At 71.5% G+C, this 43,433-nt stretch carries 44 protein-coding genes, 1 tRNA gene and 1 pseudogene (1 of these 46 cut by a window edge); 23 read left to right on the top strand and 23 right to left on the bottom strand.

Annotated elements, in window-relative coordinates:
• Positions 1-219 precede the first annotated feature (219 nt).
• Positions 220-789, bottom strand: a complete 570-nt coding sequence (locus DEI89_RS11185; RefSeq protein ID WP_110904121.1) for a Helicase associated domain protein — start codon at positions 787-789, stop codon at positions 220-222.
• A 78-nt stretch (positions 790-867) separates the two neighbouring features.
• Here DEI89_RS11185 and DEI89_RS11175 point away from each other — a divergent pair, with 78 nt between their 5' ends.
• Both DEI89_RS11175 and DEI89_RS11170 read left to right on the top strand, forming a co-directional pair.
• The gene (locus DEI89_RS11175; protein WP_146236761.1) at positions 868-2,124 is read left to right on the top strand and encodes a phage integrase family protein; all 1,257 of its coding nucleotides are present in this window, start codon (positions 868-870) and stop codon (positions 2,122-2,124) included.
• Entirely contained in the window at positions 2,121-3,965 is a 1,845-nt protein-coding gene (locus DEI89_RS11170) for a hypothetical protein (protein WP_110904118.1), read from the top strand. Before DEI89_RS11175 ends, DEI89_RS11170 begins: the two co-directional genes overlap by 4 nt.
• 245 nt (positions 3,966-4,210) lie before the next feature.
• Here the strand turns inward: DEI89_RS11170 and DEI89_RS11165 are convergent.
• Positions 4,211-4,282, bottom strand: a tRNA-Gln gene (locus tag DEI89_RS11165).
• Positions 4,283-4,361: 79 nt separating this feature from the next.
• Here DEI89_RS11165 and DEI89_RS11160 point away from each other — a divergent pair.
• Positions 4,362-4,856, top strand: coding sequence for a MarR family winged helix-turn-helix transcriptional regulator (locus DEI89_RS11160; RefSeq protein ID WP_110904117.1), 495 nt, complete (start codon positions 4,362-4,364; stop codon positions 4,854-4,856).
• A 28-nt stretch (positions 4,857-4,884) separates the two neighbouring features.
• Here DEI89_RS11160 and DEI89_RS11155 read toward each other — a convergent pair whose 3' ends face one another.
• From DEI89_RS11155 to glp, 7 genes are all read right to left on the bottom strand, one after another.
• A complete protein-coding gene (locus DEI89_RS11155; RefSeq protein ID WP_110904116.1) occupies positions 4,885-6,738 on the bottom strand; it encodes an ABC-F family ATP-binding cassette domain-containing protein in 1,854 nt (617 codons plus the stop codon).
• Between the two features lie 207 nt (positions 6,739-6,945).
• Entirely contained in the window at positions 6,946-7,623 is a 678-nt protein-coding gene (locus DEI89_RS11150) for a hypothetical protein (protein ID WP_146236760.1), read from the bottom strand.
• Positions 7,620-8,018: a PLD nuclease N-terminal domain-containing protein gene (locus tag DEI89_RS11145; RefSeq protein ID WP_110904114.1), complete on the bottom strand. Its 399-nt coding sequence runs from the start codon at positions 8,016-8,018 to the stop codon at positions 7,620-7,622. The genes DEI89_RS11150 and DEI89_RS11145 overlap by 4 nt, the downstream gene beginning before the upstream one ends.
• A 132-nt stretch (positions 8,019-8,150) precedes the next feature.
• On the bottom strand, positions 8,151-8,588 hold the full coding sequence (locus DEI89_RS17700) for a molybdenum cofactor biosynthesis protein MoaE (protein WP_181421602.1): 438 nt from the start codon (positions 8,586-8,588) through the stop codon (positions 8,151-8,153).
• On the bottom strand, positions 8,585-9,100 hold the full coding sequence (locus tag DEI89_RS17695) for a molybdenum cofactor biosynthesis protein B (RefSeq protein ID WP_181421601.1): 516 nt from the start codon (positions 9,098-9,100) through the stop codon (positions 8,585-8,587). The genes DEI89_RS17700 and DEI89_RS17695 overlap by 4 nt, the downstream gene beginning before the upstream one ends.
• Complete coding sequence (gene moaC, locus DEI89_RS11135) at positions 9,097-9,567, bottom strand: cyclic pyranopterin monophosphate synthase MoaC (protein ID WP_110904112.1); 471 nt, start codon at positions 9,565-9,567, stop codon at positions 9,097-9,099. The genes DEI89_RS17695 and moaC overlap by 4 nt, the downstream gene beginning before the upstream one ends.
• Entirely contained in the window at positions 9,564-10,856 is a 1,293-nt protein-coding gene (gene glp, locus DEI89_RS11130; protein WP_110904111.1) for a gephyrin-like molybdotransferase Glp, read from the bottom strand. Before glp ends, moaC begins: the two co-directional genes overlap by 4 nt.
• Before the next feature lie 121 nt (positions 10,857-10,977).
• On the opposite strand from glp, the gene DEI89_RS11125 reads away from it, so the two are divergent.
• The 10 genes from DEI89_RS11125 (at position 10,978) to DEI89_RS11080 (ending at position 21,270) form a co-directional block, all read left to right on the top strand.
• Positions 10,978-11,880: an MTAP family purine nucleoside phosphorylase gene (locus DEI89_RS11125; RefSeq protein ID WP_110904110.1), complete on the top strand. Its 903-nt coding sequence runs from the start codon at positions 10,978-10,980 to the stop codon at positions 11,878-11,880.
• Positions 11,877-12,947 (top strand): NAD(P)-dependent oxidoreductase, encoded by a 1,071-nt coding sequence (locus DEI89_RS11120; protein ID WP_110904109.1) that lies wholly within the window; start codon positions 11,877-11,879, stop codon positions 12,945-12,947. Before DEI89_RS11125 ends, DEI89_RS11120 begins: the two co-directional genes overlap by 4 nt.
• Positions 12,948-13,290: 343 nt before the next feature.
• Entirely contained in the window at positions 13,291-14,076 is a 786-nt protein-coding gene (locus DEI89_RS11115; RefSeq protein WP_309146523.1) for a glycosyltransferase family 2 protein, read from the top strand.
• Positions 14,073-14,711: a DUF2064 domain-containing protein gene (locus DEI89_RS11110; protein ID WP_258366477.1), complete on the top strand. Its 639-nt coding sequence runs from the start codon at positions 14,073-14,075 to the stop codon at positions 14,709-14,711. The genes DEI89_RS11115 and DEI89_RS11110 overlap by 4 nt, the downstream gene beginning before the upstream one ends.
• A complete protein-coding gene (locus DEI89_RS11105) occupies positions 14,708-15,376 on the top strand; it encodes a bifunctional 2-polyprenyl-6-hydroxyphenol methylase/3-demethylubiquinol 3-O-methyltransferase UbiG (protein WP_110904108.1) in 669 nt (222 codons plus the stop codon). The genes DEI89_RS11110 and DEI89_RS11105 overlap by 4 nt, the downstream gene beginning before the upstream one ends.
• A gap of 123 nt (positions 15,377-15,499) precedes the next feature.
• Positions 15,500-15,748 carry a hypothetical protein gene (locus DEI89_RS11100; RefSeq protein ID WP_146236759.1) on the top strand — a complete coding sequence of 83 codons (249 nt, stop codon included), beginning with the start codon at positions 15,500-15,502 and terminating at the stop codon, positions 15,746-15,748.
• A gap of 91 nt (positions 15,749-15,839) precedes the next feature.
• Positions 15,840-17,459 (top strand): phosphoglucomutase (alpha-D-glucose-1,6-bisphosphate-dependent), encoded by a 1,620-nt coding sequence (gene pgm / locus DEI89_RS11095; protein ID WP_110904106.1) that lies wholly within the window; start codon positions 15,840-15,842, stop codon positions 17,457-17,459.
• A gap of 32 nt (positions 17,460-17,491) precedes the next feature.
• Entirely contained in the window at positions 17,492-18,385 is an 894-nt protein-coding gene (locus tag DEI89_RS11090; RefSeq protein WP_110904105.1) for a hypothetical protein, read from the top strand.
• A gap of 150 nt (positions 18,386-18,535) precedes the next feature.
• Entirely contained in the window at positions 18,536-20,881 is a 2,346-nt protein-coding gene (locus DEI89_RS11085; RefSeq protein WP_110904104.1) for an MDR family MFS transporter, read from the top strand.
• 104 nt (positions 20,882-20,985) lie between these two features.
• Positions 20,986-21,270 carry a GNAT family N-acetyltransferase gene (locus tag DEI89_RS11080; protein WP_110904103.1) on the top strand — a complete coding sequence of 95 codons (285 nt, stop codon included), beginning with the start codon at positions 20,986-20,988 and terminating at the stop codon, positions 21,268-21,270.
• 25 nt (positions 21,271-21,295) lie between these two features.
• Here the strand turns inward: DEI89_RS11080 and DEI89_RS11075 are convergent, their stop codons facing one another.
• The 4 genes from DEI89_RS11075 to DEI89_RS11060 form a co-directional block, all read right to left on the bottom strand.
• Entirely contained in the window at positions 21,296-21,622 is a 327-nt protein-coding gene (locus DEI89_RS11075; protein WP_110904102.1) for a hypothetical protein, read from the bottom strand.
• Positions 21,623-21,705: 83 nt separating this feature from the next.
• Positions 21,706-22,755, bottom strand: a complete 1,050-nt coding sequence (locus DEI89_RS11070; protein ID WP_110904101.1) for a biotin/lipoate A/B protein ligase family protein — start codon at positions 22,753-22,755, stop codon at positions 21,706-21,708.
• Positions 22,756-23,131: 376 nt separating this feature from the next.
• Complete coding sequence (locus tag DEI89_RS11065; RefSeq protein WP_110904100.1) at positions 23,132-24,055, bottom strand: hypothetical protein; 924 nt, start codon at positions 24,053-24,055, stop codon at positions 23,132-23,134.
• A gap of 61 nt (positions 24,056-24,116) precedes the next feature.
• On the bottom strand, positions 24,117-24,989 hold the full coding sequence (locus DEI89_RS11060) for an alpha/beta hydrolase (protein ID WP_110904099.1): 873 nt from the start codon (positions 24,987-24,989) through the stop codon (positions 24,117-24,119).
• Between the two features lie 78 nt (positions 24,990-25,067).
• Here DEI89_RS11060 and DEI89_RS11055 point away from each other — a divergent pair, with 78 nt between their 5' ends.
• The 3 genes from DEI89_RS11055 to DEI89_RS11045 all read left to right on the top strand — a co-directional run bounded on the left by DEI89_RS11055 (position 25,068) and on the right by DEI89_RS11045 (position 27,590).
• Complete coding sequence (locus DEI89_RS11055) at positions 25,068-26,225, top strand: inorganic phosphate transporter (protein ID WP_110904098.1); 1,158 nt, start codon at positions 25,068-25,070, stop codon at positions 26,223-26,225.
• Entirely contained in the window at positions 26,222-26,491 is a 270-nt protein-coding gene (locus tag DEI89_RS11050) for a hypothetical protein (protein WP_110904097.1), read from the top strand. The genes DEI89_RS11055 and DEI89_RS11050 overlap by 4 nt, the downstream gene beginning before the upstream one ends.
• Positions 26,492-26,657: 166 nt before the next feature.
• A complete protein-coding gene (locus tag DEI89_RS11045; RefSeq protein ID WP_110904096.1) occupies positions 26,658-27,590 on the top strand; it encodes an acetamidase/formamidase family protein in 933 nt (310 codons plus the stop codon).
• A gap of 107 nt (positions 27,591-27,697) precedes the next feature.
• Here the strand turns inward: DEI89_RS11045 and DEI89_RS11040 are convergent.
• A pseudogene (locus DEI89_RS11040) lies at positions 27,698-27,835 on the bottom strand (SDR family oxidoreductase); the annotation flags it as partial.
• Between the two features lie 334 nt (positions 27,836-28,169).
• On the opposite strand from DEI89_RS11040, the gene DEI89_RS11030 reads away from it, so the two are divergent.
• Together DEI89_RS11030 and DEI89_RS11025 are read left to right on the top strand one after the other, a co-directional pair.
• On the top strand, positions 28,170-28,634 hold the full coding sequence (locus tag DEI89_RS11030; protein WP_110904095.1) for a MarR family winged helix-turn-helix transcriptional regulator: 465 nt from the start codon (positions 28,170-28,172) through the stop codon (positions 28,632-28,634).
• 5 nt (positions 28,635-28,639) lie between these two features.
• Positions 28,640-29,989: an MFS transporter gene (locus tag DEI89_RS11025; protein WP_110904094.1), complete on the top strand. Its 1,350-nt coding sequence runs from the start codon at positions 28,640-28,642 to the stop codon at positions 29,987-29,989.
• 39 nt (positions 29,990-30,028) lie between these two features.
• Here the strand turns inward: DEI89_RS11025 and DEI89_RS11020 are convergent, their stop codons facing one another.
• Positions 30,029-30,922, bottom strand: coding sequence for an alpha-E domain-containing protein (locus DEI89_RS11020; RefSeq protein WP_110904093.1), 894 nt, complete (start codon positions 30,920-30,922; stop codon positions 30,029-30,031).
• Between the two features lie 165 nt (positions 30,923-31,087).
• On the opposite strand from DEI89_RS11020, the gene DEI89_RS11015 reads away from it, so the two are divergent.
• Both DEI89_RS11015 and DEI89_RS11010 read left to right on the top strand, forming a co-directional pair.
• A complete protein-coding gene (locus DEI89_RS11015; protein ID WP_110904092.1) occupies positions 31,088-31,594 on the top strand; it encodes a MarR family winged helix-turn-helix transcriptional regulator in 507 nt (168 codons plus the stop codon).
• A 26-nt stretch (positions 31,595-31,620) separates the two neighbouring features.
• Positions 31,621-31,809: a hypothetical protein gene (locus DEI89_RS11010; protein ID WP_110904091.1), complete on the top strand. Its 189-nt coding sequence runs from the start codon at positions 31,621-31,623 to the stop codon at positions 31,807-31,809.
• Positions 31,810-31,864: 55 nt separating this feature from the next.
• Here DEI89_RS11010 and DEI89_RS11005 read toward each other — a convergent pair whose 3' ends face one another.
• The 6 genes from DEI89_RS11005 to DEI89_RS10980 all read right to left on the bottom strand — a co-directional run bounded on the left by DEI89_RS11005 (position 31,865) and on the right by DEI89_RS10980 (position 38,122).
• A complete protein-coding gene (locus DEI89_RS11005) occupies positions 31,865-32,797 on the bottom strand; it encodes an NAD(P)-dependent oxidoreductase (protein ID WP_375537773.1) in 933 nt (310 codons plus the stop codon).
• A 45-nt stretch (positions 32,798-32,842) separates the two neighbouring features.
• A complete protein-coding gene (locus tag DEI89_RS18250; RefSeq protein WP_309146522.1) occupies positions 32,843-33,817 on the bottom strand; it encodes a M23 family metallopeptidase in 975 nt (324 codons plus the stop codon).
• Positions 33,801-34,202: a hypothetical protein gene (locus DEI89_RS18100; RefSeq protein WP_110904090.1), complete on the bottom strand. Its 402-nt coding sequence runs from the start codon at positions 34,200-34,202 to the stop codon at positions 33,801-33,803. The genes DEI89_RS18250 and DEI89_RS18100 overlap by 17 nt, the downstream gene beginning before the upstream one ends.
• Before the next feature lie 100 nt (positions 34,203-34,302).
• On the bottom strand, positions 34,303-35,043 hold the full coding sequence (locus DEI89_RS10990; protein WP_110904089.1) for a 1-acyl-sn-glycerol-3-phosphate acyltransferase: 741 nt from the start codon (positions 35,041-35,043) through the stop codon (positions 34,303-34,305).
• A 73-nt stretch (positions 35,044-35,116) separates the two neighbouring features.
• On the bottom strand, positions 35,117-36,976 hold the full coding sequence (gene recQ, locus DEI89_RS10985; protein WP_110904088.1) for a DNA helicase RecQ: 1,860 nt from the start codon (positions 36,974-36,976) through the stop codon (positions 35,117-35,119).
• 9 nt (positions 36,977-36,985) lie between these two features.
• Complete coding sequence (locus tag DEI89_RS10980; protein ID WP_146236758.1) at positions 36,986-38,122, bottom strand: CPBP family intramembrane glutamic endopeptidase; 1,137 nt, start codon at positions 38,120-38,122, stop codon at positions 36,986-36,988.
• A 36-nt stretch (positions 38,123-38,158) separates the two neighbouring features.
• On the opposite strand from DEI89_RS10980, the gene DEI89_RS10975 reads away from it, so the two are divergent.
• The gene (locus DEI89_RS10975; protein WP_110904086.1) at positions 38,159-39,067 is read left to right on the top strand and encodes an EamA family transporter; all 909 of its coding nucleotides are present in this window, start codon (positions 38,159-38,161) and stop codon (positions 39,065-39,067) included.
• 48 nt (positions 39,068-39,115) lie between these two features.
• Here DEI89_RS10975 and DEI89_RS10970 read toward each other — a convergent pair whose 3' ends face one another.
• The gene (locus DEI89_RS10970; RefSeq protein WP_110904085.1) at positions 39,116-39,547 is read right to left on the bottom strand and encodes a GNAT family acetyltransferase; all 432 of its coding nucleotides are present in this window, start codon (positions 39,545-39,547) and stop codon (positions 39,116-39,118) included.
• 133 nt (positions 39,548-39,680) lie between these two features.
• Here DEI89_RS10970 and DEI89_RS10965 point away from each other — a divergent pair, with 133 nt between their 5' ends.
• Positions 39,681-40,487 (top strand): class E sortase, encoded by an 807-nt coding sequence (locus DEI89_RS10965; RefSeq protein ID WP_258366151.1) that lies wholly within the window; start codon positions 39,681-39,683, stop codon positions 40,485-40,487.
• Positions 40,484-40,660 (top strand): hypothetical protein, encoded by a 177-nt coding sequence (locus tag DEI89_RS17690; RefSeq protein ID WP_181421606.1) that lies wholly within the window; start codon positions 40,484-40,486, stop codon positions 40,658-40,660. Before DEI89_RS10965 ends, DEI89_RS17690 begins: the two co-directional genes overlap by 4 nt.
• 20 nt (positions 40,661-40,680) lie before the next feature.
• Here the strand turns inward: DEI89_RS17690 and DEI89_RS10960 are convergent, their stop codons facing one another.
• Positions 40,681-43,433 carry the 3' portion of an AAA family ATPase gene (locus DEI89_RS10960; RefSeq protein ID WP_110904084.1) on the bottom strand. Its footprint extends 292 nt past the window's final position, so only the last 2,753 of its 3,045 coding nucleotides appear in the window; its start codon lies off the right edge, out of view — the gene reads right to left on this strand; the stop codon is at positions 40,681-40,683.

Below are 43,433 nucleotides of genomic sequence, written 5' to 3'. Positions count from 1 at the left end.
CCGGGTACTTCCTCGGTGCTCCCATGACTCTCATCCTCCCGTGGATTGAGAGCCTCCATCAGACCCGGGGCGGAACAACCTCGCCGCACAAACGCCCGCCGACCTGCTCATGCGCGCTGCCGGCACCACCAAAGCAGCACATCTCGCAGCGTCCCTCGTCCACGTCCCAGACCTGCACACCGCGGTTCATCGGCGACGTCTGCTTGCCGAAGCCCGCGGTCAAAGCACCCGGTAGCGTGCCGCGCGGAGCCGTGCTGCCCGGTCGGCGCGGAGCTGCCCGCGGCTCTCGAGCGCGCGCTGATGCGCAACCCACCGCCCGATCATCACCTCTGCCGGGTCGGACGAGCGGCGCCGCGGAGCAAACCCGTGCGCTTCCCAGAACTCCTGATGCTCAGCAAAGCGCGCAGACCACGTCGAGTCGCGCGGGGACCACGCGAAGCCCGGAACCGCCTCCAGCCGCCGCTTCTGGTAATCAAGGTAGCCACCCGAGGCGTGCGCCTGACGGAAGTACGCCACCGTGTCGACCAGCGCCTGCTCGTCGGTCGCTGGACGTGGCCGCCGCGAATCTGCGCGAGGCATCCGAGCGTGTTGTGCAACGAACGCGTCCAGGCCGTGCACACGCATGATCCATCGACGCACGAACGGTTCGACTGCTGCGGTCTCGTCGATGTCGGCGAAGAAGTAGTCGATGCTGCGTCGCTGATCGAGGGTGAGCTGCCGTGTCGGCAGCGCGCTGAGTGCTTCGTACTCGGACCGCAGGAGAGCAAGGGAGGGGGTAGGGGCGGGCATGGGTTCCTCTCCGCGACCGGCTTTCGGTCGCGGAGCGGGTATGCGCGGAACGGGTCAGAACTTTGCTGGCGGAACGGCATGTCCGCCGGCCGGGTCCACGAACAGGACCAACTGGGCGGAGCGGATCACTACGGTTACCGGGTCCACGACGCAGGAGAGGAGCGCGAACCGCATGCACGCGCCCTCCTCACCTTCGTCGCATGCAAGGCCCGAAATGCCCTCGAACGGGTCACATACGGTGGCACTGAGAAACCCGGGCGTGTCGCGCTGCAATCCGCGCCAGCAGTGGGAACCGAAGGCGTCGGATCATCGATCTTGGATTTCACGGCCGACCCGGACGGGAGCGTCCCGCATAGGGACGGCATGCGAACGACTCCGAATCGGCTCAGCCACCAACTCGTCGAAGCACGCCGCGCCTGCCTACTGCTCCTGGCGGCTGCGGTGACGTACGTCCCGACGTTCCCTGCGGACCGCTGGGATCAGATCCGTCGTTTCGTGCTCGATGCCTCGGCCGAGGCTGCCGCGGCGTCAACGATCACGGCTGAGCGTCTCCTCGTCGTCGCGGCGCCGTACGTCGACTGGGTCGTCAACATCAACGGCTACCCGACCAAAACGATGGTCGTGTTCCACCCGGTGATGGTCCGCCGTTACGTCACCCGGGCCGATGTCACCTGGACCGACACGACCCGCCGCACGTACCGGTCGTTGCTAATGCGCATGTCCGAAGCGCTCGTCGGCACCGTCCCGCTCGAGTTCTCCGCAACCTCGCCTCAGAGCACTGCTGCTCCCTACGACGACCTCGACCTGCACCTGCTAGAAAGCTGGGCAACCGGCCAGTCAACTGCCGCGCGCCGCCGCAGCGCTGGCGTCGTCCTCGCTCTCTGCACCGGGGCTGGCCTGAAAGCCAACGAACTGCTCCAGGTCCGCCGACGCGACATCACCGTCGACGCCGACGGGATCCTCGTCAGCGTCGCATGCACCGGACGCGCGGTGCCCCTTCTCGCACGCTTCGAGCCCCTGCTCCTCAACGCGATTGCGAATGTCGCCGAGGACGACTGGGTGTTCGGCTCACCCAAGCGCGTCAAGCACGGCATCAGCACCCTCACCACGTTCCTCTACGACACGGACCGCGGCAACGAGCCCGACCCAGTGACCACGCGCATGCGGAACACGTGGATCATCACCCACCTCATCGCCGGCACGAACATGCGGGCACTGATGACCGCCGCAGGCGTCACCAAGTTCGAACACCTCGACCAACTCGTCGCCCACGTTCCCGCTCTCGGCGCTGCGTCTTACCGCCAGCAGCTCCGCGCCGAGGCGGTAACACGATGACCGCTCCGAAGGCGAAGCATCACGACTTCGAGAAGGCCGAACAGTGGATGCAGGACTGCTTCGGCATGTCGATGCTCATGTACCTCAAGATGGGCAAACGAGACGCCTTCCACCGGGCCGTCCGGGAGACGAGCAAGGTCATTGCACTCGGTGGCATCGAGGAACTCCTTGAGCAGTACTGGCTAGAGGACCACCCGTCCCGCCGAGGCCGCCACGCGTACATGAGCACGACGAGCGCCATGGCGCTGATGTTCGTCACAATGCGCGTAAAAGGCACCGTCAGCATCCGCACGGGCGCTGACCTCCTCGTCGACTCAACGAACGAAGAGCTCGAAATGCTCGGCATCGACCCCAGCATCTTCGACCGAGGAGACCTCTACGACGCCTACTGGCGGGCAGTGCACCGCCTCAAAGACCTGCTCGACCGCGACCCCGGCCCCCGCTGGCGACGCCCGAGCCCGGCGCGTCTTGCCGAGATCGAGGAGGAGTTCTACTCTGACCCCGAGCGCCTAGAGCTGCTCGAGGGACGCATGATGACCATCTGCAACCAGCTGCTCCAAGGGACCTGGCTCCTTCTTCCCAAGGAGCTCCGCGAACGCATGCACGGCACTGCGGCAATCGATGCAACCGTCGTACCCGTCGCCGGCATGCAGAAGAACCTCGACAACATGACGGGCGACGACACCGCATCCGTCAACTACGGCTGCGGCTTCTACGTTCGCGAGGGTGACCACGACGGCACGAACTCTGCTCCCAGCAAGCGCATCTTCGGTCGCGAAGCCGAACTCGGCACGCTCACCCGGAACAGTCCTGGAGCGGACATCGACGCTCCACTCTTCATCATCTGGTTCGGCGGCCACAAGCCCGGCGAAGTGCATGGCCAAGGCAAGCGCTTCCTCGATTCCTGCAAGGAACGCGGCATTCCGATCACGACGGTCATCGCTGACCGCGCGTACCTGCCCGGCGCGAAGTCCGAGGACTTCCAGCTCCCCATCGCAGCGCACGGCGCGAACGCCGTCATGGACTACCCACACGACAAGCTCGGCATCCAGGCCTACTACGCGAGCAAGGACGGCAAGCACGACCTCGTCATGTGCGACGGCTCCTGGTACCCCTCATTCATGCCCGAGACCCTTAAGCTCGCCGAATCAACCTGGGCGGAGACTCGAATCGCCGCATCGAAGATGACGAATCCCGTGGCTCGTGAGGCGACGCTCGCCGCGGGACATGACCTCGTCACCAAGCGTCGCGAGCAGCGCGCGAAGTATCGACTCAAGCCGCGGGGCCGCCACAACGCCGACGGCTCGCGCCAGTACTTCTACCCGACCGGACTCGACCCCATCGACTTCGACAAGACCACCGGTGAGCAGTTCAAGACCCCCATCCCCGGCAAGACCGTGAAGATCCCCGGCGTCCTCACTGCCGATCCGCGCAACGACGGGGACGGGACGAAGCACCTCAAGTTCGGACAAGAGTTCGAATACAAGTCCGAAGAGTGGCGCCGCTGGTACGGACTCCGCAACACGATCGAATCCGTGAACTCGCGAGTGAAAGACCCCCAGGCAGAGGGACTTCACGACCCGCTGAACCGCCGGGGTCGTGGCCCGTGGTTCGCAGAGATCGCTGCAGCGCTTGCCGCCGCTTCCCAGAACCTCCGCCGCCTCATCCATTTCCTCCAGGACCGTCTCGCGCTCAAGCGCTTGAGCGCCAAGAACCGCAACCACTGGATGACCTACGCCAAGCAGAACCCGAACGCACGGGTCGAGCCGTTCGAAGCCACCGAAGCGGACTCCGAGCCCCCGGAGTACTACCTCGTACCCATCGACGAGCTCCTCGGCTAGGCGCCCTCGCTCGCCCCGAACTGAACAATCAACGACTTCGCTCGGCAATCGAGCCGATGCCCCCTGCCCGAAAACAGGTCAGGGGGCCTTCGTCGTTCACGGAACCGCCTGCTCGCCATGGGCTCGGGCTCACCGAACGGCCAGGACGAGGTCCAGAGCACTGCTGAGCCACACTCTGGCGGCGCCAGCAGCCTTCACAGACAAAAGAATGACCAGGAATCCCGCAAAGACCGAACACGCCACGGCTCCGCCTCCAGGATTCGAACCCGGACCTAACGGCACCAAAGGCCGTCGTGCTGCCATTACACCAAGGCGGAACGCCCCCGCAGGAGCCAGACCATCCTCCCATGTGCCCGACACTGGTCGTGCGCCGCCGATCCACGCCATGATGGACGGATGCCGCCAGAGGACGAGGTCGACCGGATCGTCGCGGCGTGGGGTCGGGAGCGTCCGGATCTGGACTTCGCCCCGCTCGACGTCCTGTCGCGGGTGGACCGGCTCGCCCGCCACCTGGACCGGGCCCGGCGTCAGGCGTTCGAGGCGGGCGGGATGGAGCCGTGGGAGTTCGACGTCCTGTCGGCACTCCGGCGCGCGGGCGACCCGTACGAGTTGAGCCCCAAGGCGCTCCTCCAGCAGACCCTGGTGACGAGTGGCACGATGACGAACCGGGTGGACCGCCTCGCCGCCCGCGGGCTCGTCGCTCGCCGGACGGACCCCCGCGACGGCCGGGGCGTCCTCGTGTCCTTGACGCCGACGGGTCGGAGCGCGGTGGACGCGGCGATCGCGGACCTGCTGCAAGCCGAGCGAGCGATCCTCGCCGGGGTGTCCGACGGCGAGCGGGGCCAGCTGGCGGCACTGCTCCGGCGACTGATCCTGGGCCTCGGCGACTAGCCTTCCGGCTCGACCGGCGCGGGGAGTCTCACACCCCGAGCTGCTCCGCGACCTCGAGCCACCGCTCCTCGAGCTGCTCGACCTCGGCGTCCAGCGCGGTCAGTTCCGCCTGCAGCTTGCCGAGCCCCTCGTAGTCCGACTGGTCGTGCGCGGCGAACGCGTCGAGCCGCTTCTTCCGGTCCTGGGCGAGCTTCCCGATGCGGCGGTCGAGCGCCGACATCTCCTTCTCGACCACGCGACGCTCGGCGCCGGACAGGGTCGGCGTAGCCGTCGCCGCTGCCGGACGCAGCCCCGAGGCGGCGGCGACGGCCGAGGATCCGGCCGTGTCGGGCCTCCCGGCCGATGCCGCGGCAGCAGCCGACGCGGTCCCGCCGCCGGTGCCCGCGGCACGCAGCTTCATGTACTCGTCGACGCCACCGGGCAGGTGGCGGAGGTGCCCGCCGAGGACGGCGTACTGCTGGTCGGTGACGCGCTCGAGCAGGTACCGGTCGTGACTGACGACCAGCAGCGTGCCCGGCCAGGTGTCGAGGAGGTCCTCCATCGCGGCCAGCATGTCCGTGTCGAGGTCGTTCGTCGGCTCGTCGAGGATCAGGACGTTCGGCTCGTCGAGCAGGATGAGCATCAGCTGGAGGCGCCGCTTCTGCCCACCGGACAGGTCCTTCACCGGGGTGGAGAGCTGCTCCGACGTGAACCCGAGGCGCTCGAGCAACTGCGACGGCGTCATCTCCTTGCCGTCGGCGACGTAGCTGGTCTTCTTGCGCGCCACGACCTCGCGGACGCGGTCGTCGGCGAACTGGGCGAGGTCGGCGAGCTGCTGGTCGAGGACCGCGATCTGCACCGTCTTGCCCGTCTTCACCCGGCCGGTGGTCGGCTGGAGCTTGCCGGAGACCAGGTTGAGCAGCGTGGACTTGCCGGCGCCGTTCGGGCCGAGGATGCCGGTCCGCTCACCGGGCGCGATGCGCCACTCGATGTCCTCGATGATCATCGTGCCATCGAAGGACACGCCCGCGTCGATGAGGTCGACCACGTCCTTGCCCAGGCGCGCCGTCGCCATCTGGGACAGCGCGACCGTGTCGCGGATCGGCGGGACGTCGTCGATGAGGGCGTTCGCCGCGTCGATGCGGAACTTCGGCTTGCTCGTGCGGGCCGGGGCGCCGCGGCGCAGCCAGGCGAGCTCCTTGCGGGCCAGGTTCTGCCGGCGCTGCTCGCTCGACGCGGCCTGCCGGTCACGCTCGACGCGCTGCAGGATGTACGCCGCGTAGCCGCCCTCGAAGGGCTCGACGACGCCGTCGTGCACCTCCCACGTGTCGGTGGACACGGCGTCCAGGAACCACCGGTCGTGGGTCACGACGACCATGCCGCCCTGGTTCGCGGACCAGCGGCGGTTGATGTGCTCGGCCAGCCACTGGATGCCCTCGACGTCCAGGTGGTTGGTCGGCTCGTCGAGGAACAGCACGTCCCAGTCCCCGACCAGGAGGCGCGCCAACGCCACCCGACGCCGCTGCCCGCCCGACAGCTCGTCCACCATGACGTCCCACGGGATGTCCGACACCAGGCCGCCGATCACGTCGCGGATCTTCGCGTCGCCGGCCCACTCGTGCTCCGCGAGGTCGCCGACGACGACCTGCCCGACGGTCTCGCCCTCCGGCAGGATGTCCCGCTGGTCCAGGTAGCCGATCGTCACCCCGCGACGGTGCGTCACCCGACCATCGTCCGGTTCGAGGCGCTGCGCGAGCAGGGCGAGCAACGTCGACTTGCCGTCGCCGTTGCGCCCGACCACGCCGATCCGGTCGCCCTCGTCGAGGCCGATGGTCACGCTGTCGAAGACGACACGGGTGGGGAACTCGAGATGCACGTTCTCGGCGCCGAGGAGATGAGCCACCTGACCAGGGTAGGCGGACGCGGGGGTCGCGTCCGCCAGGGGTGGGTGTCAGGCGGGGGCGGCTGGCCGGTTCCGGCTGGCGGGCCGGTTCCGGCTGGCTGCGCACAACGAGATCCGGCTCGCGCCATGGGATCCCGTGGCGCGAGCCCGATGTCGTTGTGCGGGTCCGGCTCGCGCCGGGTACGGCGGCCGGCCGGGAGGCGCGGCTCAGATCGTCCGGTCGAGGAACGCCCGCCAGTGCTCCCGCTGGATCATCACGACGAGGAACATCGCCCCGAACCCGAGCGCGAGGATGCCTTCGACCCAGAGCAGGAAGTCGTCACGCGCGGCGAGGGACTGCCCCGCCGCCAACGGCACCCACCCCGCGGTGAACCAGAGCGTCCACTCGCTCTGCCGCAGTCGCAGGAGCGCCAGACGTCGGAGCACCCGGACCCGGTGCGGCTCCGCGGGTGCACGACCACGGAGGACACGGTCGACCTCCCGCCGCTCGCGCATCGACATCCCGGACAGCGGGTCGAACCACATCGCCCGCCGCGAGTGCGCCCGTCCGATCCGCACGATCCGCGCGACCCCGATCGCCCACACGACGAGCCCCAGCACGAAGACGCCCGAGCCGATGAGGAACTGCGTGTCGGACGGCCGTCGGGCGGGCATCGTCGTCTGCACGGCCAGCCACGCCCCGACCGCAGCAGCGAGGACGACGAGAGCGGCCGCCGCGATCAGCCGGACACGACGACACCGGCTGTGGTCCGGGTCACTCGGCGTCGGTGGTTCGTCGCCGCCCGACAGGAAGGCAGACCGCTGGTCCACCAGGTCCCACCGGCGGTCGTCGACGGACAGCGGTGGCACGGCGGCCCAGGCGTCCGGCCTGGAGGCCCTGCTCACGTCGCCGGGGTCGGGTCGCCCTCGCCGGCCGCTTCCTTCGCCCGCTTCAGGCGCGCCTGCGCCTCCCAGTACTCGATCTCCCGCTCGAGCTCGGCGAGTTCCTGCTCGGTGCTCGAGACACGCTTGTCCCCGTGGGCGCTCTTCGCGGCGCCGAGGGTGGCGTAGCGGTCCTCGTGGCGGGTGGGTTCGATGTACCGGCCGTGGTTCCGAGGGCCGGCAGCCCAGTCGTGCCCGATCGCGAACCAGACGATGCTGCCGACGACGGGCAGCAGGATCACGAGGATGATCCACGCGACCTTGGGCAGGCCCCGGACCTCGCTGTCGGTGCGCGTGATGATGTCGATCAACGCGAACACGAGCAGGACGACGCTCACGCCGGACAGCAGGATTCCCATGGCTCCGGATCCTATGGGTGTGCTGAGTCCAGCCGCTACGCCCGCCTTCGTGGGGCGGTGCGGCTGGTCACTCCGCCGAAGCGACAGATCAGCCGCAGAGTCCGGCGCTGATCTGTCGCTTTCGCGGAGAGGTCAGAGCGCGGCGACCCACTCGTCGGACCCGTCCGCGAAGCGCTGGTGCTTCCAGATCGGCACCTGCTCCTTCACCAGGTCGATCAAGGCAGCGCAGGCCGCGAAGGCCTCAGCACGGTGTCCGGACGCCACGGCTGCGGCGAGCGCGACGTCCCCGATGCCGAGGGCGCCCACGCGGTGCAGCACGGCGACGCGGACCTCGGGGTGTTGCTCTGCGATGGTCCGGGCGACCGAGGCGATGACGTCACCGGCGCTCGGGTGCCGCTCGTAGTCGAGAGCGGTGACGCCCTTGCCGCCGTCGTGGTCGCGTACGACGCCGGCGAACGTGACCACGGCACCGTCCTGGTCGGAGGCCACGACCGCGGACACCTCGTCGACGGTGATGTCGCGGTCGACGACGTCCGCCACGACGACCCGCTCGGCCGCGGTGGCGCTCACGAGGCGCTCCGCGGGGCGTGCCCGTCGCCGTGCAGCTGGGCGAGCAGGTGGTCGAGGAGTCCGTCGAGCACGGCCAGCCCGTCGGCGACCCCGCCGCGGGACCCGGGCAGCGTGACGACGAAGGCGCGGCCGCCGACGACCCCGGCGACCCCGCGACTGAGCAGCGCGGTAGGTCCGGCACCGGCGAGGCCACGGCGACGGATCTCCTCGACGATGCCGGGGAGTTCCAGGTCCAGCAGGGGCGCGACGGCGTCGGGGGTGCGGTCGGTCGGCGTGACGCCAGTGCCGCCGGTGGTGATGACGATCCGGGCGCCACCCGTGACGGCGGCGGTGAGGGTGTCGGCGACGGGGCCGCCGTCGGGGACGATCGCCGGGTCGCCGACGGTGAACCCACGGGTGCGGAGCCACTCGGCGATGACCGGTCCGGTGCGGTCGAGCGCGGGGTCGGTGGCGGCCGAGGTGGACACGACGAGGACGGCCGCGCGGCCCTGGTCGGTTGCGGCGTCGGTCACGATGCGCTCCAGTCGCCGGAACGGCCGCCGTGCTTCTCGAGCACGCGGACATCGGTGATCGACGCCGCCCGGTCGACGGCCTTGACCATGTCGTACACGGTCAGGGCAGCGACGCTCGCGCCGGTCAGGGCTTCCATCTCGACTCCGGTGCGGGAGGTCGTGCGGACGGACACCTGGATCACGACGCGGTCGTCGGCGCCGGTGATGTCGACCTCGACTCCGGCGATCGGCAGCGGGTGGCAGAGCGGGATGAGGTCGGACGTCTTCTTCACCGCCATGATCGCCGCGATCCGGGCGGTGCCGATCACCTCGCCCTTGGGCAGCGAGCCGTCGAGGATGCGGGCGACGACGTCCGCCCGGGTCACGAGTGTGGCGGTGGCGGTGGCGGACCGAGCGGTGACGTCCTTGTCGGAGACGTCCACCATGTGCGCGCTGCCGTCGGCGCGGACGTGGGACAGGTCGGTCATCGGATGCTCCAGACGGTCAGGACGTCGCCCGCGTCGACCTGACTGGTGCCGACCGGGACGTGGACGAGGTGTGTGGCCTCCGCGTAGTGCCAGAGCAGGTGTGAGCTGGGCCCGCCGACGAACTGCACGCGGCCGTCCACGATCGTGCCGCGCCGGACCTGGTGCTTGCCTGCGGGTGAGGTGGCGGAGTCGGCACTTGGCACGTCGGCGCTCGGACGGGTACCGGGCAGGCCGGCGGCGCGGGCGAGGACCGGGCGGAGGAACACCTCGAAGGACACCAGCGCCGAGACGGGGTTGCCGGGGAAGGCGACGACGGGCACCGACCGGCTGGCGATCGTCACGCTGCCCAGGGCCTGGGGACCGCCGGGCTGCATCGCGACCGCCGTGACCTCGAGTCCGCGGGGCTCGAGAGCCTGTCGGACGACCTCGTACGCCCCCGCACTGATGCCCCCCGTGGTGAGGACGAGGTCGGCCCACTCCCCCACGGCGCGGTTGAGCGCGTCGACGAACCGTTCAGGGTCGTCGGGCACCCGGACGCGGCGGGTCTCGACGCCCACCTCGGAGAGCGCGGCGGACAGTGCCACCCCGTTCGCGTCGCCGATGACCGCACCGGCGCGCAGGTCGACGGCCGCACGGACGCCCGCGGCATCGTCGTCGAGCAGTTCGCTGCCGGTCGACACGACGAGAACCCGGGGACGGCGGAACACCTCGACGGTGGTCACCCCGGCCCCGGCGAGCGCACCGAGGACGGCGGGAGTCAGGGGTTGTCCCGCCCTGGCGATGGCTGCTCCGGCGCGGAGGTCCGATCCGGCGACCCGGACGAAGGTCCCCGCGACGAGGTCGTCCGGCACCGGGACGGACTCGGTGTCGAGGGCCGCGGGGAAGGAGCCGGCCGGGGTCGACTCCACCGGGAACACCGCGTCGGCGCCATCGGGGATCCGCGCTCCGGTCATGATCGGTGCCGCGGTGCCCGGCTCGAGCGGCGGGGGCACGAGGCCGGCCGGGATCGGAGCGACGACGCGGAGCGTGGTGCCGGCATCGGCAGCGCGGACGGCGAACCCGTCCATCTGGCTGTTGTCGAACGCCGGCAGCGGTGTCGGCGCGGGGACGGCCGTCGCGAGGACCCGGTACCCGCGCCCCGCGCCGGACGCGACCGCCAGGTCGACCACCGACACCGTCTCGACCGACGCAGAACCCGACCCCGACCCGGGCCCCGCTCCGTGTCCACCGGGCAGCACCGGCTCGACGAGCGCCTGGACTGCTTCCCGGTGCTGACCGATCGTTCGCACGCGCGCCTCCGAATGGTCCTGACGCGGCGCATCGGACGACGCACCGCTCGCGGGCCGTTCCTGGCCCGCATCTGTAGCGTAACGACGGCGCCGACCAGCGCCGAGGACGACCGGAGGACCTGTGGAGAACGAGAAGACGGCAACGATCGGAGTGATCGGTGGTTCCGGCCTGTACGAGCTGTTCGAGCCCGGGACCGCGGACGAGATCGACGTCCCGACGCCCTTCGGTGCGACCTCGAGCCCGATCAGCATCGGCACGATGTCCGGCCGTCGTGTCGCGTTCCTCACCCGGCACGGGCGGACGCACTCGGTCGCCCCGCACCGGATCGAGCACCGCGCGAACCTCTGGGCGCTGCGGTCGCTCGGCGTCCGGGCCGTGGTGTCCTCCAGCGCCGTCGGTGGTCTGCACCCCGACTACGCCCCCGGCACCTTCGTGGTGACGGACCAGTTGATCGACCGGACCTGGGGCCGCGCCGACACGTACTTCGAGGACGAGGTGCAGCACCTCTCCTTCGCGGACCCGTTCGACCCGGTGCTGCGCCGTGCCGCGATCGACGCCATCGCGGCGCTCGATGTGCCGTTCCGCCCGACCGGCACCTGTGTCGTCATCCAGGGCCCGCGGTTCTCGAGTCGTGCCGAGTCCGTCTGGATGCGCGAGGCTGGCGGCCACACCATCAACATGACGATGTCGCCCGAGGTCCCCCTGGCCGCCGAGCTCGGCATCGGCACGGTGAACCTGTCGTTCGTCACCGACGCCGACGCGGGTCTCGCGCCGGCCGCGGACGAGACTGCCGCGGGCGCAGCGGCCGGCGACGACCAGGCCGCCACCCAGGCGCCGGTCACGCACCAGGCCGCCACCGAGGCCCCGGTCACGCACCAGGCCGTGATGGACCGCCTGGCCCGCGCGAACGAGGTGATCATCCGGGCGATCGGCTCGATCGTCGCCGCGGTCCCCGACGACTACACGCCGCGCGAACTCGTCCCGGCGAGTGCCTCCGCCCGCGTGCTGGAGCTCCGCCCGTGACCCGCCTGCTGGTCACCGGCGGCGCCGGCTTCATCGGCTCGACCATCGTCCGGCAGGCCCTGGCCGCCGGGTACGAGGTCCGGGTCCTGGACTCCCTCCGCACCGACGTGCACGGCGACCCGGAGGCCGTGGTCACCGCCCACCGCACCGCCGGCATCGAGCTGGTGCACGGCGACGTCCGCGACCGGGTGGCCCTCGACGCCGCCCTCCACGAGGTCGACGTGGTCTGCCACCAGGCCGCCAAGGTCGGGCTCGGCGTCGACTTCCAGGACGCGCCGGACTACGTCTCCAGCAACGACGCCGGCACCGCGCACGTGCTCGCCGCGATGGACCGCCTGGACCTCGGTCGACTCGTGGTCGCCAGTTCCATGGTCGTCTACGGCGAAGGCGCGTACACGACCGCCGACGGCGAACCCCTCCGACCGCCAGCGCGCCGCCGCGAGGACCTGGACGCCGGACAGTTCGACCCGATCGGTCCGGACGGACGCCCCCTGCTTCCGGGTCTGATCGACGAGTCGGCAGCGCTCGACCCGCGGAACGTCTACGCGCAGACGAAGGTCGCGCAGGAGCAGCTCGCCTCCTCCTGGACGCGTGCCACCGGCGGTCGAGCGGTCGCGCTGCGTTACCACAACGTGTACGGCCCGGGCATGCCCGCGAACACGCCCTACGCGGGCGTCGCGTCCTTGTTCCGCTCGGCCCTGGCCCGCGGCGAGGCACCCCGGGTCTTCGAGGACGGTGCACAGCGCCGTGACTTCGTGCACGTCGACGACGTCGCCGGTGCGAACCTCGCGGCGATCGCCGCGACCGAGTCCGCACCGTCGGAGTCCTTCCGGGCGTTCAACGTCGGCTCCGGCACGGTCCACACGATCGGTGAGATGGCCGCAGCGATCGCCGGTCCGGACGGCCCGCAGCCGGTCGTCACGGGCGAGTACCGCCTGGGCGACGTCCGGCACGTGACCGCGTCCTCGGCGCGCATCGCCGAGGAGCTCGGCTGGCAGGCGCAGGTCGACTTCACGCAGGGCATGCGCGACTTCGCGACGGCACCGCTCCGCGCAGCCGTGCGCTGACGCAAGCGCGCGCGAACCGGACACGGACCGATCCCGACCACCGACCCGGCCCGGCCACCGGACCCGGCCCGACCATCGGTCCCGGCCCGACCACGCATCGGACGAGAGGCACGTCCCCCACCCGGGGCGCGCCTCCCGTCCGACTCGCCGCGCGACCGCAACCGCGGTGCGGAGATCGGCCATCGGAGCGCACGACCACGTACCCCGACCAGCGACGTCGTGTTGGGTTGGGTGCATGACACAACACCCCGCAGCGGACGCCGTCGGACCCGCACCGACGCGCCCGGCTGACGCGGTCACGACTCCGACCCATCGCTCCGAGGACCCGCACCGAATGGTCTCCATGAGCGTCGACGTGATCCTCCCCTGCCTCGACGAGGCGGACGCACTGCCGTCCGTCATCGGCCGCCTCCCCGAGGGGTACCGGGCCGTGGTCGTCGACAACGGTTCGACCGACGGCTCGGCCGACGTCGCCCGCGCCCACGGCGCCCTCGTCGTCACCGAGCCGGTCCGCGGCTTCGGGTCGGCCTGCGCCGCCGGCGTCGCCGCCGCGACCGCCGACTACGTGGCCTTCTGCGACGCCGACGCGTCGATGGACCCGGCCGAACTCCCCGCCCTCGTGCAGCGCGTCGCGGACGGCCGGGTCGACCTGGCCCTCGGCCGCCGCGTCCCCACCACCCGCGGGGCCTGGGCACCGCACGCACGCTTCGCGAACCGTGTCCTCGCCGTCCTGATGCGGCGCGCGACCGGCTACCGCCTGACCGACCTCGGTCCGATGCGCGTGATGCGCCGCGAGGACCTGGTCGCCCTCGACCTCCGGGACCGTCGCAGCGGTTACCCGCTTGAGATGGTGCTCGCCGCGCACGCCGCCGGCTGGCGTGTGGACGAGTCGGACATCGGGTACGCGCAGCGCATCGGCGACAGCAAGGTCACCGGGACCCTCCGCGGCACGGTCAACGCCGTCAAGGACATGTCGCGCCTGCTCCGTGCGTACCGTCGGGAGGCCCGCACCCGGTCCGCCGCACCCGTGTCGGTCCGCCAGCGCGCCGCCTCCGCATCCCCCGCGGCCGCATCGCCCGCGACCGAGCAGTCGGCGGCCGAGCAGTCGGCGGCGGAGGTCCGCTCGTGACCGGCATCACCGTGGCCGTCGTCGCCAAGGAGTGCCTGCCCGGCAAGGTGAAGACACGCCTGACCCCCGCCCTGACGCCTGAGGGTGCGGCCAGGGTCGCCGCCGCCAGCCTCGCCGACACGCTCGCCACGGTGTCGGCCCTGCCGGCAGCCCGTCGAGTCCTCTTCTACGACGGTGACGTCCTGCCCGAGGGCGCGGACGGCTTCGACGTCCTGCACCAGCCCGGCGGCGGACTCGACGAGCGCCTGGGCTTCCTGTTCGACACCGTGCAGGAGCCGCTGCTCCTGGTCGGCATGGACACCCCGCAGGTGTCGGTCGACGCCCTCGCCCCGGTGTTCGACGGCGCCGAGCGCGACGCGTGGTTCGGTCCGGCCGAGGACGGCGGCTTCTGGTCCCTGTTCATGCGGGAACCCACCGGCGACCTGATCCGCGGCGTGCCGATGTCGCAGGACGACACCGGGGCCGTGCAGCTCGGTCGGTTGCGGTCCGCCGGGCTCGACACGGGCCTCCTGGCCGAGTTGCTCGACGTCGACACGCTGCCGGACGCCGAGCGCGTCGCGGCACTCGCTCCCACCACGCGGTTCGCGGCGGCCCTGGCCGACGAGTCCGCGACGACCTCCGGAGATGTCCGATGACCGACACGACCAGCACCCTGCAGGCCTTCGGGGCCGGCGGTGACGAGCCCTACACACGGGCCCTGCGCTCCGACGGACGACTCCGCCTGACCGATCCCGACCGTCCGGGCGAGGTCGTCACGATGGACGTCGGACGCTGGAGCGCCGCGGCGGACCGGGTCGACCGGTCCCTGCTCGAGGGAGCCGACGGCCCGGTCATCGACCTCGGTTGCGGTCCGGGTCGAATGCTGGTCGCCGCACTGCGGATGGGTGTTCCGGCACTCGGCGTCGACGTCTCGGCCGAGGCCGTCGCCATCGCCACCCGGTCCGGCGGCCGGGCCGTCCAGGGTTCGGTGTTCGAGCCGGTGCCCGACGAGGGGCGCTGGGACACCGCGCTCGTCATCGACGGCAACATCGGCATCGGCGGCGACCCCGTCGCCCTGCTCGCCCGTGCGGCCGAGATCGTCCGGGCCGGTGGCCGGGTCGTCGTCGAGACGAACCGCGACGTCGACGTCGATCGCGCCTACGTCGCCACCGTGACGGACACGGACGGCCACGCGAGCTCCGCCTTCCCGTGGGCCGAGGTCGGACTCACCGCGCTGCAGGTCCACGCCGCGACGGCCGGGCTGACCGTTCGGCAGAGCTGGACCGACGGCGGTCGACACTTCTGTGAGCTCATCGCCTGACGCCACGTCGTTGTTTTGCATGATGCAAGAGAAGGACGTACAGTGTTGTCCAGCAGTCGATGGTGTCGCGGACCCGTCGGCTCGATGGTCGCGGCACCTCGGCACGACAGCGAGGAGAGCACCATGAGCACCTTCCCCCTCGGCGGGACCTTCGTCAGCGGACTCCGTCAGCGCGACGAGCTCGGCACCTACACCTCGACCGGGCGTGCGCTGCGCGTCGACACCGAGACCGGTACCTACACGGGCGTTCAAGCCGGACGCATCGGTCGGTTCGTGGACACCCAGTTCCGTCGCCCGGGCACGGCGACGTCGAGCACGCGGACCGTCACCGGGTCCGTCCGTACCGCGACCGGGTCGTTCCGCACGGCCTGACCCGACCGCCGCCCGCGCTCGTCCCGCCGGGACCCCGCACGGTTCTCCACAACCGTGGGCGCGTCCACCGCGGCGATGCCAGGATGGGGTCATGAACGACCGTGCCGGAACCCCAGCGACCGCAGACGACCTCGTCGACCTCGATGCGCTCATCGCCGCGTACTACGACCGGGTCCCGGACGTGACGGACCCCGAGCAGAAGGTCGTCTTCGGCACCTCGGGGCACCGCGGCTCGTCGCTCGACAGTGCGTTCAACGACACGCACATCGCCGCCATCACGCAGGCGATCGTGGAGTACCGCACCGCGCAGGGCACCGACGGCCCGCTGTTCATCGGCCGCGACACCCACGCGCTCTCCGGCCCCGCCGAGCGGACCGCGCTCGAGGTCCTGGCGGCGAACGGCGTGCACGTCCTGGCCGACTCCGACAACGGGTACGTCCCGACCCCGGCGCTGAGCCACGCGATCATCGCCTACAACACCGCCGGGCACGACGACACCGCGGACGGCATCGTCATCACCCCGAGCCACAACCCGCCCCGCGACGGCGGCTTCAAGTACAACCCGCCGCACGGTGGCCCCGCCGACAGCGACGCCACGACGTGGATCGCCGACCGCGCCAACGCGATCATCGCTGGTGGCAACGCGGAGGTGCAGCGCGCCGAGCACGCCACACACGACGGCTACGACTTCCTGCACAACTACGTGGCCGACCTCGAGAACATCATCGACATCGACGCCATCAAGCGCGCCGGGGTGAAGATCGGCGCCGACCCGCTCGGTGGTGCCTCGCTGCCCTACTGGAACCTCATCCGCGACCACTACGGCCTGGACCTCACCGTCGTGAACCCGGACGTCGACCCGACCTGGTCGTTCATGACGCTCGACTGGGACGGCAAGATCCGGATGGATCCGTCGAGCCCCTCGGCGATGGCGTCGGTCGTGGCCCGGAAGGACGACTTCGACGTCTTGACCGGCAACGACGCCGACTCCGACCGGCACGGCATCGTCACGCCCGACGGCGGACTGATGAACCCGAACCACTACCTCGCCGTCGCGATCGAGTACCTCTACGCGCACCGTCCGCACTGGCGTGACGACGCGGCGATCGGCAAGACCCTGGTGTCGTCGAGCATCATCGACCGCGTCGCCGAGTCCCTCGGCCGTCGCCTGTGGGAGGTCCCGGTCGGCTTCAAGTGGTTCGTCCCCGGGCTGATCGACGGCTCTGTCGCCTTCGGTGGCGAAGAGTCCGCGGGCGCGTCGTTCCTCCGCATGGACGGCACCGCGTGGACGACCGACAAGGACGGCATCATCCTGGCGCTCTTGGCATCCGAGATCGTCGCCGTCACCGGCAAGACCCCGTCGCAGCTGTACGCCGAGCTCACCGAGCGCTTCGGCGACCCGGTGTACCAGCGCGTCGACGCCGCCGCCAGCAAGGAGCAGAAGGCCCGCCTGTCGAAGCTCGACGGCGACGCCATCACCGCCGAGACCCTGGCCGGTGACCCGATCACGGCGAAGCTCTCGAAGGCCCCGGGCAACGACGCGGCCGTCGGCGGCGTCAAGGTCGTCACGGACAAGGCCTGGTTCGCGGCCCGACCGTCCGGCACCGAGGACGTCTACAAGATCTACGCCGAGAGCTTCGTCGGGCAGGAGCACCTGGAGCAGGTCCAGCGCGAAGCCAAGGAGATCGTCGACGCCGCACTCGGGGCCTGACAGCCGCGGCGTTCCGTGCAAGGCTGAGCCGCATGGCGTTGTTCGGACGGAAGAAGCCGGTGGCAGAGCCGTTGCCACTCGTCGTGCTCGCGCAGCGCACCCTGGCGGAGCGAGGCGTCGAGACGACGGTGGACGGGCCTCCCGGCGATCCGATGCACGTGCGTCTGCTCGGTGCGGACGGGCAGGTCTACCTGCTCGCCAACCTCGCCGCGCAGGTCCGCGGAGAGACCGAGGAGCGTCGAACGGACATCGTCCGTGCGCACTTCGACCGGATGCTGCAGGCCCACCGTGAGCCCACGCCGGAAGAGCTCAGTGCCGACGAACTGCGCGACCGGGTGCGTCTGCGTCTGCTCGCCGAGGACGGTGCCGACCCCACCGACCTGACGTACGCGCGTCCGTTCGCACCGGGTCTCGTCCTCGGGCTGTGCGTGGACTACCCGACGATGGTGAGCACCCTGGCGACGCAGACGCTGCCGAAGCTCGCGCTCGGCGCGGACGAGCTGTGGGCCATGGCCCGGTTCAACACCGACGCCGAAGCGGTCGACGCGAACGCGGAGATCGCCCCCGGGGTCCACATCGTCGAGGGCGAGTCCCTCTTCATCGCGTCGAAGGCCGTCAACCTGCCGGCACTGTTCGGTGCCGCCCCGTTCGGCACGGTGTTCGCGGTGCCGCACCGCCACCTGCTGCTCGCGGTCCCGCTCCGCGACGCCGACAGCCTGCAGGCGATCCAGACGCTCGCCGGGCTGCTGGTGCAGATCCTCGGGGACGAGGACGCCGGGCTGCCGGGCGGCCTGCTCAGCCCGCACCTGCTGTTCTCGCGCCACGACCACGTGTCCCCCGTGTCGACGTTCGACCACGAGACCGGTGAACTCCGCATCGAGGTCGACGAGCGGTTCCAGGAGGCCCTCGAGCAGGCCGTCGCCTGACGAGCGGGCCCCGGCCGATCACGCCGGAGGTCTGCCCCACATCACGCTGTGGAGGGCTGCCGATCTCCACAGGAAGGCGCTCCCGGTGCGCGCCGCCGTTGCCCGAGTTGTAACTTTGCACGCAGCGCAAAATCCTCGGGAGTCCCGCACATGACACAGACCGCGACCGCACCCGCGGCCCCCACGACGTCCTCGAACGCCGTGATGAACCACCGCCAGATCCTGCTCGTGATCTACGGCCTGATGGCCGGCATGTTCCTGGGCGCCCTCGACCAGACGATCGTCGGCACCGCGATCCGCACCATCGGCGATGACCTGCACGGTCTCGACCAGCAGGCGTGGGTCACGACCGGCTACCTGATCGCCTCGACGATCACCACGCCGATCTACGGCAAGCTCTCCGACCTCTTCGGCCGACGTCCGCTGTTCATCACCGCGATCGCGATCTTCATCATCGGCTCGCTCGCCGCGTCGTTCTCGACGTCGATGCTGATGCTCGCCGGGTTCCGCGCGCTGCAGGGCCTCGGTGCCGGTGGTCTGATGTCCCTGCCGCTGGCCATCATGGGCGACATGCTCGCTCCACGTGAGCGCGCCAAGTACCAGGGCTACTTCCTGGCCGTGTTCGGCATCTCGTCCGTCATCGGTCCGCTCGTCGGCGGTGTCTTCGCCGGCGCGAACGAACTGCTCTTCATCTCCGGATGGCGCTGGGTCTTCCTGATCAACGTGCCGATCGGCATCATCGCGCTGTTCATGGTGCTGACGTTCCTGCACCTGCCGAAGTACGGGGAGCGCCGCAAGCCGCGCATCGACTGGTGGGGCGCGTCCCTCGTCATCGTGACGCTGGTCCCGCTGCTCCTCATCGCCGAGCAGGGCCGCGAGTGGGGCTGGGGCTCCCCCGGCGCCCTCGCCTGCTACGGCGTCGGGGCGCTCGGCCTGATCGCGTTCGTCATCGTCGAGCGGGCGATGGGAGACGATGCGATCCTGCCGCTGAAGTTGTTCGGCTCGCACGTGTTCTCGATGGCCGCCGTGCTGTCCGTGCTCATCGGCTTCGGCATGTTCGGAGCGATGCTGACCATCCCGCTGTACCTGCAGATCGTCAAGGGCGTCACGCCGACCGAGTCCGGGTTCGCGATGCTGCCGATGGTCCTCGGCCTGATGATCTCGTCGATCGCCTCGGGTCAGATCGTGTCCCGCACGGGCAAGTACCGGATCTTCCCGGTCACCGGCACGGCCTTCACCGCGGTCGGCTACACCGTACTGACGTTCCTCACCGCCGACCGGCCGCTGTGGTTCCTGATGACCGGCATGTTCCTCATCGGCCTCGGGCTCGGTCAGCTCATGCAGACGCTGACGCTCGCCGCGCAGAACTCGGTGTCGCCGCGGGACATCGGTGTCGCCACCAGCGCCGCGACCTTCTTCCGCCAGATCGGCGGCACCATGGGCACCGCGGTGCTCCTGTCCGTGCTCTTCAGCCTCATGCCGACGAACATCACCGGGGCGCTGCAGAACGAGTCCGACCTGAAGAGCGCCCTGAACGCGGCCTTGAACCCGGCGGTGGCCAACGCCGAGCAGAACAAGGGCGTGATGGACCAGATCTGGGACCCGATCGTCACGCCGATCAAGCAGAACGTGCAGGACGGTCTCGATCAGGGCGCCGTGCAGGCGAAGCAGGCCGCCGACCAGGCCGTGACGAAGCAGGTCACCGCCGCCGTGCAGCAGCAGGTCGACGCTGGCACGGTCCCCGCCGCGGCAGCCGACACGGTCATCGCCCAGCAGATCGCCGACGCGACGGGCGACGCCGAGCAGAAGGCGCTGCAGACCGCCGCGGCCAAGGCGGGCGCCGAGGTCGTCGACGGCACGCTGCAGGTCGACTACTCGAACGCCGGGCAGCGACGGGACATCGTCGACACGGTGGCGCCGAAGCTCGTCGATCAGCTGCGCGACGGCAAGGGCGGCACCTCCTCGAGCACGTCGTCGACCAACGACACGTCGTTCCTCAACGGGTCCGACAAGCGGCTCAGTCGTCCGTTCCTGGTCGGGTTCAGCGACTCCGCGGTCACGGTCTACTGGGTCGGCCTCGCGGTCATCCTGCTGGCCTTCGTCCTGACCTGGTTCTTCAAGGTGCCGCCGCTCCGCAAGACGTCGGCGCTGCAGGAGCAGGCCGACGCTGCACGCAAGAGCGCCGATGACGACCGACTGACCGTCGACGCCCAGCAGGCAGCGGCCGGCTCCGGCTCGCTCGTCTCGCCCGACACGGGGTCGATGTCGATCGTGCCCACGTCGCCCGATGTGCCCGCGCAGCCCCGCTCGGCCCGGGCGACCGGAGCGGCAGGCACCCGGGCACCCCTGCCCCACGCGTCCACGCACGGCGCGCACTCGTCGTCGACGCCGGTGGACGAGCCTCCGGCCGCGACCGGTGTGCTCCGGGTGCAGCACGGCGCGCACGCCGCCGGCGAGACCGACGAGCACCCGCACGGTCGCCACACGGCCGGGTAGCCCCTCGCAACACGCAACGTGGGCGGTTGCACGCAGCGGTACTCCGCGGTGTGCAACCGCCCACGTTGCGTTTCGTGGAAGGTGCCCGGCGTAGCGTCCGGAGGATGAGTCTCGAAGTCCGCAACGACACCGACCAGAACCAGTACTCCCTCGTCGAGGACGGCGACGTCATCGGCCTCGCCGCCTACGAGATCGACGGGGACGCGATCCACTTCGTCCACACCGAGGTCGACCCGGAGCACCGCGGCGGCGGCCACGCCTCGGTCCTCGTCGAGCACGCATTGGACGACGTCCGCGCGAACTCCGACCGTCGCGTCGTCGCCGAGTGCAGCTACGTCGCCGCGTGGCTCGAACGGCACCCGGACCACCAGGACCTCACCACGCGCTGACCCACCGGGTCGGACGCGCGCGGTGTCAGTACGACCGGTCGTGCGTCCCCGCCCGATGCGTGCCGCTGCCGGCCCGACTCGAGGGCACCCGGATGAGCACGGTCCCGCTGAGCAGGTCGTGGTCGTCGCGTGACGGCGTCGGCGCTTCGCGCGGGAGGCGCGCCTGCCGCTCGTACTCGGCCTGCGTCTCGTGACGGGTGGGCGCGAAGACCTCGTCCATCATCGACACCACGCCACCGGAACCGCCCCCGCGTGTGGACTTGTTCGACAAGTCGATCCAGCCCAGACGGTCGGCGATCCACATCACGACGACCGCAGCGGCCACCGCCCCCAGGAAGATCAACCAGTTCACGGCAGCGACGTTACGTGGCCGATCGACGGAGGACATCCGCCGCGCGGCTGATCCTCGCGATCCGTACGCGCCGAGTCTCGCGCTCAGGGCACCCGCTCGAGCCACTCCCGCGTCGAGAACTTCGTCGCCACGAGCTCCTGCGCCTTCTGCCGCTCGGCGTCGGTGACGTGCCCCTCGGTCGCCCCGTAGAGCTTCGTGAAGGTGCCGATGAGTCGGTCGATGATCTCGGCGCGGCTCAAGCCGGTCTGGGACCGCAGCGGATCGACACGTTTCGCGGCGCTCGTCGTCCCCTTGTCGCTCATCTTCTCGCGGCCGATGCGCAGCACCTCCACCATCTTCTCGCCGTCCATGTCGTAGCTCATGGTGGCGTGGTGCAGCAGCGACCCGGTGCCCAGGCGCTTCTGCGCGGCACCACCGATCTTGCCCTTGGTGGAGGTGATGTCGTTGAGCGGCTGGTAGTACGCCTCGATGCCGAGTGACTTCAGCGCCTCGATCACCCACTCGTCGAGGTACGCGTACGAGTCGGCGAAGGTCATCCCCTGCACGAGCTCGGTCGGCACGTAGAGCGAGTACGAGATGATCGCGCCGGCGTCCATGAACATCGCACCGCCGCCGGAGATGCGGCGGACGACCTGCACGCCGTACTTCTCGGCGCCTGCCGGGTCCACCTCGTTCTTCAGCGACTGGAACGACCCGATGACGACGGCCGGTTGGTCCCACTCCCAGATCCGCAGGGTCGGCCCCCGGCGTCCGGCGCCGACCTCCTCGGTGAGGACCTGGTCGAGCGCCAGGTGCTCGTTCGGGCTGATCGCGCCCTCGTGGACGACCTGCCACTCGTAGTCCCGCCACGACGATGCCCGCGACAGGGCTCGGCGGACGGCGACCCCGACGGACTCGGGCGTGAAGCCGAGCAGGACGGCGTCGTCGGGCAGCGCGTGTCGCACGGCGGCCGCGATCCCGGCCGCGTCGGTGTCGGCCCGCAGGCCGTCCACCGCCTGGTCGATCAGCGGGAGCGCGTCGTCCGGTTCGAGGAAGAAGTCACCCGCCAACCGGAACCGGTCGATCCTGCCGTCGACGACCTCCAGGTCGACGACGACGAGCTTGCCTCCGGGGACCTTGTACTCACCGTGCATGCCGCCACCCTATGCCGGGAGGCCCGTTGCGGCCCCGCACCGGGCCTCCCGTCCGCGGTCGGGGCCGACGGGCGCGACCCGATCACCTGAGAGCGAACCGAGTTGCCGCTGTGGGTGCGCGGGCGTAGCGTCGTCATCACGCCCGGGGTGCGACCCCCCTCGAGCCTCGGGCGTCGCCGCTCGACCCGTTCCCCCCAATTGGTCGAGTGGTCCGGCCCCGGTCTGTTCCCCCCAACAGGCCGGGGTCCCCGTCGTTCGTGGGCGGTTCCCCCCGGTCCCGGCCGGCCGATGGTTCCCCGAACAGGGTCGTCCCGTGCGAGACAGGACAGCGGCAGCCAGGCAGCGCCCGCCACGGCGGCGAGGACGCGCGTGGACGTCAGCGCGCCGGGCGGACCGCGTCGACGCCGGGCTGGACGGGGAACCAGGGCAGGTGCTCCTGCAGCCACAGCGAACCACCGCCGAGCGTGAACGTGTACTCGCCGGGGGCACGGTCGTACCGACGGGCGATCACGTCGCGGGAGTCGCTGTCCACGCCGTCACGCATCACGAGCGGGCCGCAGTCACGCGTCGTGAACGTCACGGCCGGGTGCGACGACCCGATCCCCCTGGTGGAGCGGCTGGAGATGGTGCTCCCCTCCGCCGACGTGACCGAACACGTGCGGTCCTGTGGGTGCGCGTCGTCGTACGCCGAGAGGGACAGCAGGGCCGGGAAGAGCTCCAGCGCCGGCACCATGACGACGAAGAGCAGCAGCCCGGTGAGCGTCCCCCGGACGACCCGGGGCCGGGTCTGGTGCGTGAGCTTGCCGAGCAGGTCCTGGTACTCCGCCCACGGTCTGGTCGCGTTCATCGACAGCCAGTCAGCGAGGACGTCGTAGTGGCGGTCGAACCGCCCCGCGAGGAAGGAGCCCTGGCCGTCGGTGACCCCGCTGACGCCGACGTGACCCGACAACCGCGGTTCGATGCGCACGATCTCCCCCGGCCGGACGACATGCGTGGGTGCGAATCCGGACCGGGCCTCGAGTCGGTCGGGGAAAACCCGGACGCGCGAGCGGAGTGACCGGACGCCGAGCAGGACCAGACCGATGCCGAGGACGACCGTGAAGGAGCCCGTGCCGATCCGGACGAGGTCCGCGTCGCCGTAGAACGCGGTGGCGGACAGGATCCGGACGCCCAGGGCCGTGATGCCCGCAGCGGCGGACGTCAGGGCGGCCGCGCCCCACGGACTCCGGCGGACGGTGGCGGTCGGCCGCGTCGGCCGTTCATGGCGCGCTCGGTACATGTACTCCCCCAGTGTGGTCATCTCGTGCCGTCGTGCTGTCGTGCCGTCCTGCTGTCGTGCCGTCCTGCTGTCGCGCCGCCGGTCAGCGCCCCGCGACGACTCGGTCGAGCCAGGCGACGAGGTCCACGACCACCTCGTCGCGGTTCGTCTCGTTGTAGACCTCGTGCCGCGCTCCCTCGTAGACGAGGACGGTGACGTCGGAGAGCCGTCCGCGCCGCCGGTAGGTCCGGGCGAGCAGCTCGACGGAACGGGGCCCGCCGAGGGAGTCCTCGGACCCGACCTGCAGCAGCATCGGCAGGTCGTGCGGGATCCGCCGACGGGGCAGCCCGAGCAGCCGCAAGGTGTCGGGCAGGCCGAAGAGGCCGAGGACGTCCGCCTCGACGGCCAGCGGGTCGAGACCGACGGCCTCGATGACCGCTCGGTCTCGGGTGAGCCACTCGTGCTTCGTCGGACCGGAGGCTGCGTGCCGCCGGTTCAGGTCCCCGCCGTTCATCAGTCCGGGCAGGCGGAGGGCGCTGGCCGACAGGACCACGCCGGCGTACTGCTCGGACGAGGTGTTCACGATCCGCTGCGCCATCAGGGACCCCCACGAGTGGCCGAGCAGCACGACGGGCAGACCGGGGTCGTCGGTCTTCGCCACCGCGGTCATCTGCTCGACGGCCGCGATCGCGGCGCGGAGGCCGCCGGGCCCGAGCCGCCCGAGTTCGCCGTGGTCGCCGTCCCACTGCGCCAGGCCGGTCCGCCCGTGCCCGCGGTGGTCGTTCGCGTGCACGGTCCACCCGGCTCGGACGAGGTCCTGTGCGAGGGGCTCGTACCGGAGGCCGTGCTCACCGACGCCGTGAGCGATCTGCACGATGCCCTTCGGCTTGCCCGCGCGCCACGTCGAGTAGACGATCTCGACACCGTGGGCGTCGGTGAACGAGGAGTCGCCTCGGGCAGCGGAGAACGTGGGCACGGCAGCATCCTGACAGACCGCGCACCTGTTCACCCGGCGTTCACGCGGCCGCTCGTCCGCGGGCCTAGCGTCTCGCGCATGGACGTCCTCGTCACCGTCGTGTTGGTGATCGTGGTGGCCCTCGTGTTCGACTTCACGAACGGGTTCCACGACACTGCGAACGCCATGGCCACCTCGGTGGCCACGGGTGCCCTCAAGCCCCGCACCGCCGTCCTCACCTCCGCCGTGCTCAACCTGGTCGGCGCGTTCCTCTCCACCGAGGTCGCGAAGACCGTCTCGCAGGGGATCATCCGCGAGGGCCAGGACGGCATCCACATCTCGCCGACGATGATCTTCGCGGGGCTCGTCGGCGCCGTGCTCTGGAACCTGGCGACTTGGTACTTCGGCCTGCCGTCGTCGTCCACGCACGCGCTGTTCGGTGGGCTGATCGGAGCGTCGATCATCGGTGCCGGGCTGCAGTCGGTCGACTGGGCCACGGTGGTCTCGAAGGTCGTGCTGCCGGCGCTGCTCTCCCCCGTCATCGCGGGCGTGATCGCCCTCGTCGCCACCTTCGTGGCCTACCGGCTGACGAAGAACGCCACGACGCACGGTGCCGCGACGGGCTTCCGGCACGGGCAGACGATCTCGGCGTCGCTGGTGTCGCTCGCGCACGGGACGAACGACGCGCAGAAGACGATGGGCGTCATCACGCTGACCCTGATCGCCGCGGGCTACCAGGGGCCGAGCACCGGCCCGGAGCTCTGGGTCATCCTGGCCTGTGGGCTCGCGATCGCCCTCGGCACGTACATGGGCGGCTGGCGGATCATGCAGACCGTCGGCAAGAAGATCTCCGACGTGCAGTCGCCGCAGGGCTTCGCGGCGGAGACGAGCTCGGCCGCGACGATCCTGGTGTCCTCGCACCTCGGCTTCGCGCTCTCGACCACGCACGTGACGAGCGGGTCGGTCATCGGCTCGGGCCTCGGCAAGAAGCTGGCGGACGTGCACTGGGGCGTCGTCGGCAAGATCGTGATCGCCTGGGTCATCACACTGCCGTCCGCCGCCGTCGTGGGCGGTCTCGCCACCTGGTTGGCCTCCACCTCGACGATCGGCCTGGTCGTCGTGGCGCTGCTCGCCCTGGTCGGCGGGCTGACCTTCTTCGTGCTGGCCCGCCGCAAGCCGATCAGTGCGGACGACGTCCACGAGGGCACCACGGAGCGCGAGCCCGTGGCCGCCGGGAACCGAGGGAGGAACCGATGAGCATCGACTTCACCGCCATCGGCACCGTCGCGGGGGTCGGCTTCGTCGCCGCCGTCGGCGTGGTGCTGCTCTACACGCTCGGACTGCGGCTGCTCGGGACCGGCCAGCCCGCCGACTCCGGCGGCGAGCGCACGCAGTACTCGGAGGAGACACCGCGCTCCGGCACGACCCCGCCGGCGGCGTACCTCGGCGCGGGCGTGTGCTTCGCGGTGTGCATCGCGGCCGTCCTCACCGGCATCTGGATGACGATCCCGCAGTTCCACTGAGCGCCGGTACCCGTCCGAGACGCCGCCGTGTGCGCGTGACGCCGCCGCGATCGGCGGCGTCTCACACACATGACGGCGTCACTCACAGAGGGTCCGTCCCGCGCCACCCAATCCGCACGCCGCGCCGGCGCCGCCCGTCAGGAGCCGTGCCTGCGATGATCGCCGGGTGACCCACCACCGCATCGACACCACTCCGGACACCGCCGTCGACGTGCTCACCGCCGAACGCAGACCGGTGCTGACCGTCGCTCCGGGCGACACCGTCACGGTGCACACCCTCAGCGCCGCCGGCTACACCGAACGCCTGCCGGCGCCGGGGGTCGAGGTCCCGACGCTCATCCCCTCCCGCCGCGGCCACTGCCTGCTCGGCCCGATCGCGGTCGCCGGTGCACGGCCCGGTCAGGTGCTCGCGATCCGGTTCGACGACCTGGTGCCGGACGACTGGGGCTACACCGGCTCGGGCGGCGTCGACACCCCGCTCAACCGCGCCCTCGGCCTGGCCGACCCGTCGACGCGCGGCCCGCTCCTGTGGGACGTCGACCCGACCGCCGGGACCGCACACAACCAACTCGGGCTCGGCGTGCGGACGGCCCCGTTCCTCGGCCTCGTCGGGCTCCCACCGGAAGCCACGGGCGAGCACTCCACGATCCCGCCACGACCCCTCGGCGGCGGGAACATCGACTGTCGCGAACTCGTCGCCGGAGCCACCCTGTACCTGCCGGTGACGGTCCCGGAGGCGTTGCTCTCGCTCGGTGACGGCCACGCGGCACAGGGAGACGGCGAGGTCTCCGGCACGGCCGTCGAGTGCGGCATGACGACCACGATGACGCTGACGCTGCTCGACGACGCACCGGTCGAGGGCATCCACGCCGACACCCCCGCGGGACGCATCACGTTCGGGTTCGACGCGGACCTCAACGCCGCGAGCACGGCGGCCCTGGACCGGATGGTCGACTGGGTCGCCGGCTCGTACGGCATCACACGCGCCGAGGCGCTCGGCATGGCGAGCGTCGCGGTGAGCATGCGCGTCACCCAGATCGCGAACCGCACCTGGGGCGTGCACGCGCTGCTCCCGCACGACGCGGTCCTGTCGCGGTAAGCCGACCGGATGACGGACGGGAGGCCCGGCGGACGTGGGCGGGTCTGCTCACGTCCGCCGGGCCTCCCGTCTGGTCCCCGCGTCGCGCGGGTGCGCGGGTGCGCGGGTCAGTGCGCGGAGTACCCGCCGTCGACCAGGTGGTAGCTGCCACTGATGAACGACGCCTGGTCGCTGAGGAGGAACAGGACGAGCGCGGCGACCTCGGCGTCGGTGCCGAGACGTCCGGCGGCGTGCTGCGCCTCGAGGTGTCGACGCCGGACCGGACCGCGCGCTCGTTGTCCGCGGTGATCGCCGAGTCGGCGGAGACGGCGGAGGCTTCCGCTGCCGCGAGCTCCTTCGCGATCGACTTGCCGATGCCGCTGCCACCACCGGTGACGATGGCGACCTTGCCCTCGAACCCGTTCATGGGTCCTGCTCCTCCCGTGCCTTCCGGCCCGTGTCGATCGGACGACACCTGTTGCTCCGAGCCCCACTGTGCGCCCGTCACGCCGGGGGTCGAGCGGACGTCGGACCGCAGACCCCCGCGTGGTCGGGCCAGGATGATTCGTTCGCTGAACTAATGAGTTAGACTGACGACCCGTGACCGTCACCGACCCGCTCCCCACCACTGCGCGTCGCCGCCGATCGGCCGACCCCTCCCTCGCCAGCGACGTCCGGATCGCCGTGAACCGGTTGTCACGGACGCTGCGGGCACAGAAGGCCGACACGACCGTCAGCGATGCCCAGTTCTCCGCGCTCGCCCTGCTGCACCGCGAGGGCGCGATGACCCTCGCCGACCTCAGTCGTCACGAGGGCGTCACCCCGCCCTCGATGACGAAGACCGTCACCGCACTGATCGACCGCGGCCTGCTCACCAAGGACGACCACGGCGACGACCGCCGGAAGGTCCTGCTCTGCCCGACCGCGGACGGCGACGACCTGGTCGTCGAGACGCGGCAGCGACGCGACGGCTGGCTCACCCCGCGTCTCGCTGCCCTCACCCCGGCGGAACGGAAGACGCTCACCGCCGCCACCGGGATCCTCCGGAGGCTCGCCGCCCAGTGAGTGCCATGTTCCGGTCCCTCTCGGGACGCAACTACCGCATCTGGTTCGCCGGTGCCCTCGTGTCGAACATCGGCACGTGGATGCAGCGCACCGCCCAGGACTGGCTCGTCCTCACCCAGCTGACCCACGACGACGCCGTGGCCGTCGGGGTCACCATGGCGCTGCAGTTCGGTCCACAGCTGGTCCTGCTGCCCTGGACCGGCCTGGTCGCCGACCGCTTCGACCGACGTCGGATGCTCATGCTCACGCAGGGGCTGATGGGGCTGCTCGGCCTCGGGCTCGCCGTGATGGTCCTGACCGACACCGCGACGCTCTGGTCCCTCTACGGGTTCGCGCTCGCACTCGGCGTGGTCGCCGCGTTCGACACCCCGGTCCGCCAGGCATTCGTCTCCGACGTCGTGACGGGCGAGCAGGTCTCGAACGCCGTCGCGTTGAACTCGGCGTCGTTCAACGCCGCCCGGCTCATCGGACCCGCGGTCGCCGGCGTCCTCATCGCGGCGATCGGGTCCGGCTGGGTGTTCGTCATCAACGCGGGGTCGTTCCTGGCCGTGCTCCTCGCACTGCGGTTCGTCGACCCGGGACAGCTCGCCGAGCGAGCGCGGGCCCCACGCGGCAAGGGACAACTCGTCGCGGGCTTCCGGTACGTCCGGACCCGGCCGGACATCATCGTGGTGCTGTGCATGATCTTCGTCGTCGGGACGTTCGGCGTGAACTTCCCGATCTTCACCTCCACGATGGCACGCGTCGAGTTCCACCGCGGCGCGGGTGAGTTCGGGCTCCTCAACTCCGTGATGGCGGTCGGGTCGGTCCTCGGCGCGCTGCTCTCGGCGCGTCGGGAGGTCCCACGGATGCGCACGTTGACCATCGCGGCCGGCGGGTTCGGCCTCGCCTGCACCGCCGCGGCCGTCGCACCGACGTACTGGACCTTCGCGGTCCTGCTCACCTTCGTCGGGCTGGCGTCCCTGACGTTCATGACCACCGCGAACGCCCTCGTGCAGACCACCACCGCGCCGGCGATGCGCGGCCGCGTGATGGCCCTCTACATGGCGGTGTTCGCCGGCGGGACACCGCTCGGCGCCCCGATCGTCGGCGCGGTCGCCGACGCCTGGGGCCCGCGGTGGGCGATCGGGGTAGGCGCCGCCTCGGGCTTCGTCGCCCTGGCGGTCGCACTCGTGTGGCTCGTCCGGTTCCAGCACGTCCGTCTGCGGTACGACGCTGACAACCGCCTGCACCTGGCCGTCACGCGGTCACTGCCCGTGGTCACCCCGGCGCCCGGCACCCGCGCAGCACGGGCAGCGGTGCGGCGCGACCTGGAGCACGACGAAGCGGTCGTGGAACGCTCGAGCGCGGTATGAGCCGAGGCGGCTCCAGGGATCCTGACCGTGACCGCTGCGTCAGTGCGTCGGTTCGGGCGCGGTGAACACCCGGCGGTCGAGCGCAGCCGTGATCGTCATCGCCGCTGCCGCCAGCCGGGAGCCCGCCGACCGTGCAGCGTCCACCGCGGTCTCCGGCGTCACCGTCTCGAGTTCGGCACGTGCCTCGCCGAACGCCCGGACCTCCGCCGCCAGGTGCACCCCGACCAGGTCGTCCAGGCACCCCTCACTGCGACGGGCCAGGAACAGCAGCGACCGGGGGCTGTGCTCGTCGAGCAGGAGGAAGGTGGCCGCATCCGCGGTGGTGCTGCCGTGCCGGAACTCCCGGTGGAAGGCCTCGCCCGCTCCGCAGGCCCGCAGCGCGGTGGACCAGGAGGTCGCCGATCCGGGGTCGAGCAGGTCCGAGGCGAGCATCCGCGCGGTCACGGTCAGCCGGGTCAGCGACCGGCCGAGCGTGAAGAACTCCCACACCCCGTCACGGCTGACGGCCCCGTCGACCACGCCGACCGCCAGGGCGCTGCGCTCGCGCACCCAGCCGAGGAACTCGTGCGCCTTCTCGCCGACGACCTTGCGGGGCAGCCGGGAGCGCGTCGTGTTGAGGCAGTCCCACAACTCGGTGGACACGACATCCCGGGCACGACGGGCGTCGTCCCGAGCGACGGCGACGGCTGCGGCGATCGAGGCCGGTTCGTGGCGGTCCAGGGCCAGGGCGTCGAGGGTCGCCGAGGGGCTGAGGTCCGTGTCCGGCATCACCGCCGCACCGACCACCGCCCGGAGGTCCCGACCGAGCCCCGGGTCGTCGTCGGTCGAGGGATCCCGCCGGGCCAGGTGCACGTCGAGCAGGCGCGCGACGACGTCCGTCCGCTCGACCGCGCCCCCGACACTGTGGACGCTCCTGGCGAGTCGGTTCAGCACGGCGACTCCTGCATGCGCTGAACCTACTGACGGCTCGTTGCCGGGGTGTTTCCGAGCCGCGTCACCGGTGTTGCGGGGGACACCGTCTGATGACTCCCTGGACGCTGAGCGTGCAACGCATCACACTCGCTAGACAAACTAACTAGAGCGTCTAGCATTGCCCGTATGACTTCCGAGGTGACGACAGCAGCCCCGGGGTTCTGGTACGGCGAGGACTCCCGGGTCGACGCAGTGGACGTGTTGAACGCCCTGCGTCGCTACCGCACTGCCGAGAGCTCAGCCCAGCGTCGCGTGCGTGAAGAACTCGGGATCGGTGAGAACGCGTTGACGGCCCTGCGGGTGCTCGTCGACGCCGAGACCTCGGGGCGCACGGTCAACTCGAAGGAACTCGCGGAGCGCCTGGGCATCACCGCGGCGTCCACCTCGGCGCTCGTCGACCGCCTCGTCCGCTCCGGTCACGTCGAGCGGCACGCGGACCCGGCTGACCGTCGGGGTGTCATCCTCACCGCGACGGGCAAGTCGATGCGACGAGCACTCGCCGTGATCGGTGACCTGGACTCCCGCGCCGTCGAGGTCGCGCAGCACCTGCCGCCCGAGGACATGGCCGTCGTCGTCGCGTTCCTGCAGCAGATGGCCGGCGCGGTCGACGAGACCGACGGCGACGAGTACTGACCGAGCGCCCGGCGTACGCTGACACGATGCGCGAGCCCGAGGACGACATGCCCGCCTCCGAACTCGACGCCCGCGCGCGTGCGGACGCTGCTCTCCGGCGGATCCGCGACGGGGCCGACCCCACTCGGGAGGCCTTCGACTTGGCGAACACGCTGAACGACGAGTCGGTCAGCCGGTTCGCCCGTCGCCTGCGGGACGTGTTCCGCCGGTCCTGACGAGCGGTCAGGACGCGGTCTTGTCGAGCGGCCGGAACGCGGCGCTGGCGAGGGGTCAGAATGCGGTGCCGACCGCCGCGATGTCGTCGCCACCGTGACCGGCCGCGCTGGCGTCCGCGTAGACCCGACCGAGTGCGTCCAGGAGGGTCGTGTCGACGTCCGAGTCGCGAGCGGCGTCGGTGATCAGGCCGATGTCCTTCCGGAGGCCGTCGAGCGCGAACTGTGCCGGGAACTGCCCCGAGATCATGGCGGCACCCTTGGTGTGGGCGTAGGCCGAGTCGCTGGCGGAGCCGTCGATCGCGTCGAGGAACAGCTGCGGGTCGAGCCCGAGCGCGCGGGCGATCGCCAACGACTGACCGGTCGCGGCGGTGATCGAGGCGATCCAGGCGTTCGCGGCCAGCTTCAACGCCGTGCCCTGACCGACCTGGTCCCCGGCACGGACGACCTTGGCACTGACGGCGTCCAGCACCGGCTCGACGACCGACACCGGGTCGTCTGCACCGGCGACGAGCATGGTCAGCTTGCCCTGCTCGGCCGGCGCCTTGGTGCCGAGCATCATCGCCTCGACCAGGGTGATGCCGTACTTCTGGGCGAGCTGCACGACGGTCTCGGTGCCGGCGACACCGATGGTCGACGCCTGCACCCACACGGCGTCCTGCGGAGCGTCCCCGGCAGCGTGCTCGAGGACGTCGACCACCGCGTCGGTGTCGAACAGGGTCAGCAGGACGACCTGTGCCTGCGACACGGCGTCGGCAGCGTCGGCGGCCACCGCTGCCCCGGACTCGGCGAGCGGCCGTGCACGCTCCTCGGTCCGGTTCCACACCGTGACGTCGTGCCCAGCACGGAGCAGCGACTGTGCGACGCCTGCTCCCATCGCTCCGGTTCCCAACACCGACACGCGCACCGTGGTCTCCTCACCGTGTGGCTCCCTGCCACGACGAACTCGACGGTACGCGGCTCCCCGGGGTGCTGGCGCAGCGCCGGCCAGGTCGTGGACGACGGCGGCCTGACCCCCGTCCGTGCAGGAGGAGTGTCAGCTGAGGAGCCCCCGTGCGGAGAGCCACGGCTCCGGGTCGACCGGGTGGCCGCCGAGGATCACCTCGAAGTGCAGGTGTGGTCCGGTGGAGACCCCGGTGCTGCCCACTGCGCCGAGGTGTTCCCCCACGCTGACCGACTGCCCGGGTCGCACACCGATGACCGACAGGTGTCCGTAGCGGGTCTCGGTGCCGTCCGGGTGTCGGAGCAGCACCTGGTTGCCGTAGCCGCCCAGCACCCCCGCGGACACGACCGTGCCGGACATCACCGCGAACACGGGCGTCCCGGTCGCCGCGGCGAAGTCGGTGCCCTGGTGCCTCGTGGAGCAGGCAACACAGCCGGCGACGTTCCGCCCACCGAAGTTCCCCGCCGACGGGATGGTGCCGGCGACCGGGCGGGCCGCCGCCTGGGTGGACCCGGGCAGTCGGGTGAGGACCACCCCGTCCGTGGTCCGTCCGACGACGGTGAAGTCCGAACGCGTCAGGGCGTCCGGCGAGGTGCCGACCACGCGGAAGTCCTGGGACCGCGGAGCCGGTACGACCACCACGGTCGGCGCGGCGACGGCCGACTGCGGGGCTGCCTCCGTGACGAGCAGACAGGTCGTGATCGCGACCGACGTCACCGCCAGCCTGCGCCGCCCCCACCAGTGGTCACGGACGTCCTGCACGGCGGAGACGGCCGAGGCGTGGACGAGGGCGACGGTGAGCGAGACACGTGGCCGGAGCGGTCGCCGGGTCACGGCCGAGCCGGACAGCCGGACCACGGAGGACCGGGCGGCGCGGAGCGACCCACCCCGGGCGGCGGCGACCTGAGCGGCCTCTTCGGCAGCCCGACGCGCTCGGCGGGATCCGTACTGGATCGGGGACGTCGGGCTGGCCAGGGACGTCGGGCTGGCCAGTGACGTCGGGCTGGCCAGGGACGTCGACCCGGTCGAGGACACGTCGCGGAACGCCCGATCAGACCCGGACGACACCGGTGGCGACGATCCGCTCGACCTCGACCGCGACGGCGTCGACCACCGCGCGGGTGACAGCGTCGACGACCGCCTCGACCAGGGGGAGCTGCTCGCGGCAGACGACGTGCTCGCGTGCGAGCGAGGCTCGGAGGCTGGCGGGGATCCCGTCGATGACCTCCACGAGGTCAGCGGGGACGACGGCAGCGGCGGGGGCGACGGGAGCCTCCGGAGCCTCGGCCGGCTCCGGAGCGGGGGCGTCGAGCGGTGATGCGGGCGTGCTGGCGACCGACACGGCAGCGCTCGCCATGGTGAGGCCGGCGGGAGCGTCCAGACGAGCGGTCGGTGCTGGTCCGGAGCGCTCGCTCCGCCGGGCGATCGCGTCGAAGAGGGGCGTCGAGGACATGGTGGGCCTTTCCCTGGAGGAGTTCGGGTGACCCGCCGATGCTGATCCGGACGAGCCGCATCAAGCATAGTATTTGTATTTCACATCCGCAATAGCGCTCTCAGTCGGGCTGTCCGTCCCCGCGGTCGTCGTGCTGCAGCATCCGCTTCACCCGCTCGACGATGGTCGCCGGCGGCTCGTTGTACACGCCGGCCGGCTCCTGTCCGCTGAGGGCCTGGATCGCCGCGGTCACCGCGTCGGTCGCCTGCCGCCGTGCGCGACCCGAGGTCGCGGCACCGAAGCCGGAGAGGTCGATCGACTCGCCGAACTCGATCCGCACCCGAGCGAGCCGGAGCAGGCGCGACCCGACGGGCTGCACCTCCTCGGTCCCGGTGAGCGCGACCGGGACGACCGGGGCTCCGCTCGTCAGGGCGAGCCAGGCGACACCGGTCCGCCCCTTGTAGAGACGACCGTCGAGCGACCGGGTGCCCTCGGGGTAGATCGCGAACGCCTCACCCGCCTGCAGACGGGCGAGACCGAGGTCGAGGGCCTGCTGCGCTGCGGCTCCTGCGCCCCGCTCGACACCGATCGCGCCGATCCCCGAGAAGAACGCCCGCGAGAGCGCACCCCGGAGGCCCGTGCCGGTGAAGTACTCCTGCTTCGCGAGGAACGACACCTTCCGCGGTGCCAGCAGCGTGATCGTCGGTGAGTCGACGAAGGACCGGTGGTTGCTCGCGAGGATCACCGGACCGCGCTTCGGGACGTTCTTCCGGCCGACCACCTCAGGCCGCCACAGCAGTCGTGCGAGGGGCGCCACCACGGCGCGCCCGAGCACGGTGGCGGACTTCGTCGAACCGGTCACACGGCCTCCTGTCGGACGGGAGTTCCCGAGTGTAATGACGGACCCGGGTGCAGCATGCCCCGAGCGGCATGGGTCAGACAGCGGCCGCCACGACGTCGAGCACGGCACGCCCGTAGGACTCGAGCTTCGCGGCACCGACGCCGGAGATCTCGGACAGCTCGTCGAGGTCGGACGGCTTCACGGCGGCGATGCCGCGCAGGGTGGCGTCGTTGAACACCACGTACGCGGGCACCCCCTGCTCGCGGGCCTGCCCGGCACGCCACTGCCGCAGGGACTCGAAGAGCGGCATGGCTTCGTGCGGCATGTCCGACACCACGGCGGAGCGCCGGGTCCGACCGGCACGCGGGGCCTTCACCGGGTCGCGGCGCATCCGGACGTCGACCCGTCCGGCCAGGACCTCGGCGCTCGTCGGGCTGAGGACGAGCGTGCCGTACCCGTCACCGGACACGGCGACGTACCCCTGCGCGAGCAGCTGCCGGGCGACGGCCTTCCAGTCGGCGTCGGACAGGTCCTGGCCGATCCCGAACGTCGCGAGGGAGTCGTGTCCGAGCTCGGTCACGCGGGGCGACTGCTTGCCGGTGAGGATGTCCACCACGTGGGCGACGCCGTAGCGCTGCCCACGCTCGCGGTCGAGCCGCACGATGGTCGAGAGCAGCTTCTGCGCGGGCACCGTGCCGTCCCACGACTCCGGCGGGGCCAGGCACGTGTCGCAGTTGCCGCACGCGGACGACTCCTGCCCGAAGTACGCGAGCAGGCGCACTCGACGGCACTCGATCGTCTCGCAGAGCGCGAGCATGGCGTCGAGGTGCGCGCTGAGCTGCCGGCGGTGTGCGGCGTCGCCCTCGGACTGGTCGATCATCCGCCGCTGCTGCACGACGTCGTTCAGTCCGTACGCCAGCCACGCGGTGGCGGGCAGGCCGTCGCGCCCGGCACGTCCGGTCTCCTGGTAGTAGCCCTCCACCGACTTCGGCATGTCGAGGTGCGCGACGAAGCGGACGTCGGGCTTGTCGATGCCCATGCCGAACGCGATCGTGGCGACCATGACGATGCCGTCCTCGCGGAGGAACTGCGCCTGGTTGCGCTCGCGCACCCGGGCCTCGAGACCGGCGTGGTACGGCAGCGCGGCGATGCCCTGCTGCACGAGCGCGGCGGCGGTCCGTTCGACCGAGTTGCGGGACAGGCAGTAGACGATGCCCGCGTCACCGCTGTGCTCGGTGCGGATGAAGGTCAGGAGCTGCTGCAGCGCCCCGGTCTTCGGCTCGATCCGGTACTGGATGTTCGGTCGGTCGAAGTCGGCGACGAAGTGCGCGGCGTCGTCGAGTCCGAGCCGGGCGGAGATCTCGCGGTGGGTCTGCGGGGTCGCCGTCGCCGTCAGGGCGATCCGGGGGACGTCCGGCCAGCGCTCGTGGAGCACGCTGAGTTCCAGGTAGTCCGGACGGAAGTCGTGCCCCCACTGCGCCACACAGTGCGCTTCGTCGATCGCGAAGAGTGCTATCCGGGCCCGGTCGAGCAGGGAGCGGGTGGACTCGATCTTCAGTCGCTCGGGAGCCAGGTAGAGCATGTCGACCTGGCCGGTGACGACGTCACGCTCGACCCGGGCGCGCTCGTCCGGAGCCTGCGTGGAGTTGAGGAAGGCCGCCCGGACACCGTTGGCGGCGAGGGCGTCGACCTGGTCCTGCATGAGGGCGATCAGCGGCGAGACGACCACCCCGATGCCGTCGCGGACGAGCGACGGGACCTGGTAGCAGAGGGACTTGCCGCCACCGGTCGGCATGAGGACGAGGGCGTCGCCACCAGCGACCACGCGGTCGATGATCCGGGCCTGTTCACCGCGGAACGCGTCGTACCCCCACACCCGGTGGAGCACGTCGAGGGCAGCAGACCGGGAGCCTGCCGACTCGACGCCGGGCGCAGCGACACCAGTCGAACTCATGCAAGGAGCCTACGGCCGCGGGCCGACACCACCGGACTTCTCCACAGGCGCACCGACACCCGCCAGCACCGGGTCGCCGGACGTGCCCGTCTCGTCGCTGCGGGCGGGCGCGATCGACCAGCCCGCGCCTCCCGGCCGGAGCCACTGGCGGCCACCCGCCCAGAGCGGCGTGTGCCCGCGGAACCGCGGCGCCTCCTGACCCGGGAACCGGCGGTCCAGCCGCCGCCAGTGCGCCATCAGCTCGACGAGCCCCCAGTACCCGACCGAGGTCGCGAGCGTCACGACGAAGCCCTGCCACGTGCCCTGCGCCCCCTCGCCGGTGAGGTCCACCTTCGACCACCCTGGCGCCTGCAGCACGAAGATCATGATGTTGTTGAGTGCGTGCTGGAGGACCGTCGCCTCGAGCCCCCCGGTCCGCAGCACGATGATCGCGGCGACCAGGCCGAACGAGCCGACGTCGAGGATGCCCCAGATGTTGTAGCCGTTCGGCACGTGCAGGACGGCGAACAGCACGGTCGACACCGCGACCGCGACGACCGCGCCGACGGCGCGGACCGGGATCCAGGAGCCGATCGTCTGCATGAGGAACCCGCGGAAGACGTACTCCTCGGCCGCGGCCTGGAACGGCACGAGCAGGACCACCAGCAGGATCGTCAGGGTCAGCGTCTGCAGCGTCACGGTCGACTGCCCGAGTTCAGCGGTGTTCCAGTGCAGGCCGCCATCGAACGCCAGGTACCCGAGGCCCTGGACCGCGAACATCACGATCGCGAGCACCAGGAGGGGCAGCAGGCACCAGCCGAGCCATCCCCAACGGATCCTGGTGCGCACCGACGACAGGAGCCCGTACGGACCGAGTCGGGCGATCTTCGCGGACAGCATGACCGCCGGCAGGAGCACCACGAGCGACACCAGCGTCAGCGACAGGACCAGCGGATCGGTCGGGTCGAGCGCGCCGGCGGACAGCTTCTCCGTCAGGTCGGTGAGCCCGGCCTGTCCGCCCTGCGCGCCGATCGGCACGAAGTACGCGATCGCGATGACGAACTGCGACGCCAGGTAGAAGCCGAGGAACACCGCCACCGCGACCAGTGGCCGCCACCACCGCCAGTTCGCATCGACACGGGGCAACCGGTGGTAGGGAACGCTCACGCCGTGCAGAGTACCGGTGCGGGCAGGATGGGACCCGTGATCACCGTCCTGCTCGGCCTCGGCGGCGCCCTCGTCTACGGCGCCGCCGACTTCCTCGGTGGGCTCGCGTCGCGCCGGGTCCGACCCGTGACCGTCGCGGCCGTCGCGGCCCTGGTCGGCCTGGTGCCGCTGCTGGTCGGCTTCGCGGTCCTCGGCGGGCGGTTCTCCGGACCGGCCACGGTCGCCGGCGTGGTGGCCGGGGTCTCCGGCGGGGTCGGGGTGCTCCTCCTCTACGCGGCGCTCGCGATCGGACCGATGAGCGTGCTGTCCCCGCTCACCGCCGTGTTCTCCGCGGTCGTCCCGGTCGTCGTCGCCCTGTTCCGTGGCACCGTGCTGTCACCGCTCGGGGTGGTCGCGCTCGTCGTGGCGGTGGTCGCGGTGGCGCTCGTCGCGGCCGTCCCCGATCCGGGAGGCGCGCGACTCACCCTCCGCGGTGTGGTCACCGCTGCGGTGGCCGGGTGCGGCTTCGGCGGTGTCGTCCTCGGCTACGACGCCGCACCCGCGGACTCCGGCGTCGCCACCCTGCTGGTCGCGCGGACGCTGCAGGTGGTGCTGCTCGGCACGGCGGCGCTGGTCACGCTGTGGATCCGGACGGGAGGCTCGCCCGCCGTCACGACGACCACCGACGTCCGCCCCGCGGCCGGTCGGGTACGACCTCCGCGTGCCCTGGTGCTCGTGCTCGTCGGGTGCGGTGTGCTCGACGCGATGGCGAACGTGTTCATCCAGGCGGGGCTGCACTCGAGCGACGACCCCTCGACGCTGCCGGTGATCAGCGTCCTCAACGCGCTGTACCCGATCGGCACGGTGGTGCTCGCCGGCATCGTGCTCCGCGAACGGCTCACCGCACTGCAGACCACGGGGATCGGGCTGGCGTTCGCGGCGTCGGTCGGGCTCGCGCTGTCCTGACGGACCGGTTCCGCGCGATCCCGCCTGACCGTCCGCCTGCGGATCGGCTCAGGCCAGGTCGTCGCGGATCAGGCGTTTGCCCAGCGACACAGTGTGGTCGTCGGCGTACCCCAGCGACTCGTAGAACGCGATCACCCGCTCGTTCCCGGCGCGCACCTGCAGGTTGAGCTTGGGGCAGCCGAGGTCGGTGAGCAGCCGCTCGAACTCGCCCATCAGTCGCCGACCGAGTCCGCTGCCCTGCCGGTCCGGCGACACCGCCAGGTAGTTGACCCAGCCCCGGTGCCCGTCGAAACCGGCCATGCCGGCGGCGACCACGGCCTCCCGGTCGGTCGCCACCAGGAACAGCTCGGGCTGCACGGTGCCCTTCCGCGCGATGTCACGGCGTGGGTCGTTCCACGGACGGACCAGGCCGCAGGCCTCCCAGAGCGCGACGACGGCCTCGGTGTCGACGGGGCGGAACGGACGGATGACGGACTCCATCTGCGCAACGGTACCGAGCATCCCGCCGTGGATCAGACGCCGATGCCGGACGGAGTTGTGGAAGGTGCCCGCAGCACGCCGTCGTCGTGGTCTGATAGACCTACTGCGCCGACCTCATCGATCCGGAGCCCCTGTGACCTCTCACGACACGCTGCCGTCGCGGCGCGATGCCCGCGACGACGACGGCACCGGACAGCCCCGACGTCGGCGTCCACGCCAGACCGTCGGCGGGACGCTCGTCGCCCTGCTCGCCGAGCTCCTGATCATCGCGGGTGCCGGGACCGGGCTCTACGTGATCTGGACCGCGTGGTGGACCGACGTCGTCGCGGTGAACGAGCAGACGAAGCTCGTGCAGACGCTCGACCAGCAGGAAACGAAGAAGGTCGTCGGCACCGAGCGCCGTGACGCAGCCCCCGTGCTCAGCGAACCGCCGGGGCTCTCCACGGTGTTCGGGACGATGCAGATCCCGCGCTTCGGCACCGACTACAACCGGCCCATCGGTGAGGGCACCGACCGCGAACAGGTCCTCAACACCATCGGCCTCGGCCACTACCAGGACACCGCGATGCCCGGCGCCGAGGGCAACTTCGCCGTCGCCGGCCACCGCGTCACCTACGGCAAGCCCCTGAACCAGATCGCCGACCTGAAGTCCGGCGATCCCATCGTCGTCCGGGTCACCGACGCGAAGACCAAGTTCGACGTCTGGTACGTCTACAAGGTCACCGACAGTCAGATCGTCACGCCCGACCACATCGAGACGATCGCACCGGTCCCGAACAAGCCCGGCGTGGAACCCTCCGCCGAGGACCGCTGGCTCACCCTCACCGCCTGCCACCCGATGTGGTCCGCCGCCCAGCGGTACGTCGTCCACGCGAAGATGGACTACTGGATGCAGGCGTCCGACGGCACGCCGAAGGAACTGACGGAGGCCGCCAAGTGATCTTCCCCCTCGTCTGGCGCGTGCTGCCCGGCCCCACCGCCGTGAAGGTGTTGGAGCTCCTCGTGCTCCTCGTCGCCATCGTCTTCGTGCTCTTCACGTGGGTCTTCCCGTGGATCGCGGCCGACATCCTGCCGCCGCCCGACGGGACCGTGGACGCGACACCGCACCCCTGACGCCCCCGCGGGTGCTCCGGTCAGGCCGTGGTCGTGACGCGTGAGCCACCCTCGGGGGTCCGACGCACCGCGATGCGCTCCGGGATCCGCTGCTTGAGCTCCTCGACGTGACTGACGATGCCGACCTGGCGTCCGCCGGCGGTCAGGCGGGACAGCTGCCCGATGACGTCATCGAGGGTCTCCGGGTCGAGGGTGCCGAAGCCCTCGTCGACGAACAGCGTGCCGAGCGACACCCCGCCGGCCTCGGCCTGCACGACGTCGGCGAGCCCGAGCGCCAGGCAGAGCGAGAACGTGAAGGTCTCGCCGCCGGACAGGCTCCGCGGGTCCCGCGTGCTGTCGGTCAGGTGGTCGCGGACGGCCAGCGCCAGCCCGGTCCGGCGAGCCCGGGTGCCGGACTCCCGCTCGTCGGAGGTCTCGAGGGTGAACCGGCCGGCGAGCATCGCCCGCAGTCGGTCGTTGGCGGCCGCGACGACGTCCTCGAACCGGCGCATCAGCACGTAGGTGCCGAGCGTGATGCCGGTCGGGTTGACGTGGCCAGCGGCGGCGGCGATGTCGGCGAGGCGGACCACGGCCCGGCTCTCGGCGCTCGTGGTCGCTCGCGCGTGCACGGCCCGGGCCAGGCCGGTGGCGCACTCGTCGGCTGAGCTCGCTCGGTCGGCTGCGGCCGCGGCGGCCCGGGTGGCGTCGTCGAGGGCGACGGCAGCGGCGTCCCGTGCGCCCTGCGCGGCGTCCCGGTCGAGCACGGTACCCGGGCCCGTCCCCGTCGACGAGTCGGCGGCGGCAGCGACCACCGCGGGCTCGGCGAGCCCGGCCTCCACCACGGCCTGCTCGCGGTCCGCCGCGGCGACGATCCCGCGCAACCGGTCGGCGTCGGTCCGGCTGAGCGCGGCCGCGCGGGCAGCGGTGACGTCGGTGAAGCCCTGGGCCTGCAGTGCGGCGTCGACCTCGGCCTTGCGGTCGGCGACCTCGCGCTCGGCGGCGGTCACGCGGTCGTCGAGGTCGGCCACCGTGCGGAGGACCGTCGCAGCGGCGGCGACCCGAGCGTCGACCTCGGCGAGGGTGGAGCCGTCGCGGGCGTCGATCTCTGCCGCGGCCCGCGCCTCGGTCCCCGCACCCGCCGCGACGGCCTGCTCGAGCACGAGGCGGACGCTGCGCCGGGCCTCGTCGACACGGGCCCGGTCCTCGTCCAGGCGGGACCGGTCGCCCTCGATCCGGTCGGCGAGCAGTCGGCTCCGGGTGACCAGGTCCGTGTGGTCGTCCTCGAGCGCGCGGGTCGCGCGGTCGTGGGCCTGCAACCGTCGCTCGTGCTCCTGGACCGCGGCGGCCGCAGCACGGGCGGTGGCCAGTCGCGCGTCGGCGTCGGTGCGCTGCCGGGCGACCGAGTCGTCGTCGTGCTCACCGACGGCCTCGGTCAGCCGGAGGAGTTCCGCCCGGGCGACGGCGTGGTCGGCGGTCGCAGCCGCGAGGCCCCGCTCGGCGTCGGCGCGTGCCCCGGCGGCGACGTCGATCTGTTCGGCGCTCGGGTGGTCGTCCTGCGGCCGGGCCACGGCCGGGTGCTCGATGGCACCGCACACCGGGCAGGGGTCCCCGGCGACGAGCGCTGCACCGAGTTCGCCGGCGAGCCCGGCGATGCGTCGGGCGCGCAGGTCGTTCTCGGTGGCGAGGGCGGCAGCGGCCGTCGTGGCGGCCTCCGTCACCGCGGCGGCCAGGTCTGAGGTCCGTCCGGACGCGACCCGGTGTGCGGCGAGCAGGACGGCCAGCTCCTGCGCCGTCTCCACCGCACGCGCGGCGGCGGGCGCGTCGGCAACGGCTCCCGCGGCCCGTCCGGCGGCCAGGACGATCTCGGCACGCTCGTCCGGGCGCACCCCGAGCGCGGTGGCGGCCTCGGCGAGTCGGGTCTGCGTCCGCTCGAGGTCGGTGGTGGCCGTCCGCACGGCGGAGACCCGCTGGTCGATGGACTGCTCGAGGTCGACCGGGTGCCGGACCTCGGACCGGACCGCCGCGAGCCGGTCATGCGTTTCCCGCGGAGTGGGATCGGTGACCTCGTGCCGGTCGCGCACGGCGGAGCGTTCCCCGACCAGCGCGGTCAGGCGGTCCTCGGCTGCGGCGGCTCCGTCCGCGACGGCGACGACCACCGCGGCGTGGTCGGCGAGGCCCAGGGCGGTGCGATGTCCGGCGACCGCCGCGGCGTCGGCGGCGAGGGCCTCCTGACGGGCGAGCAGTGCGCGTCGTCGGTCGGCGGCGGCGAGCCGCGTGGTCACGTCGTGCAGGTGGGCGACGGCGTGTTCGGCATCGGCCCGGGCACGCGTCCGCGCCTGCTCGAGCTCGGTCGCCGTCCGTTGCAGCGTGGCGACCACGTCGGTGGCGGTGGACTCGTCGGCATCGTCGTCCCCGGACGCTTGCCGGAACCGCCCGAGGGCGTCCCGTACCCGGGCGTCGGCTGCCTCGACCTCCGCGACGGCCGTGCGGCGCCGGGCGGCGAGCTCGTCGGCGGTCCGGTCGTAGATCGCGGTGCCGAACAGCGACTGCAGGAGTTTCCGGCGGTCTTCGCCGGGGGCGCGGAGGAACCGCGCGAACTCCCCCTGCGGCAGGACCACGGTCTGCAGGAACTGGTCCCGGTTCAGCCCGACCACGCGGGCGATCTCGACGCCGATCTCCGGCGCCCGGTGCGACATCGGCTCGCCGACCAGGTCGGACGGGTCGGCCAGCCGGAGGAGTTGCGCCGAGGACTGCTGCCGGATCGTGCCGGTCCCCCGCTGCTTCGGGCGGTCGT

Source organism: Curtobacterium sp. MCBD17_030, from assembly GCF_003224255.1.
In the GTDB taxonomy this organism is placed as follows: domain Bacteria; phylum Actinomycetota; class Actinomycetes; order Actinomycetales; family Microbacteriaceae; genus Curtobacterium.
Note: the sequence above shows the minus strand (reverse complement) of the source record. Positions and strands in the feature narration are given on the sequence as shown.

What these genes read in the sequence shown, in the direction of transcription:
- DEI89_RS11185 (WP_110904121.1), bottom strand. Translation starts at nt 789, where the DNA reads ATGCCCGCCCCTACCCCCTCCCTTGCTCTCCTGCGGTCCGAGTACGAA.
- DEI89_RS11175 (WP_146236761.1), top strand. Translation starts at nt 868, where the DNA reads ATGTCCGCCGGCCGGGTCCACGAACAGGACCAACTGGGCGGAGCGGAT.
- DEI89_RS11170 (WP_110904118.1), top strand. Translation starts at nt 2,121, where the DNA reads ATGACCGCTCCGAAGGCGAAGCATCACGACTTCGAGAAGGCCGAACAG.
- DEI89_RS11160 (WP_110904117.1), top strand. Translation starts at nt 4,362, where the DNA reads ATGCCGCCAGAGGACGAGGTCGACCGGATCGTCGCGGCGTGGGGTCGG.
- DEI89_RS11145 (WP_110904114.1), bottom strand. Translation starts at nt 8,018, where the DNA reads ATGGGAATCCTGCTGTCCGGCGTGAGCGTCGTCCTGCTCGTGTTCGCG.
- moaC (WP_110904112.1), bottom strand. Translation starts at nt 9,567, where the DNA reads ATGACCGACCTGTCCCACGTCCGCGCCGACGGCAGCGCGCACATGGTG.
- DEI89_RS11115 (WP_309146523.1), top strand. Translation starts at nt 13,291, where the DNA reads ATGAGCGTCGACGTGATCCTCCCCTGCCTCGACGAGGCGGACGCACTG.
- DEI89_RS11105 (WP_110904108.1), top strand. Translation starts at nt 14,708, where the DNA reads ATGACCGACACGACCAGCACCCTGCAGGCCTTCGGGGCCGGCGGTGAC.
- DEI89_RS11100 (WP_146236759.1), top strand. Translation starts at nt 15,500, where the DNA reads ATGAGCACCTTCCCCCTCGGCGGGACCTTCGTCAGCGGACTCCGTCAG.
- pgm (WP_110904106.1), top strand. Translation starts at nt 15,840, where the DNA reads ATGAACGACCGTGCCGGAACCCCAGCGACCGCAGACGACCTCGTCGAC.
- DEI89_RS11090 (WP_110904105.1), top strand. Translation starts at nt 17,492, where the DNA reads ATGGCGTTGTTCGGACGGAAGAAGCCGGTGGCAGAGCCGTTGCCACTC.
- DEI89_RS11085 (WP_110904104.1), top strand. Translation starts at nt 18,536, where the DNA reads ATGACACAGACCGCGACCGCACCCGCGGCCCCCACGACGTCCTCGAAC.
- DEI89_RS11080 (WP_110904103.1), top strand. Translation starts at nt 20,986, where the DNA reads ATGAGTCTCGAAGTCCGCAACGACACCGACCAGAACCAGTACTCCCTC.
- DEI89_RS11070 (WP_110904101.1), bottom strand. Translation starts at nt 22,755, where the DNA reads ATGCACGGTGAGTACAAGGTCCCCGGAGGCAAGCTCGTCGTCGTCGAC.
- DEI89_RS11065 (WP_110904100.1), bottom strand. Translation starts at nt 24,055, where the DNA reads ATGACCACACTGGGGGAGTACATGTACCGAGCGCGCCATGAACGGCCG.
- DEI89_RS11055 (WP_110904098.1), top strand. Translation starts at nt 25,068, where the DNA reads ATGGACGTCCTCGTCACCGTCGTGTTGGTGATCGTGGTGGCCCTCGTG.
- DEI89_RS11050 (WP_110904097.1), top strand. Translation starts at nt 26,222, where the DNA reads ATGAGCATCGACTTCACCGCCATCGGCACCGTCGCGGGGGTCGGCTTC.
- DEI89_RS11025 (WP_110904094.1), top strand. Translation starts at nt 28,640, where the DNA reads ATGTTCCGGTCCCTCTCGGGACGCAACTACCGCATCTGGTTCGCCGGT.
- DEI89_RS11015 (WP_110904092.1), top strand. Translation starts at nt 31,088, where the DNA reads ATGACTTCCGAGGTGACGACAGCAGCCCCGGGGTTCTGGTACGGCGAG.
- DEI89_RS11010 (WP_110904091.1), top strand. Translation starts at nt 31,621, where the DNA reads ATGCGCGAGCCCGAGGACGACATGCCCGCCTCCGAACTCGACGCCCGC.
- DEI89_RS18100 (WP_110904090.1), bottom strand. Translation starts at nt 34,202, where the DNA reads ATGTCCTCGACGCCCCTCTTCGACGCGATCGCCCGGCGGAGCGAGCGC.
- recQ (WP_110904088.1), bottom strand. Translation starts at nt 36,976, where the DNA reads ATGAGTTCGACTGGTGTCGCTGCGCCCGGCGTCGAGTCGGCAGGCTCC.
- DEI89_RS10970 (WP_110904085.1), bottom strand. Translation starts at nt 39,547, where the DNA reads ATGGAGTCCGTCATCCGTCCGTTCCGCCCCGTCGACACCGAGGCCGTC.